This is a genomic window from Chryseobacterium sp. WG14 (genome assembly GCF_024586945.1).
Taxonomy (GTDB): Bacteria; Bacteroidota; Bacteroidia; order Flavobacteriales; family Weeksellaceae; genus Chryseobacterium.
The window spans coordinates 288,357-345,376 of the sequence record NZ_JALCZD010000004.1; the positions used below are offsets into that span (position 1 = coordinate 288,357).

The 57,020-nt window shown below is 36.8% G+C and carries 64 protein-coding genes (2 of these 64 cut by a window edge); 43 read left to right on the plus strand and 21 right to left on the minus strand.

Annotation, left to right across the window (positions count from 1 at the left end; all coding sequences use genetic code 11):
• Positions 1–738, minus strand: partial view of a 3-dehydroquinate synthase gene (gene aroB, locus MP478_RS09455; RefSeq protein WP_257200311.1) — the 5' portion only. It extends 309 nt beyond the left edge of the window; the window shows 738 of its 1,047 coding nt (coding positions 1–738); it begins with the start codon at positions 736–738; the stop codon falls past the left edge of the window.
• 101 nt (positions 739–839) lie between these two features.
• Between aroB and MP478_RS09460 the strand changes: the two genes are divergently transcribed.
• Positions 840–2,027 carry a pseudouridine synthase gene (locus tag MP478_RS09460; RefSeq protein ID WP_257188673.1) on the plus strand — a complete coding sequence of 396 codons (1,188 nt, stop codon included), beginning with the start codon at positions 840–842 and terminating at the stop codon, positions 2,025–2,027.
• A gap of 167 nt (positions 2,028–2,194) precedes the next feature.
• On the opposite strand, the gene pncA is transcribed toward MP478_RS09460, so the two are convergent.
• Positions 2,195–2,800 carry a bifunctional nicotinamidase/pyrazinamidase gene (pncA, locus tag MP478_RS09465; RefSeq protein WP_230036414.1) on the minus strand — a complete coding sequence of 202 codons (606 nt, stop codon included), beginning with the start codon at positions 2,798–2,800 and terminating at the stop codon, positions 2,195–2,197.
• 215 nt (positions 2,801–3,015) lie between these two features.
• On the opposite strand from pncA, the gene MP478_RS09470 reads away from it, so the two are divergent.
• From MP478_RS09470 to MP478_RS09490, 5 genes are all read left to right on the plus strand, one after another.
• Positions 3,016–4,158 carry a DEAD/DEAH box helicase gene (locus MP478_RS09470; protein ID WP_257200312.1) on the plus strand — a complete coding sequence of 381 codons (1,143 nt, stop codon included), beginning with the start codon at positions 3,016–3,018 and terminating at the stop codon, positions 4,156–4,158.
• A gap of 165 nt (positions 4,159–4,323) precedes the next feature.
• Entirely contained in the window at positions 4,324–4,860 is a 537-nt protein-coding gene (locus tag MP478_RS09475) for a YfiT family bacillithiol transferase (protein WP_257188675.1), read from the plus strand.
• Positions 4,857–5,315 (plus strand): DUF1569 domain-containing protein, encoded by a 459-nt coding sequence (locus MP478_RS09480; RefSeq protein WP_257188676.1) that lies wholly within the window; start codon positions 4,857–4,859, stop codon positions 5,313–5,315. The genes MP478_RS09475 and MP478_RS09480 overlap by 4 nt, the downstream gene beginning before the upstream one ends.
• Entirely contained in the window at positions 5,312–5,689 is a 378-nt protein-coding gene (gene ytxJ, locus MP478_RS09485) for a bacillithiol system redox-active protein YtxJ (protein ID WP_230036406.1), read from the plus strand. The genes MP478_RS09480 and ytxJ overlap by 4 nt, the downstream gene beginning before the upstream one ends.
• A complete protein-coding gene (locus MP478_RS09490) occupies positions 5,689–6,285 on the plus strand; it encodes a Crp/Fnr family transcriptional regulator (protein ID WP_230036404.1) in 597 nt (198 codons plus the stop codon). Before ytxJ ends, MP478_RS09490 begins: the two co-directional genes overlap by 1 nt.
• A gap of 6 nt (positions 6,286–6,291) precedes the next feature.
• Here MP478_RS09490 and MP478_RS09495 read toward each other — a convergent pair whose 3' ends face one another.
• The gene (locus MP478_RS09495; RefSeq protein WP_257188677.1) at positions 6,292–7,704 is read right to left on the minus strand and encodes a PLP-dependent aminotransferase family protein; all 1,413 of its coding nucleotides are present in this window, start codon (positions 7,702–7,704) and stop codon (positions 6,292–6,294) included.
• Between the two features lie 95 nt (positions 7,705–7,799).
• On the opposite strand from MP478_RS09495, the gene MP478_RS09500 reads away from it, so the two are divergent.
• The 12 genes from MP478_RS09500 (at position 7,800) to MP478_RS09555 (ending at position 18,293) form a co-directional block, all read left to right on the plus strand.
• Positions 7,800–8,684 carry a DMT family transporter gene (locus MP478_RS09500; RefSeq protein ID WP_257188678.1) on the plus strand — a complete coding sequence of 295 codons (885 nt, stop codon included), beginning with the start codon at positions 7,800–7,802 and terminating at the stop codon, positions 8,682–8,684.
• Positions 8,685–8,781: 97 nt separating this feature from the next.
• A complete protein-coding gene (locus tag MP478_RS09505) occupies positions 8,782–8,985 on the plus strand; it encodes a hypothetical protein (RefSeq protein WP_257188679.1) in 204 nt (67 codons plus the stop codon).
• Positions 8,986–9,261: 276 nt separating this feature from the next.
• Complete coding sequence (locus MP478_RS09510) at positions 9,262–9,858, plus strand: Crp/Fnr family transcriptional regulator (protein ID WP_230036396.1); 597 nt, start codon at positions 9,262–9,264, stop codon at positions 9,856–9,858.
• 411 nt (positions 9,859–10,269) lie between these two features.
• The gene (locus tag MP478_RS09515; protein WP_257200313.1) at positions 10,270–10,857 is read left to right on the plus strand and encodes a ferritin-like domain-containing protein; all 588 of its coding nucleotides are present in this window, start codon (positions 10,270–10,272) and stop codon (positions 10,855–10,857) included.
• A gap of 66 nt (positions 10,858–10,923) precedes the next feature.
• Positions 10,924–11,226, plus strand: coding sequence for a hypothetical protein (locus tag MP478_RS09520; RefSeq protein WP_257200314.1), 303 nt, complete (start codon positions 10,924–10,926; stop codon positions 11,224–11,226).
• Positions 11,227–11,239: 13 nt separating this feature from the next.
• On the plus strand, positions 11,240–11,620 hold the full coding sequence (locus tag MP478_RS09525) for a hypothetical protein (protein ID WP_257200315.1): 381 nt from the start codon (positions 11,240–11,242) through the stop codon (positions 11,618–11,620).
• Between the two features lie 55 nt (positions 11,621–11,675).
• Positions 11,676–13,817: a catalase gene (locus tag MP478_RS09530; protein WP_257200316.1), complete on the plus strand. Its 2,142-nt coding sequence runs from the start codon at positions 11,676–11,678 to the stop codon at positions 13,815–13,817.
• A 96-nt stretch (positions 13,818–13,913) separates the two neighbouring features.
• A complete protein-coding gene (locus MP478_RS09535) occupies positions 13,914–14,414 on the plus strand; it encodes a CinA family protein (RefSeq protein WP_230036386.1) in 501 nt (166 codons plus the stop codon).
• A gap of 5 nt (positions 14,415–14,419) precedes the next feature.
• Positions 14,420–15,217, plus strand: a complete 798-nt coding sequence (locus MP478_RS09540) for an SDR family oxidoreductase (protein WP_257200317.1) — start codon at positions 14,420–14,422, stop codon at positions 15,215–15,217.
• A gap of 10 nt (positions 15,218–15,227) precedes the next feature.
• Entirely contained in the window at positions 15,228–15,974 is a 747-nt protein-coding gene (locus MP478_RS09545) for an SDR family oxidoreductase (RefSeq protein ID WP_257188684.1), read from the plus strand.
• A gap of 101 nt (positions 15,975–16,075) precedes the next feature.
• Positions 16,076–17,599, plus strand: coding sequence for an FAD-dependent oxidoreductase (locus MP478_RS09550; RefSeq protein WP_257188685.1), 1,524 nt, complete (start codon positions 16,076–16,078; stop codon positions 17,597–17,599).
• A 37-nt stretch (positions 17,600–17,636) separates the two neighbouring features.
• Complete coding sequence (locus tag MP478_RS09555) at positions 17,637–18,293, plus strand: DUF6766 family protein (protein ID WP_230036378.1); 657 nt, start codon at positions 17,637–17,639, stop codon at positions 18,291–18,293.
• Here MP478_RS09555 and MP478_RS09560 read toward each other — a convergent pair.
• Positions 18,275–19,078 carry an AraC family transcriptional regulator gene (locus MP478_RS09560; protein ID WP_257188686.1) on the minus strand — a complete coding sequence of 268 codons (804 nt, stop codon included), beginning with the start codon at positions 19,076–19,078 and terminating at the stop codon, positions 18,275–18,277. The two genes, MP478_RS09555 and MP478_RS09560, sit on opposite strands and share 19 nt — an antisense overlap.
• An 84-nt stretch (positions 19,079–19,162) precedes the next feature.
• Between MP478_RS09560 and MP478_RS09565 the strand changes: the two genes are divergently transcribed.
• Together MP478_RS09565 and MP478_RS09570 are read left to right on the plus strand one after the other, a co-directional pair.
• Positions 19,163–20,299 carry an Atu1372/SO_1960 family protein gene (locus MP478_RS09565; RefSeq protein ID WP_257188687.1) on the plus strand — a complete coding sequence of 379 codons (1,137 nt, stop codon included), beginning with the start codon at positions 19,163–19,165 and terminating at the stop codon, positions 20,297–20,299.
• A 211-nt stretch (positions 20,300–20,510) separates the two neighbouring features.
• On the plus strand, positions 20,511–21,284 hold the full coding sequence (locus tag MP478_RS09570; protein ID WP_257200318.1) for a T9SS type A sorting domain-containing protein: 774 nt from the start codon (positions 20,511–20,513) through the stop codon (positions 21,282–21,284).
• 14 nt (positions 21,285–21,298) lie between these two features.
• On the opposite strand, the gene MP478_RS09575 is transcribed toward MP478_RS09570, so the two are convergent.
• A complete protein-coding gene (locus MP478_RS09575; RefSeq protein WP_257200319.1) occupies positions 21,299–22,774 on the minus strand; it encodes a PLP-dependent aminotransferase family protein in 1,476 nt (491 codons plus the stop codon).
• Between the two features lie 101 nt (positions 22,775–22,875).
• On the opposite strand from MP478_RS09575, the gene MP478_RS09580 reads away from it, so the two are divergent.
• Both MP478_RS09580 and MP478_RS09585 read left to right on the plus strand, forming a co-directional pair.
• The gene (locus MP478_RS09580) at positions 22,876–23,331 is read left to right on the plus strand and encodes a cupin domain-containing protein (RefSeq protein ID WP_115917919.1); all 456 of its coding nucleotides are present in this window, start codon (positions 22,876–22,878) and stop codon (positions 23,329–23,331) included.
• A 39-nt stretch (positions 23,332–23,370) separates the two neighbouring features.
• Positions 23,371–24,261: a dihydrodipicolinate synthase family protein gene (locus MP478_RS09585; RefSeq protein WP_257200320.1), complete on the plus strand. Its 891-nt coding sequence runs from the start codon at positions 23,371–23,373 to the stop codon at positions 24,259–24,261.
• A 170-nt stretch (positions 24,262–24,431) separates the two neighbouring features.
• On the opposite strand, the gene MP478_RS09590 is transcribed toward MP478_RS09585, so the two are convergent.
• A complete protein-coding gene (locus MP478_RS09590) occupies positions 24,432–24,938 on the minus strand; it encodes a pyridoxamine 5'-phosphate oxidase family protein (RefSeq protein ID WP_257200321.1) in 507 nt (168 codons plus the stop codon).
• Between the two features lie 289 nt (positions 24,939–25,227).
• On the opposite strand from MP478_RS09590, the gene MP478_RS09595 reads away from it, so the two are divergent.
• Both MP478_RS09595 and MP478_RS09600 read left to right on the plus strand, forming a co-directional pair.
• The gene (locus MP478_RS09595) at positions 25,228–26,025 is read left to right on the plus strand and encodes an AraC family transcriptional regulator (protein WP_257200322.1); all 798 of its coding nucleotides are present in this window, start codon (positions 25,228–25,230) and stop codon (positions 26,023–26,025) included.
• A gap of 64 nt (positions 26,026–26,089) precedes the next feature.
• The gene (locus MP478_RS09600; protein ID WP_257200323.1) at positions 26,090–27,040 is read left to right on the plus strand and encodes a nitrilase family protein; all 951 of its coding nucleotides are present in this window, start codon (positions 26,090–26,092) and stop codon (positions 27,038–27,040) included.
• A gap of 59 nt (positions 27,041–27,099) precedes the next feature.
• Here MP478_RS09600 and MP478_RS09605 read toward each other — a convergent pair whose 3' ends face one another.
• The 9 genes from MP478_RS09605 to MP478_RS09645 all read right to left on the minus strand — a co-directional run bounded on the left by MP478_RS09605 (position 27,100) and on the right by MP478_RS09645 (position 35,485).
• Positions 27,100–27,456, minus strand: a complete 357-nt coding sequence (locus MP478_RS09605) for a rhodanese-like domain-containing protein (RefSeq protein ID WP_257188694.1) — start codon at positions 27,454–27,456, stop codon at positions 27,100–27,102.
• Complete coding sequence (locus MP478_RS09610) at positions 27,453–27,755, minus strand: DUF3817 domain-containing protein (protein ID WP_230036343.1); 303 nt, start codon at positions 27,753–27,755, stop codon at positions 27,453–27,455. Before MP478_RS09610 ends, MP478_RS09605 begins: the two co-directional genes overlap by 4 nt.
• A gap of 2 nt (positions 27,756–27,757) precedes the next feature.
• Positions 27,758–28,216 (minus strand): hypothetical protein, encoded by a 459-nt coding sequence (locus tag MP478_RS09615; RefSeq protein WP_230036341.1) that lies wholly within the window; start codon positions 28,214–28,216, stop codon positions 27,758–27,760.
• A 71-nt stretch (positions 28,217–28,287) separates the two neighbouring features.
• Positions 28,288–28,878 carry a TetR/AcrR family transcriptional regulator gene (locus tag MP478_RS09620; protein WP_257200324.1) on the minus strand — a complete coding sequence of 197 codons (591 nt, stop codon included), beginning with the start codon at positions 28,876–28,878 and terminating at the stop codon, positions 28,288–28,290.
• 90 nt (positions 28,879–28,968) lie between these two features.
• Complete coding sequence (pdeM, locus tag MP478_RS09625) at positions 28,969–29,613, minus strand: ligase-associated DNA damage response endonuclease PdeM (RefSeq protein WP_257188696.1); 645 nt, start codon at positions 29,611–29,613, stop codon at positions 28,969–28,971.
• Between the two features lie 93 nt (positions 29,614–29,706).
• Complete coding sequence (locus MP478_RS09630; RefSeq protein WP_257188697.1) at positions 29,707–30,309, minus strand: 2,3-diphosphoglycerate-dependent phosphoglycerate mutase; 603 nt, start codon at positions 30,307–30,309, stop codon at positions 29,707–29,709.
• Between the two features lie 142 nt (positions 30,310–30,451).
• A complete protein-coding gene (locus tag MP478_RS09635) occupies positions 30,452–32,884 on the minus strand; it encodes a ligase-associated DNA damage response DEXH box helicase (RefSeq protein WP_257200325.1) in 2,433 nt (810 codons plus the stop codon).
• A 1-nt stretch (position 32,885) separates the two neighbouring features.
• Positions 32,886–34,466 (minus strand): ATP-dependent DNA ligase, encoded by a 1,581-nt coding sequence (locus MP478_RS09640; RefSeq protein ID WP_257200326.1) that lies wholly within the window; start codon positions 34,464–34,466, stop codon positions 32,886–32,888.
• The gene (locus MP478_RS09645; protein WP_257200327.1) at positions 34,463–35,485 is read right to left on the minus strand and encodes a ligase-associated DNA damage response exonuclease; all 1,023 of its coding nucleotides are present in this window, start codon (positions 35,483–35,485) and stop codon (positions 34,463–34,465) included. Before MP478_RS09645 ends, MP478_RS09640 begins: the two co-directional genes overlap by 4 nt.
• Before the next feature lie 201 nt (positions 35,486–35,686).
• Between MP478_RS09645 and MP478_RS09650 the strand changes: the two genes are divergently transcribed.
• Genes MP478_RS09650 through MP478_RS09660 form a run of 3 tightly spaced genes read left to right on the plus strand, consistent with a single transcriptional unit; the run spans position 35,687 to position 37,705 of the window.
• A complete protein-coding gene (locus MP478_RS09650) occupies positions 35,687–36,478 on the plus strand; it encodes an SDR family oxidoreductase (protein ID WP_230036327.1) in 792 nt (263 codons plus the stop codon).
• Between the two features lie 4 nt (positions 36,479–36,482).
• Complete coding sequence (locus MP478_RS09655) at positions 36,483–36,884, plus strand: heme-binding protein (protein WP_257188702.1); 402 nt, start codon at positions 36,483–36,485, stop codon at positions 36,882–36,884.
• Positions 36,885–36,901: 17 nt separating this feature from the next.
• Positions 36,902–37,705 (plus strand): AraC family transcriptional regulator, encoded by an 804-nt coding sequence (locus MP478_RS09660; RefSeq protein WP_257188703.1) that lies wholly within the window; start codon positions 36,902–36,904, stop codon positions 37,703–37,705.
• Between the two features lie 229 nt (positions 37,706–37,934).
• On the opposite strand, the gene MP478_RS09665 is transcribed toward MP478_RS09660, so the two are convergent.
• Positions 37,935–38,390, minus strand: coding sequence for a PPC domain-containing DNA-binding protein (locus tag MP478_RS09665; RefSeq protein ID WP_257188704.1), 456 nt, complete (start codon positions 38,388–38,390; stop codon positions 37,935–37,937).
• 135 nt (positions 38,391–38,525) lie between these two features.
• On the opposite strand from MP478_RS09665, the gene MP478_RS09670 reads away from it, so the two are divergent.
• On the plus strand, positions 38,526–39,152 hold the full coding sequence (locus MP478_RS09670; protein ID WP_257200328.1) for a chloramphenicol acetyltransferase: 627 nt from the start codon (positions 38,526–38,528) through the stop codon (positions 39,150–39,152).
• 70 nt (positions 39,153–39,222) lie between these two features.
• Here MP478_RS09670 and MP478_RS09675 read toward each other — a convergent pair whose 3' ends face one another.
• On the minus strand, positions 39,223–39,816 hold the full coding sequence (locus MP478_RS09675; protein ID WP_257200329.1) for a Crp/Fnr family transcriptional regulator: 594 nt from the start codon (positions 39,814–39,816) through the stop codon (positions 39,223–39,225).
• Positions 39,817–40,412: 596 nt separating this feature from the next.
• Here MP478_RS09675 and MP478_RS09680 point away from each other — a divergent pair.
• Entirely contained in the window at positions 40,413–40,754 is a 342-nt protein-coding gene (locus tag MP478_RS09680) for a hypothetical protein (RefSeq protein ID WP_230036315.1), read from the plus strand.
• 16 nt (positions 40,755–40,770) lie between these two features.
• On the opposite strand, the gene MP478_RS09685 is transcribed toward MP478_RS09680, so the two are convergent.
• The gene (locus MP478_RS09685; protein WP_257200330.1) at positions 40,771–41,502 is read right to left on the minus strand and encodes an MBL fold metallo-hydrolase; all 732 of its coding nucleotides are present in this window, start codon (positions 41,500–41,502) and stop codon (positions 40,771–40,773) included.
• 83 nt (positions 41,503–41,585) lie between these two features.
• A complete protein-coding gene (locus tag MP478_RS09690; protein WP_257200331.1) occupies positions 41,586–42,344 on the minus strand; it encodes an NUDIX hydrolase in 759 nt (252 codons plus the stop codon).
• Between the two features lie 128 nt (positions 42,345–42,472).
• Here MP478_RS09690 and MP478_RS09695 point away from each other — a divergent pair, with 128 nt between their 5' ends.
• Positions 42,473–43,759: an MFS transporter gene (locus tag MP478_RS09695; protein ID WP_230036309.1), complete on the plus strand. Its 1,287-nt coding sequence runs from the start codon at positions 42,473–42,475 to the stop codon at positions 43,757–43,759.
• 102 nt (positions 43,760–43,861) lie between these two features.
• Here the strand turns inward: MP478_RS09695 and MP478_RS09700 are convergent, their stop codons facing one another.
• Positions 43,862–44,233: a helix-turn-helix domain-containing protein gene (locus MP478_RS09700; RefSeq protein WP_230036307.1), complete on the minus strand. Its 372-nt coding sequence runs from the start codon at positions 44,231–44,233 to the stop codon at positions 43,862–43,864.
• 158 nt (positions 44,234–44,391) lie between these two features.
• On the opposite strand from MP478_RS09700, the gene MP478_RS09705 reads away from it, so the two are divergent.
• The 11 genes from MP478_RS09705 (at position 44,392) to MP478_RS09755 (ending at position 52,938) form a co-directional block, all read left to right on the plus strand.
• The gene (locus MP478_RS09705; protein WP_257200332.1) at positions 44,392–45,333 is read left to right on the plus strand and encodes an alpha/beta hydrolase; all 942 of its coding nucleotides are present in this window, start codon (positions 44,392–44,394) and stop codon (positions 45,331–45,333) included.
• Positions 45,330–46,496, plus strand: coding sequence for an MFS transporter (locus tag MP478_RS09710; RefSeq protein WP_257200333.1), 1,167 nt, complete (start codon positions 45,330–45,332; stop codon positions 46,494–46,496). Before MP478_RS09705 ends, MP478_RS09710 begins: the two co-directional genes overlap by 4 nt.
• A gap of 71 nt (positions 46,497–46,567) precedes the next feature.
• Positions 46,568–47,269: a DsbA family protein gene (locus MP478_RS09715; RefSeq protein ID WP_257200334.1), complete on the plus strand. Its 702-nt coding sequence runs from the start codon at positions 46,568–46,570 to the stop codon at positions 47,267–47,269.
• A 142-nt stretch (positions 47,270–47,411) separates the two neighbouring features.
• On the plus strand, positions 47,412–47,876 hold the full coding sequence (locus tag MP478_RS09720; protein WP_257200335.1) for a hypothetical protein: 465 nt from the start codon (positions 47,412–47,414) through the stop codon (positions 47,874–47,876).
• Between the two features lie 10 nt (positions 47,877–47,886).
• A complete protein-coding gene (locus tag MP478_RS09725) occupies positions 47,887–48,261 on the plus strand; it encodes a hypothetical protein (RefSeq protein WP_257188712.1) in 375 nt (124 codons plus the stop codon).
• Between the two features lie 71 nt (positions 48,262–48,332).
• Complete coding sequence (locus MP478_RS09730) at positions 48,333–48,914, plus strand: nucleosidase (RefSeq protein WP_257200336.1); 582 nt, start codon at positions 48,333–48,335, stop codon at positions 48,912–48,914.
• 52 nt (positions 48,915–48,966) lie between these two features.
• A complete protein-coding gene (locus tag MP478_RS09735; RefSeq protein WP_257200337.1) occupies positions 48,967–49,761 on the plus strand; it encodes a helix-turn-helix domain-containing protein in 795 nt (264 codons plus the stop codon).
• A gap of 68 nt (positions 49,762–49,829) precedes the next feature.
• The gene (locus MP478_RS09740; protein WP_257200338.1) at positions 49,830–50,840 is read left to right on the plus strand and encodes a S41 family peptidase; all 1,011 of its coding nucleotides are present in this window, start codon (positions 49,830–49,832) and stop codon (positions 50,838–50,840) included.
• A gap of 9 nt (positions 50,841–50,849) precedes the next feature.
• Positions 50,850–51,371, plus strand: a complete 522-nt coding sequence (locus tag MP478_RS09745) for a GNAT family N-acetyltransferase (RefSeq protein ID WP_257188716.1) — start codon at positions 50,850–50,852, stop codon at positions 51,369–51,371.
• A 6-nt stretch (positions 51,372–51,377) separates the two neighbouring features.
• The gene (locus tag MP478_RS09750; protein WP_257188717.1) at positions 51,378–51,953 is read left to right on the plus strand and encodes a Crp/Fnr family transcriptional regulator; all 576 of its coding nucleotides are present in this window, start codon (positions 51,378–51,380) and stop codon (positions 51,951–51,953) included.
• Positions 51,954–52,128: 175 nt separating this feature from the next.
• Positions 52,129–52,938: an alpha/beta hydrolase family protein gene (locus tag MP478_RS09755; protein WP_257200339.1), complete on the plus strand. Its 810-nt coding sequence runs from the start codon at positions 52,129–52,131 to the stop codon at positions 52,936–52,938.
• A 164-nt stretch (positions 52,939–53,102) separates the two neighbouring features.
• Here MP478_RS09755 and MP478_RS09760 read toward each other — a convergent pair whose 3' ends face one another.
• Positions 53,103–54,200: a TauD/TfdA family dioxygenase gene (locus MP478_RS09760; protein WP_257200340.1), complete on the minus strand. Its 1,098-nt coding sequence runs from the start codon at positions 54,198–54,200 to the stop codon at positions 53,103–53,105.
• Positions 54,201–54,418: 218 nt separating this feature from the next.
• On the opposite strand from MP478_RS09760, the gene MP478_RS09765 reads away from it, so the two are divergent.
• Together MP478_RS09765 and MP478_RS09770 are read left to right on the plus strand one after the other, a co-directional pair.
• A complete protein-coding gene (locus MP478_RS09765) occupies positions 54,419–55,945 on the plus strand; it encodes an aspartate aminotransferase family protein (protein WP_257200341.1) in 1,527 nt (508 codons plus the stop codon).
• Positions 55,917–57,020, plus strand: the 5' portion of a protein-coding gene (locus tag MP478_RS09770; RefSeq protein WP_257200342.1) for a GNAT family N-acetyltransferase. The gene runs 1,305 nt beyond the window's last position; only the first 1,104 of its 2,409 coding nucleotides appear in the window; its start codon is at positions 55,917–55,919; its stop codon lies beyond the right edge, outside the window. Before MP478_RS09765 ends, MP478_RS09770 begins: the two co-directional genes overlap by 29 nt.

Genomic DNA, 57,020 nt, shown 5'->3' on the forward strand with positions numbered 1-57,020 from the left:
GATAGGGTTTTTCTGCTGCAGACACAGGCTTTCAACAGCATGACCTATAGTATGGCCGAAATTAAGGGTTTTCCTGATGTTTTTTTCATGAAAATCTTTCTCTACCACGTCCTGTTTAATATCCATTGAAGTCTGGATATGTGGAATTACCGTTTCTACCTCAAGCTTATGAATCTGGATCAGTTGTTCCCAATGTGCTTTATCAGCAATCAACCCGTGTTTTAGCATTTCTGCAAATCCGCTTCTTAATTCTTTGAACGGTAATGTTTCTAAAAATTTTGGGAAGATAAAAATCTGTTCCGGGAAAGCAAAAGTTCCTACCATATTTTTATAATGCATCAGGTCAATTCCTGTTTTTCCTCCAATAGAAGCATCACACATCGATAAAAGGGTAGTAGGGATATTAATAAACTGTATCCCTCTTTTATAAGTAGAAGCTACAAATCCACCCATATCAGTGATTACACCACCACCAAGATTAATGACCAGTGCTTTTCTGTCCGCCTGCATTTCCGTGAGAATTTCCCAAAGCTGGTTAGCCGTCTGAATATTTTTCATCTCTTCACCAGCCTCAATTTCCAGAATTTCAAATCCCAGATCTGTTTCCATATTTCCTAAGAGAATGGGAAGACAGTATTCATGGGTATTTTCATCTACTAAAATAAAAATTTTACTAAAAGATTTTTCATGCAGAAATTCGTTTAACTGAGAGAAATTATCATTTAATATTGTTATCATCTTCAAATTTTTGTAAGGTTAAAAAGTAAACTATATTGCAAAGTTATGATTCTTAATTTTTAACTCGTAACTAAATTACTATCTTTGCAGAAATTTTTAGAATGAGCAGAGATAACAATAATTCAGACAGACCAAAAAGACCAAGAGTTTCAACACGAAAAAGCTCTGATGATTCTCGTGCTTCTAGATCTGGAAATTCCTCAGGATCAAAACCTTTTAAGAAATCTTTCTCTAAAGACGGAGACAAGAGAGGTCCGGAACATAAAGGGTCCAATTCAAAATTTGACAAAAAACCTTTCAAGAAAAATACAGAAAGCTCTGAAGGCTCAGGTGATGAGAATAGCTCAAAATCCGAGAAAAGAGCTTACATTACTAATAAAAGCGAGAGCTTCGAAAGAAAATCTTTTGGAAAATCTGCCCCTAAAAGAGGAAGCAGAAGTTTTGATGCAAGAGATAAATATGAAAGAGGCAGTTTAAAGTATGGAAGAAGGCCATCTGGTGGTGATGAAAGAAATGAAGACCGAGCAAAATCTTTTGTACAGAAGAGAAGACTGAATAAAATTGAAAAAGACGTCCATAAAGACAGCATCCGTCTTAATAAATATATTGCTAATTCCGGAATATGCAGCAGAAGAGAGGCTGATGAACTGATCACTCAAGGATTGGTGGAAGTGAACGGAAAGGTAGTAACGGAAATGGGATATCAGGTAGAGAAAACCGACAGAGTAGTTTTTGACGGACAAAACATTACTCCTGAAAAACCTGTATATGTACTTTTAAATAAACCTAAAGGCTATATTTCTACTACGAAAGATGATAAAGCAAGAAAAACTGTAATGGATCTTGTAGCTAATGCATCGCCTTACAGAGTTTTTCCGGTAGGAAGATTGGACCGTTCAACAACCGGGGTTATTTTGTTAACTAATGACGGACACATGACTAAAAAATTGACACATCCATCTTTTGATGCTAAAAAGATTTATCATGTAACACTTGATAAGAAATTAACAGGTGAAGATTTACGTCTTATTGCAGAAGGAATCCGTCTTGATGAAGGGATAGCCGTTGTGGACCAAATTTCATATATTGAAGGTAAGCCGAAAAATGAAATCGGAATTGAAATTCACATTGGATGGAACCGTGTGATCAGAAGAATATTCCAAAGGTTAGGATATGAAGTAGAGGCTCTGGACAGAGTAATGTTTGCAGGATTAACGAAAAAGAATATCAAGAGAGGACACTGGAGAATTCTTACAGAACTGGAAGTAAATAATCTTAAAATGCTTTAAAAATGATAAATAATAAGCGTTCATGCTTGAGATTTATTTATTAATTGTAATTTAAGTTTTACATAAAAAGCGCAGAAAAAATTCTGCGCTTTTCTTATTGAATCAGATAATGAATTCTAATATTTAAACATGCCTAAAACTCATAACCTATAAATCACAACTCCTCATTATCCCAATACGGTTACCCCTTTCTGGATCATTTCATAAATGGCGTCTTTACCGTTATCCGGTTTTACATTTACAGCACGGGTTCCGTTGAAGTGTAAGCAGGTAACATATCCATTGGCAACGGCATCCAGGCTGGTGAATTTCACACAATAGTCCATGGCCAGTCCAACGATTTCTACCAGTTGGATATCATGATATTTCAAGAAATCATCCAACCCGGTTTTCATAAAATGATTGTTATCCTGAAAGCCGCTGTAACTGTCTATTTCAATATTTTTTCCTTTCTGTATGATATGGGTTACTTTGTCTCTGTTCAGATCTTTATGGAATTCTGCTCCGAAAGTTCCCTGAATACAGTGATCCGGCCACATAAACTGGGGAACACCATTTAAAATGATACTTTCTCCAACCTTTCTGTTATTGCTGCTTGCAAAACTTTTATGGCCTACAGGATGCCAATCCTGTGTCAAAACAATCTGGTCATATTCATTTTCCTCCATCAAAAGGTTGATATAAGGAATGATCTCTCCAGATCCAGGTACTGCAAGTGATCCGCCTTCACAAAAATCATTCTGTACGTCGACTATTATTAGCGCTTTTTTCATATTTAGATTTCTCGAATTTTTGATAAATTTACAAAACTAAGAGGCAAAAATTTATCCAAAATAGAATTATCGGACAAATAGGCAAAATATTTTTTTTATACTGATAGATTGGAGCGGTAAAAATTTGGAATCATTAAACTTTGTCTCCGGGGTATTCTGTTTGAAGGCGTACACCAAATTTCAATAGCTTATCTTTGCAGTAAATAAGTATTTTTATGTCATTTGAGTCTTTAGGATTATCACACAATATTATTCGTTCTGTTAACAAACTGGGGTATTTAAAACCGTTTCCCATTCAGGAGCAGGCTGTTCCTGTTATTTTGCAAGGTAAAGATCTGATGGGAATTGCACAGACAGGTTCTGGGAAAACAGCTTGTTTTGTAATGCCAATTTTAGAAAAATTGCAGAATGCAGAAGTAAAAAAAGACCGTAATGTTCAGGTTTTAATACTGGTTCCTACGCGTGAATTAGCTATTCAGATTGATGAAGTTTTCAGAGCTTTTACAGAAAACCTGAAACGGGAAATCCGTACAATGGCTGTGTATGGTGGTGTTTCTATCAATCCACAGATGAAAGGAATGTTTGGAGTGGAAGTCCTGATTGCAACTCCGGGACGTTTATTAGACTTAATTGATCATAATGCATTGAGTATTTCGGGTATTCAGCATTTGGTGATTGATGAAGCAGACAAAATGTTTCAGCTGGGTTTTGGAGAAGAAATGAATAAACTTTTCGCTCTGATGCCTGTCGTAAAGCAGACCACTTTGTTCTCAGCGACTTTAAATGACAAGGTTTCTGAAATGAAAGAACGTTTGTCAATTAATCCTATTCTAATTGAAATAAAAAAAGAGGAAGTTGAAATTGATCATATTGAGCAACTGGCCTATCATGTTTCTCCGGAAAATAAAGGTCCTTTTTTGCGGTATTTAATTAAAGAAAAGAAAGTGGAAAAAGCTTTGATTTTTGTTTCCTCTACAAGATCTGCTGATAATTTAGTTGAAAAGCTTAAAAAAAATAAAATTAAAGCGGTGGCTATTCACAGTCAGAAGTCACAAGGTGCCCGTAGGAATAATTTAGAAGAATTTAAAGTAAACGGTGCCCAGATTTTAGTGGCTACAGATTTAATTGGCCGTGGGATTCATATTGAGTCTCTGCCTTGTGTGATCAATTATGAGTTGCCGCGTTCGCCTTTAGACTACATTCATCGTATTGGTAGGACAGGCCGTGCCAATGAAAAAGGGACAGCTATTACTATTCTGACGGATGATGAGCTTCAGCATTTCAGAGTAATTCAAAAGAAAATGGGTAAAAAAGTAACCCTACAACGAACAGAAGGTATTGATCTGCATGGTTATTAGTACATCAATTAAATAAAGTGGGCTTCAATTTTAGAATTGAAGCTTTTTTATTCACTGGAAATATCCTCTATTTTTGATAAATTTACAAACCTAACAGATAGAAATTTGTCCAGAACCTAATAGTCAGACAAATAAGCAATATTTAAAAAATTAAAACTATGAATAATGAGTGATTTAGAGAATAAGAAATTTCCAATAGGGCAGTTTGAAGCTCCCGAAAACATTTGTGATACAACTTTGGATACTTATATCAAAGTGATTAAAGATTTTCCTGGCAGGCTGAAAAACCTTATCGAAGACTTTACAGATGATCAGTTGGATACTCCGTACAGAGAAGGAGGCTGGACGGTAAGACAGCTTGTAAATCATCTTTCAGACAGTCATATGAATAGTTTTATCCGGTTTAAACTGGCACTAACAGAAGATAATCCAACCATTAAACCTTATAATGAGGCTCAGTGGGCAGAGCTTCAGGACAGCTTTCATATGCCTGTAAAACCGGCAATGAGAATGTTGAAAGGAACTCATCAAAGATGGGTTGTTCTTCTTAAAAGTCTTACCAATAAACAGTTTGAGAGAACTTTTCATCATCCGGAACATCATAGAAATTATGACCTGAGAAGCAGCCTTGCCCTGTATGCCTGGCATTGTAATCATCATTTTGCTCATATAGAAAATCTGAAGAAAGAAAAAGGCTGGTGAAAAAAAGCTTTAATAATCCCCTTTATTTTGAGGAAATTATAGAAAGGATTTCCAAATTATCCGAAAATTCCCCTGCAAAATGGGGAAAAATGAATGTGTGTCAAATGTTCAGGCACTGTGATATGGTTCTTCAGGTGGCTTTAAAAACAGTTGAGCTTCCGCGCATTAATCCTTTTTTCAGGGTAATTGGGATCGTTACTAAAATAGAAATGTATGTTTTCAATAATGGAATTCCCAGAAACATGCCTACTTTTCAAAAACTAATCATTAATTTTGAGTGTGATTTTGATGAATCAAAAACCAATCTGCTGAAGACGCTGGAGGAATTCCGGAAAGCCTGTACAAATAAAGAGCTGCCGGACTATCACAGACTATTTGGGAACATGACTGAAAAAGACTGGAAATTTTTAGAATATAAACATCTTGATCATCATTTAAAACAATTTAATGTATGAGTTTTTTTGATAAAATATTCGGTGGAAAAAGCGAAACCCCTGATCAAAAATCTTTCTGGAAAAAGATAGAATCTGCAGAAGATCTGGCGAAAGCCATTGAGCGTTCTCACCACCATAAAATAGCTGTATTCAAACATTCAACAGGCTGCTTTATCAGCAGGACTGTTTTGAAGAATTTTGAAAAGGAAGTTGAAAATTCAGATCCGAAAGTAGACTTATACTACCTGGATCTGTTAGCTCACAGAGATCTTTCAAATAAAATTGCGAAAGATCTTGAGGTAAGACATGAAAGTCCACAGTTAATTGTTATAGAGAACGGAAAGTCCGTTAAAAGTGCTTCGCACGAGGATATTTCTTTAAGCCAGATTATATAATGAAGAATATTAATAATTATTTAGCCAAAGTATTAAACGTTCCTCTTCAGAACGTAAACACCTGCAGTCTGCATTACGAAGCAAAGAAAATTCCTAAGAATCAGTTTCTCCTTCAGTATGGTGAAATATGCAGGCATATATTCTTTGTGGAAAAAGGACTTATTAAAATGTATTCCATTGATAAAAACGGAAAGGAACATATTATACAGTTCGCCCCTGAAAGTTGGCTGATCTCTGACCGGAGTAGTTTATATTTCAATGAAAAATCCAATTATTATATAGAAGCAGTGGAAGATTCGGAAATACTGTTTTTGCATCCTGATTTCTTCAATAAGCTGGTAGAGCAATTTCCGAACAGTATTGAACGAAGTGATTTTTTATTACAGAAGCATATCCGAAGTTTACAGAACAGGATCAATTCTTTACTGGGTGAAACAGCAGAAGAAAGATACATGAAATTCATCAAAATGTATCCCGATTTACTGCTGAGAGTCCCTCAATGGATGATCGCTTCTTATCTGGGAATTACCCCTGAGAGTTTAAGCCGTGTAAGAAAAGAACTGGCGAGAAAAAATTTCGTTCCGGATAATAAATAACAGGTATTAAATTTTTTTTGCAAGATTTCCGACCTGTCTGAGTTTGGCCTGGGTTTCTTCTGACCATGGAAGACCTATACACAGTCTCATACAGTTTTCAAACTGCTCCTGAAAGGTAAACATCCTGCCGGGAGCAATACTTATGTTCTGTTTGATGGCGAGATCATACAGTTCTGTAGTGCGGATTTTCTTATCAAATTCTACCCACAGAGACAATCCTCCCTGCGGACGGCTTGTTTTTGTGCCTTCGGGAAAAAATTCTGCAATGGTCTGCACATAATTCTGGTAATTAGTCTGCAGTGTTTTGCGAAGCTGCTGAAGATGTTTCTCATACCTTCCGGATTTCAGGAAATTGGCTACGGCTTCATTGACAATAGAGATGGAAGAGGTAGAGTGCAGCAGTTTAAGTTTAAGTATTTTATCTTTATATCTTCCGGGAGCAATCCACCCCACACGATAGCCCGGAGCCAATGTTTTGGAAATAGAGCTGCAGTAGAGAACATTTCCGTCTTTATCAAAAGATTTACAACATTTTGGTCGGGAAGCCCCAAAATAAAGATCTCCATACACGTCATCTTCAATGAGTGGAATATTGTTTTCTGACAGAATTCTTACGACTTCTTTTTTGTTTTCATCAGGCATACAGCTTCCCAGAGGAGAATTAAAGTTGGGGATTAACAGGCACAGATCAATTTTGGGAATGAGTTTTTTTAAGGCTTCAATTTCTATTCCTGTTGTAGGGTGAGTGGGAAGTTCCAGCACTTTTAACCCTAATCCGTTGGCTAATTGCAAAATCCCGGGATAACAAGGACTTTCAATGGCAATAGTATCCCCGGGTTTTCCCAAGGCCATGAGACAGAATGATAACGCATTCATTCCACCGTTTGTGGTAATAAGATCTTTTTCATTAAGGTTTCCACCCCATTGTAAAGAGCGTATAGCAATCATCCTTCTGAGTTTAAGATTTCCCTGAAGTTCCTCGTATTCTGTTCCTCCGTCTTTTAATTCCCGTGTTGCATTAATGATTTCCTTTTTCAGTTTCGCCTGGGGAAGAAGTCCTCCGGATGGAATACCGATCGAAAAGAAGGTAAGATCTTTCCTTCCCATATTTTCATATACTTTACTGATCAGCTCATCCGGTTCATCATTATTAGCCATTAAAGAAGGGCGGCTTACTTCAGGTAAAGGGAGTTTTACAGATAGCAGCTGACTGACAAAATAACCGGATTGAGGTTTGGATTCAACCAGTGACTGTGATTCAAGTTCCAGGAAAACCCTTTTTGCAGTATTCATGCTTACCTGATGTTCACTGCATAGCATTCTTACGGAAGGAAGCTTGTCTCCAGCTTTTAAAACACCATTCCTGATTTGATTGGCTATACCGTCTGCAATTTCTGTATATAAAAATTCTCTGCTCATTTTTTTAAACTGTGTTCATGCAAATATACAAAACTGAGACTGTGTTTATTGAATTTACCTCTCTAATTTTGAACCATCAATTAAAACGTATTATAATGATGACAGATACAATTTCAAAAGACCAGGCAGTAAGTGGCTGGATCAATGGTTTTATAGGAGTTTTGCTTTTCAGTGGCTCTATGCCCGGAACCAAACTTGCAGTAATGGAGATGGATCCTATATTTGTAACTATTGCCCGTGCGGTTATTGCAGGAATTCTGGCTCTTTCGGTTCTGTTTATTTATAAAGAAAAACGCCCTGCTAAAAATCAGATCTTTTCCCTTGTACTGGTGGCTATTGGCTGTGTAATAGGATTTCCGCTGCTTTCTTCGTTGGCATTGCAATATCTTACTTCTGCACATTCTATTGTATTTTTAGGAATGCTGCCCATGGCTACGGCTATTTTTGGAGTATTTCGTGGTGGGGAAAGACCACATCCTATATTTTGGTTATTTTCGGTCATAGGAAGCTTCTTGGTAATCGGCTATGCTTTTTCTCAGGGCATTTCAGCTTCTCCAATTGGAGATATTCTAATGCTTCTGGCGGTTATTTTATGCGGAATGGGTTATGCTGAAGGAGCTAAACTTTCCAAAACCCTGGGCGGATGGCAGGTTATTTCATGGGCATTGGTATTATCCTTACCAATAATGATTCCTTTATTTTTCTTCTATTTACCAAATAATCTTGAAACGGTAAGTTTTAAAGGCTGGTTTGGATTGGGGTATATTTCTTTGTTCAGCATGTTTATCGGCTTTATATTTTGGTATAAAGGGCTGGCACAGGGAGGTATTACCTCTGTAGGGCAGCTTCAGCTACTTCAGCCTTTTTTTGGACTTGCTTTGGCAGCGTATCTTCTTCATGAGCAGGTGAGCATAGGAATGCTGGGAGTTACCGTTGGGGTCATTTTATGTGTAGTTGGGACTAAGAAATTTGCGAAATAATTAAAAATAAATCATTATGACCTAAATCATAAAAAATAATTTTATAATAATCTACTTTTGTAAATACACACCATCTAATACTATTATTATGAAATTTATGATGTCACTAATGCTCATCGGATTCCTCATGAGCTGCAAAAAAGAAACCCGGACAGAGACTACAGTTACAGATACTGTAAGTGTAGATACTACAACGAATATTGCACCGATGCCATCTGATACTGTACGTGCAGATACTGTTATTTCGCCAAATAATAAGGATACTGCTCAAACAATACAGAATAAAACTATAAAAAAATAGCAGTATTTACATACCCTAACAAAACCCGTTTCATCAATGGAACGGGTTCGTGAAATTTATCTCCATTTGTTAATTTTTAAAATAAATTGATTCAAAATTTTTATAAATCAAACTAATTGATACAATATGAATTTAATAAAAATTAATATCATTTTAACGCAATTTAACAATTTCAACAAGTGATAAGGTTTAATATTTGTATCCATAAAGGTAACTTTCCAATGGATATTTTACTTTAGATAAATTTTAAAATTAACATTTTAAAAAAAAAGTATTATGGTTATTGACGAAAATATTTTGTACTCAGCAGGTGCAGAAATCAAAAATTATAATCCTTCTGAAAATTTATTTATTCAGGGAGATATACCCAATTATTATTATCAGATTATTAAGGGTAAAGTAAAGCTTAATAATTATAATGAAGACGGGAAAGAGTTTATACAAAATCTCCTATATGAAGGACAAAGCTGCGGAGAATCCATACTTTTTATAAACAAACCTTACCCGATGAATGCTGAAGCCATTACAGAATGTAGTGTTTTAAAACTTCATAAATCAATATTTTTCAATTTATTGACCCAGTCTCCGGACTTATGTATGGAAGTGAATAATTTCCTTTCCCAGCGTCTGTATTATAAATTTATTATGATGCAGAATATTTCATCTCAAAATCCTTCTATAAGGCTTAAAGGGCTCATGGATTATCTTAAAAGCTCTCAAAATGATGAAAGGCCGTACTCATTTACCGTTCCATTAACGAGACAGCAGATGGCTAGTCTTACCGGTTTATGTGTAGAGACAGCTATAAGAACTATTAAACACATGGAAAGGGAAAAAATAGTTAAAATTCAAAACCGTAAAATTTTATATTAATATTTGCAACATGACTCAAGTCATAAAAAAGTGAGTTATTCAATTGTACATTTGAAATATAACGTTTCAGTACAATTCTCAAAACCCCAGGAACAAAGCATATGCTTTATGCTCAAGTAAAATTATCACGAGTCCGTTGCCGTCTGATACTAGTGAATGAAAGCAATGCATCACTTAATAGTAATTATATAAAATTCAGTTATGGACACTAGAAATGTAAGAAAAAATATAACGTAAGGATACTCATCTGAAAACCTTTTGCCAAAATAGGCAGACAGGCATCTCACGGAGGTGGAAGGTCTTAAAAAAACGGGATTCGGAGGCAGACATAATTCATAATTCTTTTTCCAAGATTGCCTCTTTGATTTGATGAAGAGGCAATCTTTTCAACACTAAACACCACTTTATATCATGGCAAATAAAATATTAGAACCTACTCATCCTGAACCGATAGCAAAAAAGACTATCGTAAAAAATGGCAATATAATAACTGAGGAGATGAAGAATGCACCCCTTCACCAATTTTTTGTAAATGCTCTTAAGGATATTTATTATGCTGAAAATGCTATCCTTGAAGCATTAGATAAAATGCAGGAAGCCGCTACAGCCGAAGAGCTTAAAGAAGCTTTTGAGGATCACCATCTTCAAACCCAAAAACATGTAAAACGTCTGGAAAAAGTATTTCAGCTTATTGGTGAAAAGCCTGAAAAGAAAGAATGTAAGGCTATAAAAGGGATTATTGAAGAAGGTGAAGAAGTAATCAAAACAACCGAAGAGGGTACTGCAACAAGAGATGCTGCATTAATTATTGCTGCACAAAAGGTAGAGCATTATGAAATTGCTACCTATGGAGGGCTTGCTCAGCTTGCCATTACTATGGGACATGATAAGGCCGCAGATCTGCTTGAAAGAACCCTTCAGGAAGAGGAAGATACTGATTATCAGCTTACAGAAATTGCAGAAACATCCATCAATTTTGATGCTGAACAAGAAGATTAAACTGCTATATAATAAGCCATATAGCTTGTTTTACAGGGCTTATTTTAACCACGAACACTTACCATTATGGACTGTCAGAAAATAATAAAAACGCTGAAGCACAAAGATTTTGTAAAAGTCACCAACAAAGGTAAATGGTTTGAGAATGGAACAGCTGTCTACGCAAAAGAGATCAAAGAGAATATCTTTTTGTTATTTATAATCCTGAAAGATATAGATATTGAAAATATTCAGGCATTAATCGCCCATTTCGACTGTTTCAACAGTATAGGGCTGAAAGAACCGGAACAGATCATGTTTTATCTTTCCATTAAGGATAAGGATGACCTCCATTATTTTGAGCAATATTTAAAAGCTTCTAACAACTAATAACTCTTTACATATGATATTTGAAAATGATGTTTTAAAATATTCCGAACTGAATAATAAAAATAATGCCCTGGAAAATGAGTCATTATTTCCGGTTGTTATTAATTCCTACGGAGTCACCGCTTTTCTGATTAAGTCTTTGGAAAAGATTAAAAAAAATGCAAAATGTGAGATCCTGAAAAAAGTAATTGACAATTATGTACAGGAATATTTACTTCATATCCGTGAATTTCATAATCAAAGTACACTGGATACTTCAGCTCTGGATTCTGAGATCAGAATTGAAACCCCATCTTTCACTTTATATGCAAAAACAGCCTATTATAAAGTAGTAAAGGAAGAAGAGTATATCAACAGGATTCTCAATATGTTTGAGAGTGACAATACAGAATGATTGTACCAAAATAGCTATTAAAGTACCTTAAAACCTATCATCAACCATAAATCCTATGAATATGAATACCAATGAACAAAACAATAAAAAAGCAGAACAACTGGACGTACACAGTACTTCTAATGCAAACGAAAAGCTTACTACAAATCAGGGTTTAAAGATCAATAACAATCAGGATTCTTTAAAAACGGGAGAAAGGGGACCTTCTTTATTGGAAGATTTTATTCTGAGAGAAAAAATTACCCATTTTGATCATGAAAGAATTCCCGAGAGAGTGGTTCATGCACGAGGTTCAGGAGCACATGGCGTTTTTAAACTTACTAAAAGCCTGGCAGCCTATACAAAGGCCGGTTTTTTATCTGAAGTAGGAAAGGAAACGCCAGTTTTTGTGAGGTTTTCAACGGTTGCCGGAAGCAAAGGCAGCACTGACCTGGCAAGAGATGTACGGGGTTTTGCGATAAAATTTTATACTGAAGAAGGTAATTATGATATGGTGTGCAATAACATGCCTGTATTCTTTATTCAGGATGCAATTAAGTTTCCGGATCTTATTCATGCTGTAAAACCTGAGCCAGACAATGAGATTCCTCAAGCAGCTTCTGCTCATGATACCTTCTGGGATTTTATTTCGCTGATGCCCGAAAGTATGCATATGATCATGTGGCTGATGAGTGACCGTGCTATTCCCAGAAGTCTTAGAATGATGGAAGGCTTTGGAGTACATTCTTTCAAATTCATCAATAATGAAGGGAAGGTACACTTTGTAAAGTTTCATTTTAAACCAAAACTGGGGGTGCATTCCGTAGCCTGGGATGAAGCTCAGAAAATCTCCGGAGTTGATTCTGACTTTCATAAAAGAGACCTTTGGGAAGCCATTGAAAACGGAGACTATCCGGAGTGGGACCTGGGAGTACAGCTGATTCCTGAAGACAAAGAAGACCAGTTTGATTTTGACCTTCTGGATCCCACGAAAATTGTTCCTGAAGAAGAAGTTCCTGTAGAAATTGTAGGAACGCTGACACTGAACAGAAATCCGGAGAATTTTTTTGCGGAGACAGAGCAGGTGGCTTTCCATCCAGGCCATATTATTCCGGGAATAGATTTTAGTAACGACCCTCTTCTGCAGGGCAGGTTATTTTCATATACAGATACCCAATTATCCCGATTAGGATCTCCGAATTTTCATGAAATTCCGATTAACAGATCTGTGAATACTGTTCATAACAATCAGAGGGACGGACATATGAGACAGCAGATTGTTAAAGGAAAAAGTAGTTATGATCCCAATTCTATTGGCAACGGATGCCCTTTTCAGGCTATGATGTCTGAAGGTGGTTTTACCTCTCACGGGGAAAGGATATCAGGTTCAAAAATCAGGGAAAGAAGTAAAAGTTTTGTAGATCATTATTCTCAGGCAAAATTATTCTATAACAGCCAGTCGAATCCTGAAAAAACACACCTTCAAAATGCACTGATCTTTGAACTTTCAAAAGTAACAATTCCGGAAGTCAGGGAAAGACTGGTGGGGCAGCTTGCTTATATCGATATGTTTTTGGCACAGAAAGTAGCTGAAAAATTAGGTATTGAGGTTAAAAAACTTGAATGGCCCAATCAAAGCCTACCTGCAGACAGCAATATTGTAGAGCTACAGAGTGAGGAAAAAGAACCGAGAACAAAAATATCGGAAGCACTTAGTATGGAAAATACGGTCAAAAATACTATTAAAAGCAGAAAAATAGGCTTTATACTGGCTAACGGTGCAGATAGTGGAGCAGTACATAACCTTAAAACCAAACTGGAGGAAAAAGGAGCAAAAGTGGAGCTGATAGCACCAAGTTTGGCCAAAGTAATAACAAATGATGGGAAAGAACTAACTCCTAAACATTCTTTTACTAGCACTGCAAGTGTTTGTTTTGATGCTCTTTTTATCTGCTCCGGCGAGGATTCTGCAAAAGAACTGATGACAGCAGTAAACAAACATCTTGTCCTGCATTTCATCAATGAAGCCTATAAGCACTGTAAGGCAATTTATTTCGGATCAGGTACAGACCTGGTGTATCATAATTCTAATGTTGCTGCGAAGCAACACCAGGATCCGGGAATCATTACCGGAGAAGATGATTCTCCGGCAGAAAATTTCATAAATGCTATTGCCAAACACAGGGTCTGGAATCTGGAAATAGAGAGAAACTCTTAATCATAAAAACCTTTCACACCACACATCATCTATCTAAAGCTGCTGAATGTAAAGACAGCAGCTTTTTAAAACTTCAATCATTCAAAATATAATGCTATGGAATTTCAGAAAAGTCTTCTTGAATATATAAGCCAGTCTCTGATAACCACAGATGAAACCATTTCAATTGCGGAAAGTGTTACATCAGGATGTTTACAATTAGCTTTTTCGCAGATGCCGAATGCTTCTCTGTCTTACAAAGGAGGAATAACAGCCTATACCTTACCGGAAAAAGTAAGATTATTGAAAGTAAACAGACAGGAAGCTGAAGAATGTGACTGCGTTTCAGAAAATATTGCTGAAACAATGGCATTAAACGTTGCCAGCCTATTTGAATCCGACTGGTCTATTGCTACCACAGGTTATTGTACTCCGATCCGTAATTCTTCATATAAAATTTTTGCCTATTTCTCATTCTCATACAAAGGAGAGATCATTCTTACCAAAAAATTGGAACTGCATCCTAAAACACAAGCCCTCAATGCACAGCTGTATTACACGGAATTTATTCTGGGATGCTTTAAAAGTGAAATCAACAGGCTTTTAATTTTAAAATAGAACCAATGGAACACAAGAATCAATATGTACTGATCACGGGGGGTACCAGTGGAATAGGGTATGAACTGGCGAAGCAGTTTGCTAAAAATAAATATGACCTTGTTATTGTTGCCAGAAACCATGAAGAGCTCAAAAAAAGAGCAGATGAGTTTAAAGGGTGTGGAGTAAACGTCATTACGATATCAAAGAATTTATTTCTTCAGGAAGAAGTTTATTCTCTGTATTCAGAATTAAAATTAAACGGAATAAGCCCTGAAATTTTAATTAATAATGCAGGGCAAGGTGTTTATGGTAAATTTCAGGAAACCGATATCCATCGGGAAATTGACATTGTCAATTTAAATATTGTTTCCATTATCATATTAACCAAATTATTCTTAAAGGACCGGTTACCGCTGGGATCAGGAAAAATTTTGAATCTGGCTTCTGTAGCCAGTAAGGTGCCGGGTCCTTGGCACTCGGTATATCATGGTACCAAAGCATTTGTTTTATCATGGTCTGAAGCAATTCGTGAGGAACTTAAAGATTCGGGGATCACTGTAACAACACTTTTACCAGGTCCTACAAATACGGATTTCTTTAATAAAGCCGGAATGAATAGGAGTAAAATTGCTGAAGATAAAGATCATCTTGCTTCTCCTGAAGAAGTTGCGATTGACGGATATAATGCTTTGATGAATGGGGATGGTAAAATGGTATCAGGATTGAAAAATAAATTATCTGTAGCTATGGCCAATCTCTCTACAGACAGTATGGCTGCTCACAGAATGGCTGAAATGCAGAAACCTGCAGATAACAAATAAAAAGATAAAGATGGGAAAGCTAGAAAACAAATCCGTTCTGATCACTGGTGCTGATAGTGGTATAGGCAAAGCGGTGGCTCTTCTTTTTGCATCAGAAGGGGCAGATATTGCCATTATCTTTCATTCCAATGACAGAGATGCTGAAAATACTAAAAAGGAGATCAGAAACCTGGGCCGGAGATGCTCCATTTTTCAGGGGGATATCAATGATTATGATTTCTGTAAGGAAGTGACACAGAAAATAATTTCTACATTCGGTAAAATTGATATACTGATCAATAATGCAGGTGTGCAGTTTCCTTCTGACAATATTGAAGAACTGGAAGAAAAAAATATCAGAAAGACATTTGACTCCAATATCGTTGGAATGATTTTATTAACAAAAATTGTTTTTCCTTACCTGAAAGAAGGAAGCTGTATTATCAATACAACATCTGCTGCAGCCTATCAGGGACATCCTGAGCTATTGGATTATTCTGCAACCAAAGGTGCCATTGTTTCTTTTACACGATCTCTGGCCTTGCAGGCAAAGCCAAAAGGAATACGGATCAATGCTGTCGCTCCGGGACCTGTGGCTACACCGCTTACCAAGAAAACTTTTGATGAAAAAGAGGAGAATCCTGATCAGCCGCCTTTGGAAAGAAACGCTACTCCTGAAGAGGTAGCTACCAGCTTTCTTTTTTTAGCAAGTGACGATGCAGCACAGATTACAGGGCAGGTTCTTCACCCTAACGGAGGAATGATTGTTAATGGATAAATGTGATACAGTCAATTGATTATAAAAGAAATCAATCTGGATATTACACTATTTTCAAAACCTGATACCATGAAATATGTTTAACTTTAAATATTCTGATCATGTATAGAGACGGAGCAAGAAAAAGTATATGGCAGGAGGAAATCAGAAAATTTTCTACCGGAGCTGATCTTTACCAGCTATTTGATGTTGCCATAATAGGAGGAGGAATTACCGGGGTATCCACTGCTTTAAAATTACAGGAATCCGGAAAGAATTGTATTATTCTGGAAGCTGCTAATATCGGATTTGGAACAACAGGAGGAACAACAGCCCATTTAAATGATTTCTTTGATACAACCTTTGCTCAGGTTATTGAAGATTTTGGGCTGGATTATGCCCAACAGTATGCTGAATCCGGCAAAGATGCAATCAACATTATTGAGAATAACATTGAGAAGTATAGCATCAGTTGTGATTTTACCAGAAAGTCTGCCTATCTTTTTGCATTGGATGAAAAACAGGAGAAACAGCTGAGGACCATTGTAGAAGGTGCCGCTAAAGTAGGGCATGAAATGTCTTATGTGAATGAAATTCCTTTCCCCATACCATTTAAGGAAGCTGTACTAATTCCCGGACAGGGTCATTTTCATCCTGTAAAATATATCAAAGGGCTTTGTGATGCTTTTATAGAAATGGGAGGTTCAATTCAGGAGAACTGTGTTTGTGAAAGCCATGATGAGCAGGAAAATTATGTTATTTTAAAAACTTCAGAGGGAGAAATAAAAGCAAAAAATGTTATCTATGCCACACACATTCCGCCAGGAATCAATCTCCTTCATTTTACCAATGCTCCTTACCGAAGCTACGTAATGGCTTTTACCCTTAAGGATAATAAATATCCTTGGGAAATGGGTTATGATCTCAATGATCCATATCATTATTACAGAATTCAGGAAATTGATGGTGAAAATGTACTGATTGCCGGAGGTGAAGATCATAAGACAGGGCATGCTGAAGATACCGGAATATGTTTTTCAAATCTTGAGAACTATGTCCGTCAGTATTTTAATGTCGAAACAGTATTTTATAGCTGGTCCAGTCAGTATTATGAACCTGTTGACGGGCTGCCTTATATTGGAAAGCTTCCGGGCAGTAAAGAAAAGATATTTGTGGCTACCGGATTCAGGGGTAACGGAATGATCTTTGGAACACTTTCTTCACAGATTTTGCATGACTTAATTGTTATAGGAGCCAATAAATATCAGGATATATTCAATCCATTAAGAATAAAGCCAATTGCCGGATTTTCAGACTTTGTCAAAGAAAATGCAACGGTTGCATTTGATTTTATAAAAGATAAGATTTTCATAGAGAAAATTGATTCTTATTCAGAAATCAAAGAGGGAGAAGCAAAAGTGATCCGTTATGAATCTGAATCTTATGCACTTTACAAAGAAACCGGCGGCATATTACATCTTTTGAAAAGTACATGCCCGCATGCAGCGTGTGAAGTACGCTGGAACAGTGCAGAATTGAGTTGGGACTGCCCTTGTCATGGATCAAGATTTAATGTTAACGGAAAAATGCTGACGGGTCCCACTACAAAGAATCTGCAGAAAATATTTCCTTTTCAAAAACAGTAAAGAGTAGATCTTTTTTATCATTTTAAATTAAGAAAATATGTCTCGATCAAGTTTCTTTTATCGTAACAGCCTGAGTATTGTTTTGATAGCTTTAATGTTATGTTCTCTTCTCGGTCAGTTTTTTACGGGATGGAGCGTTGAAAATAAAGAATTGGCTGAAAATGGGCAAAAAGCTTTGACACTCACTCAATATATATACAGCGGTCATTTTATACAGGCAACTTTCGAAAACTGGGAAAGTGAATTTCTGCAGATGATGTTATATGTTTTGTTAACAATATCCTTGAGACAGAAAGGTTCCAGTGAATCAAAATCAATGGAGGGAAAGGAAGATGTGGACCGAGAGCCCATCGTACATCCCAAAGCTCCATGGCCTGTTAAAAAAGGAGGGATATGGCTGAAAATTTACAAACATTCTTTGTCATTGGCTTTTGGGATTTTGTTCCTTGCCAGCTTTATACTGCACTTCTATGGAAGCTTAAAAGATTTTAATAATGAGCAGATTATGAATGATAAACCTCCGGTAAGCACAAGCCAGTATCTCACAGAATCCCGGTTTTGGTTTGAATCTTTTCAAAACTGGCAAAGCGAATTTTTAGCTGTTGCCTCTTTAGTGATCCTGTCCATTTGGTTTCGTGAAAAAGGGTCTCCAGAATCTAAGCCTGTAGATATGCCCTATGATGAAACCCCCTGATTTTTATTCAGTTTAGGCTTTACTTTCATTACCGCAAAGTAAGAGGTGGTAAATGCAGAAAGACTTTGATAACCTACTTTATAGGCTACTTCACTCAACGTAAACTGTCTGGCATCTATAAGTTCAATACTTTTAAGAATCCTTGTCAGCTGAAGGTATTTCTGTAATGTTATTCCAGTTTCATTTTTAAAGATTCTCTGAAGGCTTCTTACTGACATCTGTGCTTTTTCTGCCAAAGCGTCAATATCCAGATTGTATTTAAAATGAGAATTGATTTCATTACAAACAGGAATAAGCCTGGTATCCATAGGAACGGGAATTTCCAACCCATTGCTTTCGCGGCAGAAGTTAGGTAGGCTTTTTAAAATAGCTTTGAAAAAAATGTCCTGTTCTTCATTCTCTACTAATGACTGGTTCCATTTGGAGGCATAAAGGAGCATTTCTTTGAGAACTGGAGGAACTGCAAATACCTGAACATGCTGGTAAAATTCATCCTCAAAAACAGATTTAAATAAAAACAGCATCAGGTTAACCGTCTTTGCTTCGGAAGTTATTTTGTGCGCTTTTCCGGAAGGAACCCATATCACATGGTACTGAGGAACAAGATAGATTTTCCGGTCAATATGAAAATACTGATAGCCTTCCTCTACAAAAGTAAGCTGGGCACGGCTATGTACATGTTCATACTCATCATGCTTCCAGTTTTTTTCACACCATACATAAGCTTCTTTTTCGATGGTATCTACAAACTGGCTTTCTGTTTTTTCAATCAGTCCACATTTCATATTGACGTTTTGTATATATTTTTTGGCAAATTTAATAAAAACGACAATACTAAATTTGTATCATAAACTTATATCTTATTCAGAATGAAAAAATTATGTTCTTTTTTTATTTTAATTTTACTATTTAACACCATCAACATCATGGCACAGAATAAAGCTAAAGTATTGGTTCTCATCCATTCGGATAATGGGGGAACTTACGAGCTGGCTAAGGAAATAGCTAAAGGAATTGAAAGTGAAAACAATGCAGTTCCCTATATTAAGCTGGTGAAAGCCTCTCAAAACCCGATTTTAAAAAATATACCGGTAGCAACAGTAGATGAGCTTAGTGCTTATGACGGAATTGCTTTTGGTTCTCCTGTTTATTTTGGAAACATAAGCACCGGAATGAGTGAGTTTTTATCTAAAACCGTTCAGCTCTGGACCAGCCATGCTTTGGAGGGAGTTCCAGCAACGGTTTTTATGTCCGCAGGAAGTGGTGCCGGAAAAGAGCTTGCCCTTCAGGCATTCTGGAACAGTCTTGCGGTACACGGAATGATTTTGGTCTCCAACGGAATCCGTGGCACCGAAGAGCTGAATAAGGCAATCCCACAGGGAAATACAGTATTAGGAGTGACCAGCATGGCTTCTTTAAAAGATGTAGAAAGACCTACGAAAGGGGAGCGTCACCTGGCAGAGCTGCAAGGGCTAAATTTTGCAAAAGTGGCCTTGGCGTTGAAAGATACCTATTCAAAAAAGGGTATGCCTGTTGTTGAAAACCATCAGGATTTTAATGAGATTTTAAAGCAAAAAAATATTGTTCTTCCTCAGGTTCCCAAACCTGCCGGAAATTATCAGCCATTCGTACGTTCCGGAAACCTTGTATTTATCAATCAGGTGGCTTTAAAAGACGGAAAAATAGTTAATCCTGGGAAACTGGGTGTTGAGGTGAACGAACAGCAGGTAAAAGAGGCTACCAAAGTTACCATGCTTAACGTACTGTCTGTCCTGAGAGAAGCTGTAGGAGGAGATTTAAGCAGGGTGAAGCAGTGTGTTCAGCTTACGGGAATTTTTAATACGAAAGATGATTATACCAAACATGCTGACCTGATGAATATTGCTTCGGATCTTAGTGTTGAGGTTTTTGGAGAAAAAGGAAAACATGCCAGAGGTACATTGGGAGCTTCCTCTATTCCTGTAAACTCTTCCGTTGAAATCCAGGCTATTTTTGAAGTGGAATAATCACCGGATTAGGAGACTTCATTCATCAGTATTTATCATTTGAAGTATATTGGTTTCGTATACATAAAATCCATTGGCCCAGGCGGTCGATGGATTTTTTATTTTAATCTCTGAATGCATAAATATCCTTAGAATTCTACATCAATACGGATTTCCGTAAGGTAGTCCTCATTACGGTGTATACCTTTGTGATGTTTAAAAATAAATACCTATGAAAAAGATTATTGTAACACTGGCAATGGCTGCCGGAAGTTTAATTTTTGGTCAGATAACACTTGGGAAAAACTTCAGTTCTGAAAATCTGCAGGTGTATACCAATACCAATGAGACATTTTATTATTCCACCGGATTTAATATCAGTCAGGTTAAGATCTACAAAGCTGATTATTCCCTATATAAACAGTTTACACCTTCCGTACCGGCAGGGTATTCTATGTTTATTGATCAGTATAAAAATAATTTTGTACTGTCTAAAAATGTTTTTAATACCGATAATAAACTGGAAATCATCATTACATTTGAAAAGTATAACAGCACGACATCTCAAAGAGAATATATCATCCGTATTTACAATGAGGAGGGAAATGTACTGCATGAATTTGGTCCCAATTATCAGTTTAGCGATGAGTATGATATAAATATCTATCATGATCAAACGACCAATACAAATAAACTGAGATTATTCAATCAGGGCACCGGTTCAACTGAAATATATAATTTACCTACAACCTCACTTTCTGCCAAAGAGGTCCGGGCTAAAAATAAAATTTCAGCATTTCCTATACCGGCCCAGAAGACTCTGAACATTATGAATCCTTTAGACGGTTCCAAAGCAGTGGAAATTTATGATAGGTCCGGAAAGCTTGTGATGAACAAATCTTTCGGTTCTATGGAAAACCTTATTTCTATTGATGTTGAAAACCTTCCTAAAGGGACTTATTTTTATAAAATAGGGGAGCTCAATGCTAAATTTATTAAAGACTAACTCTAGAATCCCGCTCAAAGTGGGATTTTGTTTTCTATATCTGCATACCCATCATGGTTTTGAGAAAGAAGGATAAAGATCCCGGAAATAATCTCTATACTTTGCTCCAATTGCTCTTCTGTAAGCGTACCATAGCTCAATCTAAAGCCATTGATATCATTGTGACTGTATTGCTTAGGATGAATAATTCTGATATTTCTTTCAAGCAATAAAGTGGTTGCCAAATCCCAGTTCAACGTTATTTTAGGGACAATCCAAAATGCCAGGCCGCCTTCAGGCAATGTAAAATCGGCAACTTCAGTCATATATTTTTTTAAAATACTAAACGTAAAATCTCTCTTGTTTTTGTAATGAACAGTTGCTTTTTTAATGTGTTTTTTTACTGCTCCTTCTTTGATGAGCTGAAGAACTGCCTGTTCCATGATCACATCCCCATGAACGTCGATAATCTTTCTCAGACCGCCAATTTTTTGTAATAAATCCTGATTTTTAGTCGCCAGATAGCCAATCCTTAATGCCGGTGCTACGACCTTACTTAATGTTCCGATGTATACATAATGCCGGAGTTCCGGGAAGCTTGAAATAGGCAGGATGGGGCGGTATCCGAAATGAAATTCATTATCATAATCATCTTCAATGATCGTAATGTCATATTGATTAGAGAGTTCTATTAACCTTAGTCTTCTGGATAAACTTAAGGTAACCGTGGTGGGATATTGTCTGTGGGGCGTAATATAGATCGCTTTTATGCTGTCATGTTGTGCCAAGAGTTTCTCAATAGTTTCAACATTAATTCCTTCCTTATCTACAGGTACAGGTAATAACGTGGCTCCGGCATATTCAAAAGCCTGCCATGCTGGATTGTAACCAGGATCTTCTACAATCACATGATCACCTGAGGTGAAAAGACTCTGAGCCGTTAAAAACATGGCCATCTGACTGCCTCTGGTAATGGATATTTCATGATCATGGATCTGCATTCCACGCTGATGGTTCAGCATTTTGGCAATCATATTCCGGAACTCTATATCTCCGTGTTCATCTCCATATCCCATCATCTGCCATTTGGCCTTTATACTGAATATCTGTCTGTATGCTCTGGCTAATTCCGTTACAGGAGCAATTTTACTGTCCGGATGGCCGTCATCAAAATTAATAAGTTTGCCCCCTGACTTCATGGGCTGATCCTGATTGTCGGTGCTTTTATTTATCCTTTTATGATGTAAAGCAGGCAGTTGATCCGATACAAAAATTCCTTTTCTTTCTTTGGAAATAACCCATTCTTCATTAATCAGCACCTGATAAGCTTCTACCACAGTATTTCTGTTTATTTTTAAGGCTGTAGCCAAGTTCCTGCTGCCGGGAAGGGTATCTCCGGGTTTCAGCCGTCCTGAGCGTATATCAGTTATAATACTATCTGCAATCTGCAGATATACTGCTTTATCAAGCTTTCTGTCAATTTCAAACTCTAATTTCCAAGGTCGTAGCATCTGGACTATCTGTTTATGTAAAAACTGAATCATTTAAACAGTCCAAATATAGAATAATTTTGTCATGCAATAAAGCACAAAACCATTATAATTTTAAAATCATGAACAAAAAAGAATTCAGTTCTAAAGATTTTCACGAAACATTTGCAAGACCAAAATATGCAAAGCCAAGCCATTTAATCCATAAAAATGTAGAAAATGCAGGTGAACACAATCAGTTTTCAACCGAAAGAAAACATCCTGTTTTTTTTGTTGATCTTCCCAGTAAGAATGTGAGTATGACTATTGGAGGGTTATTACCCGGTCAACAGACCAACAGACACCGTCATACTTACGAAACGGTATTGTATGTGATTGAAGGAAAAGGATGGACAGAAGTGGAAGATGAAAGAGTACATTGGGAAGCCGGAGATGCTGTTTATATTCCTTCATGGGCATGGCATAAACATCAGAATCTAAGCGACACAGAACCGGCTAAATATATTGCCTGTGAAAATGCACCCCAACTACAGAATTTAGGAGTTGCATTAAGAGAGGAAGAGGGTAGAGACCTGTAACTGTATCATCAACCATTATTAATTTTAAATAAAATAAATATGAAAAATGTTCCGTTTAAAGGAATCATCGCTTATCCGATTACTCCTTTTGATGACCATGAAAAAGTGAATATTCCTCTTTTTAAACACTTGGTAGAAAGGCTGATTACCTCCGGAAGCCACGGAGTTGCTCCTTTAGGAAGTACGGGTGTAATGCCTTATTTATCTGATGAGGAAAAGGAAGCAATTACGGAAGCTACTATAGAACAGGTAAAAGGAAGAGTTCCTACGCTGGTAGGAGTATCCAATCTTACTACAGAAAAAACGATTCATCATGCCCGGTTTGCAGAGAAGGCCGGAGCAGATGCGGTGATGATTATTCCCATGAGTTACTGGAAACTTACCGATGATGAAATTGTAGCTCATTATGATGCTGTAGCCAATAAAATCTCTATTCCGATTATGGCTTATAATAATCCGGCAACCAGTGGAGTAGATATGTCTCCGGCTCTTTTGAAAAGATTGCTTGAAATTCCTAATGTGACCATGATCAAGGAAAGTTCAGGGGACATTCAGAGAATGCATTATTTAAGAAGGGAACTAGGAGAGGATGTAGCCTTTTACAATGGTTCAAATCCTTTGGCATTGGCTGCCTTTTCTGCGGGTGCCAGAGGTTGGTGTACTGCCGCGCCTAATCTTATTCCTGAATTGAATGTCAGTTTGTATAATGCTGTTGAAAAAGGAAATTTAGGAAAAGCTAAAGATATTTTTTATCAGCAGTTTGATCTTCTGAAATTTATTGTCAGTAAAGGCTTACCAAGAGCGGTTAAGGCCGGACTCAGTATTCTGGGTGAAGAAGGGGGCAATCTGAGAAGCCCTTTACAACCTTTAACAGAAAATGAATCTGAAGAATTGAAAAAGATTCTTTCGGGGCTAAAAAATCAGAATTGATAGTTATTCATTCTTTTAATACCGGATAAACCGGGTTCAAATAATTTGTATCATTTGTAAGCCAATTCCCACAGATTCCACAGATTTTTCTGCTTTGTGAAATTCGTGAAATCTGTGGGAATTTTAATTTAAGATGCTTCGGACTTATATTTTCCGGCTTTTATATACAATTATATAACTGCATTTCCTTCTACACCATCAGAATTATCTGTTTTGTTTCCTGTAATCGCTGAGCTTACAAATTTAAAAAGACTGACAAGCTTGCCTGCTTTTGTATCCCAATAATAAGTTTCCTTAGGCTCTACACGAATGATGGTAACGTTCGGGTCATCTTTTCCGTCAAACCATGCTTTTGCCAAAGGAGACCATTTGTCTTCAATGGTTGCCTTGTCTTTGTAAACAGAAGCCTCCCCGTAAACAGAAAGATATTGAGTATCGCTGTTATTCATGAAAAATAACTGTACTCTGCGGTCTTCTTTTATTTCAAAATTTTTATTACTGGTTCCACTGCTGATAAACCACAGATTACCGCTGTCATCCGTTTCCTGAAGTGTCATTGGCCGTGAATTGACAGGAATGGTATCCAATTCTGTACAGAACATACATATTTTTGCATTTTCCGACAGTTCCTTGATCTTTTTGATCGCTTCGAGATGGGTAAGATTTTGTGTTGACATCGTATTATATTTTAGTGATTGGTTGATTGTTAAAAAGAAAATTCTTTTACAGAATTATCATGAATAATATTCAGTAAAACATTCAAATACCTGACCAAACCTAAATGAAATGTGGTATCGTAGGCTAAAAATATGTTTTTTTAGACAGCTATATTATTATTTTTTATAAATTTTGGCTAAAGCCAAAGTATAGAGACTTAAAAATGAAACGGGCTGAAAGCCCGTTTCTAATGAATATACGGATTTTAAGAATTTAAGGAGTTCAAAAGATTTTATGTACATTTGAAAGATGCAGATTTCGCCACCTACACATTTGGCGCCCTTCATCAGGCATTATATCTTTTTGGAGAATTCTGAAGAGGATAGTAAGAATGTAAGGCTATTTACCGATGGCAGTACAGGCCTTATCCTGTCGGGTGATATGAATTGGTATTCCAATAGTTCGGTCGAGCGGATGCCTCTTTCTTTTTTTTATGGAGCTTTACACAGCTACAGGGACTTTTATTCGAAAGGGAGCTTTTCTTTAATGGCTGTGGTGTTTCAGCCCTATTTTTTCAATATTCTTTTAAAGATTTCTGCAAAGGAGATCCGAAATCAGATTATTTCCGCAGAAGATATATTACAACATCAGTTACATCCATTTCAGGAAAGGCTTTTCAATAAAGCAGATCCTTTATCCGTAATCAGCAGCCTTAATATCTTTTTTACTGAATTTTTGTCTGCAGAAATAGGCCCTGACTATCATTTTATAAGAGGAGTACAGCACTATATTCTTCAGAATAGAGGTTCTGTCTCATCCAAAGAACTGGAAAAATTTACAGGATATTCAGAGCGCCATCTGGAAAGGAAATTTGAAAATTATATGGGAATATCTCCTAAAAAATACAGTGGCATTACCAGGCTTCATTATTTCTTAAGTCTTATCAATAAAGGAATTGGGGATGAGAATATGACAAGCCTTTCTTATGATGCAGGATATGCAGATCAGTCTCACCTGATCCGGGATTTCAAGATGAATACAGGGCTCACTCCCAAACAGTATGTGAAGACAGAAAATAAAATGGCTGTTAATTTCATTGAGCTCTAAATCAAAATGTCGGTTTTATACAATTTTTCAGTTATGCTGTGATCTAGTTTTGCTGAAAAAAATAATGAATATTAAAATTTCTACCGCACAATTTGAAAATAAAAGTGGAGATAAGGAATACAATCTTTCCATTATAGAAAAATTAGCTGCTCAGGCCGCTGCCAAGGGATCACATGTAATTGCTTTCCATGAATGTTCTGTTACGGGATATACCTTTGCCCGGAAACTTTCCCGGGAACAGCTTCTTGACATTGCTGAATTCATTCCCAACGGTGAAAGTATTCAAAAGCTGCAGCATATTGCAGGTTTGTATAATATTACCATCCTGGCCGGCCTTTTTGAAAAGGACGAAAATAACAATCTTTTTAAAGCTTATGTCTGTGTTGATAAAACAGGATTAAAAGCCAAATACAGAAAGCTGCATCCTTTTATCAATCCTCACCTTACGCCAGGCAGTGAATATTGTGTATTTGATATATTAGGGTGGAAGTGCGGAATTCTAATCTGCTACGATAATAATATTATTGAAAATGTGAGAGCGACCAAACTTCTGGGGGCCGATATTATTTTCATGCCTCACGTTACCATGTGTACACCTTCTACAAGGCCAGGGGCAGGGTTTGTGGACCCTGAACTTTGGTATAACAGGGAAAATAACCCCACCTCATTACGGTTAGAATTTAGTGGGATGAAAGGCAGAGACTGGCTGATGAAATGGCTTCCGGCAAGAGCCTACGATAACGGAGCTTATATTGTTTTCTCAAATCCTATTGGTATGGATGATGATCAGTTGAAAAACGGATGTTCAATGATTATAGATCCTTTTGGAGATGTCATTGCAGAATGCCATTCATCTGAAGATAGTTTTGAATCAGCTGTAATTACTCATGAAAAACTTACCCAGGCTGGAGGTTTCAGATATATGAAAGCCCGCAGACCTGAGCTGTACAGAGATATTATAGGAATGGATCATGAATCTCAACAGAAAGTGGTCTGGCTGCCGGAAAAAGAATAGCTGAATACTACAAATCTCCCGCAGGTCAACGGGATCTGTGGGAGATGGTGTTTCCTTTTTTATTGTTGCATCATATGCTGGAGGTCACTCCAGGCACCGCCATTGTAAACATGTTTGAAACCCTTCTCTTTTAATATATTTTCTGCTTTTACACTTCGGAGACCATGAGAGCATACTGTAATATATGTTTTTTCGGGATTCAGCTCAATATAGCGCTCCCTGATGGTTCCCAAAGAAATATTGTCAGAGCCTGCTATATGGCCCATAGCATATTCTTTCTCCGTTCTCACATCAAGGATTACAGCTCCTTTTCTGATCAGCTGATTCAGATCTTTGTCCAGGGTCTGATATTGATAAACTCTGTAGATCACATATACTGTAAGAACGATTCCTCCTAATATCAGTAAGTTTCTCATAGTTTGCTTAAAATTTTTCTGTCAATATAAAAAGTTCCAAAGGGAATAAAACAGGCTAAGATAACTTTCCATGTTGTCTCCTTAAATTTCCAGCCCTGTTCTACACCCACACTCAATGTATTGAATAGAAAAAGTAGAAATAAAGTACCATGAACCGGCCCTAGCGTGCTTACAAGGAAAGGAGCATTCAATCCGTATTTAACAGGAACTGCAATGAAAATTAAACTTAATAAAGAAATACCTTCAAGGATGGCCAATATTCTCAGGCGTCCTATTTTAGTTTTAAATAAATGTATCATAATTATCTGAAATAAGGTCTGTTAACAAAAGGAGAGAAGGGCCAGGGAATGGCAATGAAAATCATGACCAATGCAGCTATAAACCATATCATCATTATTTTAAACTTTTCCCGGTCTTCCGGTTTTCTCTTAGCCAAAGCTGATCCAATAGTGATCAGGATAACAGCAGTAATCATCATTGTGATATGAATAAGTCCGAAGAACAACAGATCAAATGATTCTTTGGCTTCATAAAAATTTTTCCAGAAGTATCGGACAATGGGACTTTTAATATACAATATCATCCCAAGAACCAGTTGGATATGAGCTATGGTAGCAGTCCAGTGTCTTACAGAATTATCCGTCTTTGTAAACTGACCTGCGGAAAAATATCCCTTATAAGCCCGGAATATTGAATAAATAAGGCTTAATAGAACGAGCCATCGGAAGGTTGAATGCAGGAAAGTAAGTGTCTGATACATGCCTAGTTATTTTTTAACAGAGCAAAGGTATAATAAAAACATACTAATTAGTATGTTTTTGTTTAAAAAAATTATTGAAGAGTTTCAAAATAGGCTTTAAGTCCTTTTAAATAAATAAGATACACTGACTTGGAATTTTCGATTTTTCCAAGATTTCTTACTCCCCAGTACCCAGACATCACAAAGACCGCAATTTCTTTTGCGTTAACGGTTTGTTTAATGGTACCTGCTTCTTTACCATTATTTATGCTCTCTGTCATGGCATGTTCCCACTGTTCAGACAAATCATTCAGAGCTTTGGTGAAATTTATATTCCATGGTGCCATTTCCTGTGTGAAATTAGAGGCAGGACAGCCATATTCAACTTTTAGAAATTCATTGTCCATCAATACTTCATGCATCAGCTTATAAATGCTATCCAATGGATTGTGGCTTTGCTGAAGAGGTTCTACAAAAGTTTTTTTAAAAGTAGGTTTAAGAAGTTCATTGATAATAGCAATTCCCATTTCATCTTTCGTTTTGAAGTGATAATAGAATGCTCCTTTTGTTACCTGTGTTGTAGCGATAATCTCATCAATACTGGTGGTTTGATATCCTTTTACATACATGAGTTCAAAGGCTTTCTGAAGAATACTAAGGCGGGTTGCTTCTGATTTTTTCATTCAAGTACTGAGTGTATACTGCAAAGGAACAAATTTTTAATAAGAAACAAAACTATCATTATTCTACTTTAATAGAATTTAAGTTATTTTTTAAACCTCGTAAATTTCAGCGTCTGTAAAAGCGTAGAACTTACTTTTCTCAGGCAGATTTTTAGTATCCAATCCTGTAAACCTGCTAAAGGCCGGCAACAATAACTGGTTGCTGCTAAGGGCAAAACAGGGGAGTCTGATACTTGTTACAGCAGAATTCAAAATAATTCCCGGGTGAATATGCCCTGTAACCTGAAATCCTGATGTTGCTGCATCAAAATCGTGAATAAAGGAAATTCCATTCATAGTGAGTACCGGGGTTTTATAATGTAAGCAAAGTTTCTCCTCAAGAGATTTTGAAATCCGGTCATGATTTCCTTCAACAAGATAAAACTCTATATCAGGATATTGATTTCTCCAGGTACAGAATTCATCTACATCAGAATTATCTCCTGCATGAAGCAGGTCACCGACTACAATAAATTTTTCCGGCTGAAAGCATTCAATAAGTGCTGATAATCTTTCCAGATCGCTCTTCATGATATGGTTGGCCAGGGCAATCCCGTTTTTACGGAAATGAGCCGTCTTTCCTATATGAAGATCAGAAAGGACCAATGCTTTTTCCTTTCCCCAAAATGCTGCCCGTTGATTGGTTAAAGTAAAAGTCTCGTTTTGTATAAAAATATTTCTGGTAGCTATAAACACGGGTGATGAGTTATGAGTTAAGAGTTATGAGTTAAGAGTTATGAGCTAAGAGTTTTAAAGTGTAATCTGCAGGGAGTTATAAGATCACAAATATCAGGTATCTTTTCTGCTTACATGAAAATATTCATCGAAAATATATGTGACGGGAATTCCTGTAGCAATTTCCCTTTCCAGAATTTCTTCCGGTGATAAATGTTCCAGGTACATAATAAGTGAACGGAGGCTGTTTCCATGAGCTACGATCAATACATTTTTCCCTTCTTTCAGCAAAGGGGCAATTTGGGTTTCAAAGTAAGGAATTACCCGGTTGTAGGTATCTTTAAGGCTTTCTCCGCCCGGAGGAATCACATCGTAAGATCTTCGCCAGGTGTGCACCTGTTCATCTCCATATTTCAATGCTGTTTCAGCTTTATTAAATCCTTCAAGATCTCCGTAGGAACGTTCATTAAGTGCTTTATCTTTTATAACCGGAATATTGGGTTTTCCTATTTCATCCAGAATGATGGTAAGGGTATGCTGTGCTCTGATCAGTACAGAGGTAAAAGCGATATCTATTTTTTCTTTTTTTAAGATAATAGCAGCCTTTTTAGCTTCTTCAATGCCTGTATCAGTAATATCTATATCTTGCCAGCCTGTAAATCTGTTTTCCAGATTCCAGAGTGACTGCCCGTGACGGACCAGGAACAATTTTGCCATTATTTATACAATATTTAATCTTCAAAGAAGGTACTCTAAGGTACGATGATTATTAAACGTATCAAAGATTTTTAACTATAAAAAGCATCACAGTTTCAGAGATGTTAGACTTGTAATAGGTTTTAGTGTAAAAACATCTCCGTTAAAGTTTCAGCATTCTTCTGATCCTTGCATCCAGCCCTTCACTGGAAAGCGTTTGCCTCAGGCTGTCTACTTTTATCGGAAAGCTTAGCGGGGTGAATGAACGGGAATGTTTTAAAATAATCTCAGATTTTTCAATTCTTTTGAATGCCTCTACAAGACGCTGTTCCTGAAGCTGCATATTAAAAACCTCAGTATAAGCCTGTTTGATAAGGAAATGATTGGGATCATAATCTTCAAGTACTTTAAAAATAAGACCTGCAGAACTTTGTAATGATTTGTTGGACCGTTGTTTACCTGCATAATTTTGAATAACCATTCCTGAGATCACTGCAATATCCCGGAATTTCCTTCTTGCCATTTCTGCGGAATTAATACTGGCAATCACATCATTCATAAGGTTATCCCTTGTTAAGATAGAGGGTAGATTTTCATCGTTAAGAGGGATTTCCTTATCGCTGAATAGCTCAAATCCATAATCATTCATGGCCATTGAAAAGGAAATAGGAGCCAGCTTGGAAATACGGTAAGCAATTAATGCTGCCATTACTTCATGAACCAGCCTTCCTTCAAACGGATACATAAACAGATGATATCCTTCACGATTCCTGATCATTTCCACCAAAAACTCATCTTCTTTGGGAATATGAGAGTTGGTTTCCTGGTTTACTAACAGCGGATGCAGGAATTTCAGTTCTTTTTCCGAAGCTTTAGGACTTAAAGCATGGGAAAGTTTCTCCCTCAAAAAATGTCCCAGATTGGAGCTTAAAGGTAATCTTCCACCCAGATAGCTTGGCACCAGGGCTTTTCCTTTGGCTGACCTTACATAGACAGTCATATCTTTTATCATGGCTATTTCCAGTGTACGGCCTGCTAAAATAAATTTCTCTTCTTTTTTCAGTTTTGAGATAAAATATTCCTCAATCATTCCCACATACCCACCGGAAATAAATTTTACCTTCAGCATGGCATCACTCACAATTACTCCCATATTCATCCGGTGAAGCATGGCTATTTTCCGTGAAGTTACTTTGTATAAACCGTCTTCCATAATGACGATTTTGTGAAATTCTTCGTAGTTTTTTAAAACCTGGCCGCCAATAGTAAGAAATTCAAGGATACCTTTCCATTCTTCGTCCATTATTTCCTGAAAAGCATATATTTTTTTGATCCTCTCATATAATTCATCAGGATAAAAGCCATCACCTACTGCCAGAGTCATCAGAAACTGAACCAGAACATCAAAACAAAGAACCTGAGGTTCTCTGGGTTCTACGACCTTCTGTTTTACAGCTTCTTTTAAAGCCGACACTTCAATCAGTTCTAAAGAATGCGTTGGGACACAATAGATTTTAGAAGTTTCAAAAGGGGAGTGTCCGCTTCGTCCGGCACGTTGTAAAAACCTTGCTACACCCTTTGCTGAGCCAATCTGAATGACGGTATCTACAGGTTTAAAATCTATTCCCAAATCTAAAGATGAAGTAGAAACTACGGCTTTTAATTTTCCTGAGCTTAAGTTTTCTTCAATCCAGATTCTGAGATGGGCATCAATAGAACTGTGATGAATGGCTATTTGTCCGGCAAAGTCAGGATAAGCGTCCAGCAGCAATTGGTACCACATCTCACTTTGGCTTCGGGTATTGGTAAAAACAATGGTTGATTTTGAATCGAGAATAATAGGGACTACTTTATCTGCCAATTTATTCCCAAGATGCCCGGCCCACGGTAATATTTCTATTTCATCCGGGAACACTGGAATGATGTCTATTTTTTTGTGTTCCTTGGCGGTAATTTTTACTTTTTTTATGTCATAGGGAATAAGAACTTCCATGGCTTCATCAAGGTTTCCAATGGTAGCCGTGATTCCCCATATTTTAATTTTGGGAACATACTTTCTAAGCTGTGAAATCCCCAGTTCTACCATTACCCCGCGTTTTGAACCCAGAAGTTCGTGCCATTCATCAGTAACAACAGTTTTCAAATCCCGGAAAAAAGTTCCGTTATTTTTCTGTGCCAGCAGAAGATGCAGGCTTTCCGGAGTTACCACAAGAATTTCAGGCATTTTCTTTACCTGTTGTTGCCTTACTTTTGGATCTGTATCCCCATTTCTTACTCCAACAGCCCAATCAAGCCCAATTTCATCAATTGCTTCCTGCATAGCCTTAGCAATGTCTTTAGACAGAGATCGGAGAGGAGTAATCCATATCATCTGCAAGCCTTTTTTGTAATTTTCAGGGTGATTCAGGAAATCAGAAACCAGGGCTAAAAAAACAGAAAATGTTTTACCAAAACCGGTAGGAGCGACCACCATTCCGCTATATCCGCTTCCAAATTTTCGCCATGTATCCGTTTGGAACTTAAAAGGTGACCTATTTTTACCAGCCATCCATTGCTGAATGATTGTAAATCCGTCGGTATGTTCAAAAGCTGCCAAATTACTGTATTAATTTTTTTATTTCTTCCAAATTATCAATTTCATCCACCGTTTTATCTTTCCGCCATCTTACAATTCTGGGAAACCTTAAGGCTACACCACTTTTATGACGGTTACTGAATCCTATACCTTCAAAAGCGATTTCAAAAACAAGCTCTGCTTTTACGGTTCGCACCGGACCAAATTTTTCAATTGCATTTTTGTTTACAAACCGGCTGACTTCCATAATCTCTTTATCCGTAAGCCCGGAATAGGCTTTTGCTATGGTTACCAGAGTATCTCCATTTTTTACAGCAAAACTGTAGTCGGTATAGTAAGCACTTCTCCTGCCGCTGCCTTTTTGGGCATAGATTAAAACGGCATCAATGGTAAACGGATTAATCTTCCATTTCCACCAATCTCCTTTTTTCCGCCCGGAGTGATAGGGAGAGTTCATTTGCTTTAGCATTAATCCTTCACTGTTAATAGCCCTTGAATTTTCCCGTATAGCATTTAATTCTTCCCATTTCTCAAAATCAATATTTCTGGAAATGGTAATGTTTTCAGGATCTTCATTGAGTATTAACTCTTCCAGCATTGCCCTTCTTGAAGAAATAGGTTTCTCCCGCAGGTCATTATTTTCAAGCTCCAGAAGGTCATAAACGAATACTTCTACAGGGATTTCCGATATCATTTTTTTAGTTAAATTCTTCCTGTTTAATCTTTTCTGTAATTCATTGAAATTTAAAACTTTACCATCCTTTACCGCAAGTATTTCTCCATCTAAAACAAAGTTGCCTTTCATGGCTTTTACAGTATCTGCAATTTCCGGAAACTGTTCTGTGACAAGCTCTTCTCCTCTGGACCATATAAAGACTTCATCATTCCTGCGGATGATCTGCCCCCGTATTCCATCCCATTTATATTCTACCAGCCATTCATGAGGGTCTCCCAGCTGGTCAGGCTCTTTTTCTAATGGATAGGCAAGGCAGAACGGATAGGGTTTTGAATTATCCGGGTTGATATTTTCAGCAGAAATTAATTCTTTAAAAGAAACTTCATCAGGCTTCCATTTTCCCATAAGGCTATGCATCAGTACACTGGATTCTTGTCCCGAGAATTTTTTCAGGGCATTGATTAATGTTTTATCCGAAACACCGATGCGGAAGCTTCCCCCTATTAATTTATTGAAGATCAGCCGTTCCGTATAGTCCAGACCGTTCCATGAGTTCAGAACAAATGCTTTCTTTTCTGCCTCTGTTTTATCTTTTAAATGAACAATTTCGTTCATCCACTGTGATAAAGTACGGTCTATTTTTTCCTGAGGCGGAGGAAGGATCAGTGAAATTGTTTCTCCAAGGTCTCCTACAGAAGAATAAGATTCCTGAAATAGCCAGAATGGAAGTTTCGTTATTTCCAAGACCCATTCTTTCATGTAATTGGTGTTAACATTTCTTTTGGGCCTTTTGCCTGTAAATAAAGCAATAAACCATAGCTTATCATCATCCGGAGAACGTTCCAGATAATCAAGGATAGCCTCAATCTTAGCATTGGTTTTATTGGTTGTTTCCAAAGCATTGATCAGATCTGCAAAATGTCTCATACTTCAGGGTTTTCAGGGTTTACCTTTTCTGTTTCTTCATCATCTTCACCAAAAAGAGTTTCCACCACATCGGCATGAATGCCAATTTCATTCAGATATTTTGAAAATATTTCAGTCTGTCCATGGGTAACATGAACAATTTCGGCTTCTGTAGCTTTTACGGTCTGCAAAAGCCCCTTCCAGTCTGCATGGTCACTCATAGCAAATCCTGCATCTGCACTCCGCCATCTTCGGGCACCCCGCACCTGCATCCATCCTGAACATAGGGCCGTTGCCGGATCAGGAATTTTTTTAATGATATTGCTGTCCAGTAAAGCCGGCGGAACAATAACAATTTCGTGTTCCATCTCTTTTGGACGTTCTTTAAAATCTGCAATGGTATAATCGGGAAGCTTGATTCCGACAGTTTCAAAAGCCTCATTCAATTTTCCAATGGAGTAATGGACATATATTTCTCCCAATCCTTCCACAGCTTTCATAATCCGCTGGGCTTTTCCTAAAGAATATCCAATAAATACAGAGGTTTTACTGTTTTCTTTATTCTTCAGTACCCAGTTCTGTAGCTTTTTATTTAAATCCTGAACTTCCAGCCAATTGTAAATAGGCAGTCCAAAAGTACTCTCTGTAACAAATTCATTACATCTTACCAGTTCAAAAGGGGTACTCAGCCCATCATACTGAACTTTATAATCACCAGAAATAACCGTTACATATCCTTTATATTCAAGTCTGATCTGTGCAGAACCAATAATATGGCCCGCAGGATGAAGGGAAACCTGTACACCGTTCATATTAATTTTTTCTCCATATTCTATTCCCTGGCATTCAATATCCAATCCTATTCTTTGATACAGGATCGGTTTTGTAAAATGATGACAGAGGTATTTTTTCATTCCCCAACGGGCATGGTCAGCATGTCCATGGGTAATGACCGCCATATCTACAGGCCTCCAGGGATCTATATAAAATTTTCCCTGTGGACAGTAAATACCTTTTTTAGTAAATGTGATTAATTTCAATGGTGTGATTGGTTTTATAGAATGACCTTCAAAAACTTAACCAAATTACAATAAACCGTTTACTTTTACACCGCAATATGAAAAAATACCTTGTAGTCGCAATACATCAGATGAACTTTCCAGCAATAAAAAATTGAACTTTACAACAATAGTAACCTTTCGCAAATCTTTGAAATTTGTATCATCATAAAAAAGAATACAATGAGTAAAACAATTTTGATTACAGGTGCAGCAAGCGGATTTGGGAAGATTGCTGCTTTTGATTTGGCAAAGAAAGGACACAAAGTAATTGCCACAGCTCAGGTTTATCCTCAGATGAGTGATTTAATCAGAGAAGCTAAAGAAAAGGGAATCGATCTTACAGTTGATAAGCTGGATGTCACCAATTCCCGTGATATCGCTTATATCCATCAAAAATATGATATCGATATTTTAATCAGCAATGCCGGGATTATGGAAGGAGGCCCTATTGCTGAACAGCCACTGGAATTGATCCGTTCTATGTTTGATGTGAATGTATTTGGTGGGCTGGAGCTGGCTCAGGGGTTCGTCAAAAAGTTCATTGAACAAAAGAAGCCGGGTAAAATCGTATTCACCACTTCTATGGGTGGGCTGTGGACTGTACCTTATGTTGCTGCATACTGTGCCTCAAAACATGCAATGGAATCTATTGCAGAAGGTTTAAAAACAGAACTGGCCCAGTTTAATATTAAAATTGCAACCTGCAATCCTGGAGTATTTGGAACAGGCTTTAATGACCGTGGGGTAGACTCTATTTTCCGATGGTATAATCCTGAGACCAACTTTACGCCTCCATCTGTCTTTGACGGTACTGCAGAGTCACTGGCTCATCAGTTAGATCCACAATCTATGGCAGACTGCATTGTGAATGTAGCTTTAGATGATCATTCCAATTTTAGAAATGTACATCCCAAAGAAACGGAGGATTTTGTAAAACAGCTTCAGGCTGAGGCATGGACGGCAAAAAGTTAATCATATGGGAATCAATTATGATCTGGCAGAAAAAGCATTAAAAGCAGCTGTCCGGAAAGCAAAAACGCTGAATATTCCTGTAAGCATTGCCGTGGTGGATACCGGGGGACATCTGGTTTCTTTTGCAAGGTTAGACAGTGTATATGGGGTGATTGATTTTGCAGTGAAAAAGGCAAAGACGGCTGTTATGTTTGGTGTTGACAGTGATATTATGGGCAGTATTATTGCCGGAGCTGACATGCATGGCTATGGAATGCTGATTTCTAATGGGGGACTGTTAACAATTGGCGGAGGAGTAGTTATTAAAAATACTCAGGGAGAAATTATCGGAGCAATCGGCTCTTCAGGCGGAAGTCCCGAGCAGGATAAAGAGATTGCAACGGCAGGCGCTTCCGGTATCGCTTAATTTCAGATATTTGTACAATGGAGAATACTTCTGAAATCATCTTTGATAAACTGGTTTATTCATGTGCTTTTGAAACGTACAGGGGGCATGAAGAATTTATTCCGGATCATTTTCTGGGATTTCAAATATCCGGAGAAACGCATGCTTTTCATGATCAGGGGAAAACTGTTGTTAAAGAAAATACCGTGGTGCTGGTCAGAAAAAATCAATTGATCAGAACTATTAAATATCCTTCAGAAAAAGAGAAGTATCAGTTTATATCAATTACCCTTGATCTTGAAACATTGCGGCAATATGCTACAGAAAATAAAATTGTTATGGATGCTCCGTTTGCGGGTAATCAAAGATTATTTTTTGAACCGGATGATTTTTTCAGAGGTTATTTTCAGTCTCTTCTTCCGTATGTTGACAAAACAAAAGAAGTGACGCTGAGACTTGCTATTTTAAAGATCAGGGAAGCTATAGAGCTTATTTTACAAAGCAATCCGGATTTTAAGAATTTGCTGTTTGATTTTTCAGAACCTCATAAGATCGACCTGAAAGAATTTATGAATAAAAATTTCATGTTCAACGTCTCTGTAGAGGCTTTTGCCAAGCTTACAGGGCGAAGTCTCTCAGGATTTAAGAGAGATTTTAATAAAACTTTCAGTAAAACACCCAAACAATGGCTCAAGGAAAAAAGACTGGAAGAAGCGTATTATCTGATCAGGTACAAACAAAAGAAGCCATCAGATATCTATCTGGATCTTGGTTTTGAAAATCTTTCCCATTTTTATTATTCTTTTAAAAAAAAATACGGGAAGACAACATCTGAAGTTTAGCTTAAAATAAAATGATGGTGAAATTCCATTGTTAAAAGACACAGCAATATTAAAAGGGAGCGGGAATAATCGCTCCTTTTTCTATATAAGGGATCATTTTTCTGCTTTAAACATATCAGACATCGCCTCAAATTAAGATCGCCATGCCGTGCTGAAGATAATCTCAAGCAGAGCCTCAAACCTCAAATGAATATTTCATCAAATAATACTGTCAGCAACAACTGGCAACTTATTTCTCAAAATCATAGAGGTTAATCCCTATTTCTTGATTTCTAACTTTTACTACCCTGGTAGACAGCGGGTAAAAAATAAATTCTGCAGCCCCCTGAATAGTTGCTTCTAACAGATGGCCGGCAAGAGCCGTATAATCTTCTCTCCCCAGGGTAATATGGAGGTGAAGGGTGAGTTTTTCTTCTATTTCAGCAACATTTCCTGAAATATTGGTTACTTCCATTTGTTCTTTAAAAGTTGTATCAACATAATTTTTTGTTGAAGGATTAAAGAAACGAAGGGTAGCCTCACTTACAGCTCCTATTCCCGTAATTTCTCCTGCCTGAATATTCTGGTCCCGTACAAAATCTGTTAAAGTTTCAACAATTTTAGAATGATTTTTAAGGCTTACAATATAAATATGATCAACTTTTCTGGCTGACCAATGAGTTCCTTTTACGTTGTGGATATCCATGATCTTATTTTTCTTATTCTGAAGCAAAAAATTAACCAACCAGGGAACTTTACCGAATAAGTTTTTATTATATTTTTCACAGGAAATTTTTAAAAACCGGGAAACTTTCTGAAATTTGCAGCAAATAAAAAATAAATGAAGATCGTCGATATTGAAAGTTGGAACAGAAAGGAGCATTTTGAATTTTTTTCAGGTATGGCAAGTCCGTACCTTGGCTTTACAACGGAGGTAGATTGCACAAAAGCCTATGAAACGGCTAAAGAAAACGGGTATTCTTTCTTCGCTTATTATTACCATAAATCTATGGTTGCTATCAATACAGTTGAAGAATTAAAGCTTAGAATAGTAGAGGGAGAGGTCATTCAGTTTGATACAGTTCATGCGGGAAGTACTATTGGAAGGCCTGACGGTACTTTTGGCTTTTCTTTTACTCATTTTTCGGAAGATTTTGAAATTTTCAATACTGCCCTGCAGGAAGAAATAAAAGGAGTACATCAATCATCAGGGCTTCGGTTAAGCAATGAAAGGCTGGGAAAAGATCATGTAAGGCATACGACTATTCCATGGAATTCTTTCACCGCTATTTTACATCCTACAGATTTTAATACAACAGAATCGGTTCCGAAGGTTGCTTTTGGAAAATTTAATATCCGCGATGGAAAAAAATACATGCCGGTATCTGTTGAGGCACATCATGGGTTGGCAGACGGTATTCATCTTGCAAAATATATAGAGGAATTTCAAAGACAGCTTGATCTGTAAGAACAGTCTTTACACCCAGACTACTCAGTTGATTTAAAGGAAAGGAAGCTTCTTATAGATGTTTTCTTTCCTAATAATAGATTTTTCTTTTCTCAATCTTTACAATATTATCTTTTTCCATTTGCTTGATGGTACGTATAACAGTTTCTACACATAATCCGGTAAGCGAGGCAAGCTGTTGACGGGTAAGCGGTACCTGAAATGAATAGGCTGCTTTATCATCGTGATAACTTTTCAGGTAATCCAGCAGCAATTTTAATTTTGAAACGGGGCTTTGAAAAGAGAGATTGTAAAGCATAATATATTTATAATACATCCTTTCCGCAAGACATTGATAAATATTCAGCGAAATCTCAGGATTGCCCCTTATTAAACTTAAAAACTTTTCTCTGGACATTTTGAAGATAGAGGATTTTTCCATGGCTACGGCGTTCATAGGATAAGGACGGTCTACAAATAACAGTGACTCACCAAAACTGTGGCCGTCAGAAAATAGGTTCTGAATAAATTCTTTTCCGTCTTCAGTATAGTTGTTAAGCTTAATTTTTCCTTTTTCAATCTGATAATAATACATCGGATATTCCTTCTCACGGAAAATGAGATCTCCCGCTTTATAGTTTATTATTTCGGCTCCAAAAAAAGTTAATAAATCTTCATTGATCATATTCGTGACTATAGCTAATTAAACTTCAAAATATTCCTAATACCTTTTTATAGATAACAGGAATGCTGCATTTAAAAAAATAAAGAAACATCTATTTTATTTGTTTTTATCACCATGTGGTACCATATATCTACCACAAATATTCATTTTTATGAAATCAATAAATTGAAAGGTATTGATCAGGATCATAAAAAGTGAACAAAGAATCTGCTACTTTTACATTATGTTAAAATAAAGAGACATAAACAATGGTAAACCGCCTGATGAAAGCGGTTATGATATTTTGCTTAAAAACATAACGTGGTATGTATGTGGTACACTGTTTTAATAGAATTTTAATCATTTTTTCTTTCTTTGCTCTGTATAAAAATGATAGTAATCCTATATGTGTAATATTTTAACATGATAGCTCAATACTGGTAAAATATAATTGCTGTTATTGAATTGTATTTAGAAAAAAGAATAAAACTTTTAATACATAAAATTATTTAATTTCTGTACTGAATGGTAAAAACAGAAATTGATAAGAGAAAAAGATATTGTACTGATGCATACAATAATGCTGCATCAGACTTTAGTAGAGATGAGAACGTACTATGAAAAACAAAAAACCTGAATCCAATTTAGAGGATTTGAATCAGAAGATTCTTGTAGAAGACGAAATTATGGCACTTGCTAAAGCAAACTCTCCTCGTTTACTTAGTAAGTTCAGGTTAGTCTATCCTGATTTTTTCGAAAAATTGTCTGCTATACAGCCTGGCCTTAAAAATTCTGAAGCTATTTTTTGTATTTACCTGAAGCTTAATATGACGACAAAAGAAATAGCCACATGTATATTTGTTACTCCAAAAGCAATACAAAACAGGAAAAACAGGATCAGAAAGAAACTCAATATTCCTTCTGAGCTTGATATTTATAAATGGTTTAATGAAATTTAAACCATTTTTTTTGAACTTAAATTTCTATAATAGCTTTGTTCAGATCATGGTAAAGGAGTATTTTCCAACGGTTTTCTTTTGCTTCTTTTTCCCATGTAAGCCTTAACTCCATTGCCTTTCTGCCGTCGAAATCACTTTTGTAAGCCAGGTGATATTTTAAATAGGAGGCCTGGGGAAGATCATCAGCACCGTAAAAAGCCGTTTCTCCGTTTTCCCGGATCCAGAAAACCTGCATAAAAGGGGTATGACCGCCAACCACTTCGTACGCTATCTCATCGGTAATCTGCCCTTTATCTTCATGCATCCATACAATATTAGGAAATTGGATCATTTTTTCCAGGATCCCGAAATCGAAAGAAGGATTCCCTTTATTCTCCATGGCAAAATCCAGCTCACGCTTTTGAATGTAAATTTCAGCATTCGGAAAGGTAGGTTCAAAACCATAGTCTGTAGCTGTTACAGCACCTTCTATATGGTCTTTATGGAGATGGGAGAGCAGTACTTTTGTAACCTGTTCCGGTTTGATATTTTCTCTATTCAGGATTTCAGAAACAACAGTGACTTCATTCTCATTTTTCCATCCAATACCAGTATCCAGAAGGATATAGTCATTTTCTGTGATAATCAGAAAAGGCTGTACAGACATTTTGATCCCTTTGGCCGTATCAAAATTTTCTGATGTTAAAAGACTGAAATCTTTTGTTTTGCTTGCTGAGAAATTACCTTCTTTGAGGGGAATGATTTTCATGATGCAAATTTCTTCAATATTTCTAAAAGTTCAAAGGTTTTTCATCAATCAGGATCATCAACAAAAGCAATCGTACAGATGATCTACCAGTTATTCAAACCATTTTTCAAGGCTTTTGTATAGTTTTCCTGATCAAAAGAATAAAGATCAGGGGATTTATGGGCTCCTCCACGTCTTTGTTCTTCTAGTTTTCTTAATATGCCTAAGTTTTTAATCTTTCTGTAAAAGTTTCCGCGATTAAGTGTTTTACCCAATATCGCTTCATAGAGTTTTTGCAGTTCGGGAAGGGTAAACTTTTCAGGAAGCAGATTGTATCCGATAGGTTTATAGGAAATTTTTTCCCTGAGAGTCAGCAGTGCCTTTTCAATGATTTCCCGGTGATCCATAGCAAGCTCAATTTCCTGAAGCTGCCTTAAATAAACCCATTCACAGGTTTCACTCATTTCGTCAGCAACCGGATTGATTTCAGAAGAGTGGTACAGGGCATAATAGCCCACCGAAATAAACCGCTGTTTCTGGAAAAGACTGTCATCAAAATCTTCAAAATAAGACTCACTTCTGTTTTTCTTTCCGAAGACCCCGAATTCTTCAAGAAAAACATGGGTTATACCTGTCCGGGATTCCAGGATTCTGAGTACGGCTTCATCCAGATCTTCATCCTTACGTACATATCCTCCGGGAAGAAGCCATTGTTTTTTATAATTCATTTTTGCCAGCAAAACTTTCAGCTCATTCTGATCAAAACCAAAAATAACAGGATCCGCTGAAAGGTGAGGGAGGTAAATTTCTTTTGCTTCTGCAGACCGTTTTAGAATCTGCCCTTTAGAATCGATATCATTCATAAATAAGTGTGTTTGGCAAATGTAAGATAAAAACATATTGATACTTCAAAAATACTTTATTAAAGGCAGTTTTGAGAAAAATAATCTATTATACCGACAGATTAAATAGATGATTTCCTTGTATTAAAATGACTACCTTTGAACTCTTAAAAAAAGAATATATTTCTGACGGATCTGACAGGCTCCACCATTCGAAATCATTTTCTACCCACTCTAATTTTATTTGTAATATGCAGGAGAACGCTTCTAACGGTATTTCAAGGACTGTAATCTGGCTGATGGCCATTATTTCCGGGCTTGTGGTAGCTAATAATTACTATAACCAGCCTTTGCTGGCCCTTATTTCTGAAGATCTTAATGTTTCGGAAAGTGCAGCGAGCAGGATCTCGGTACTTACCCAGATTGGGTATGCGCTGGGATTATTGTTGCTTGTCCCATTGGGAGATAAATTTTACCGTAAAAAACTGATTTTAATTGATCTATTTCTTGTTTTTGGATCCCTGTTATGGATGACTTTTGCCACACAGTTATGGATGCTATACGCAGCCAGTCTACTGATCGGAGCAACATCTGTTATCCCGCAGCTATTTGTTCCCATTGCGGCAGAGCTATCATCAGATAAGGAGAAAGCTGGCAATATCGGGCTTGTAATGTCCGGTCTGTTATTAGGAATTCTACTTTCCCGTTTTGTGGGCGGAATTGTAGGGGAAGTCTGGGGATGGAGAGCTATGTTTGGAATTGCAGCAGGCTTAATGATTTTAGTTTGGGTGGCTGTTTATAAAATGCTTCCGGAACTGCATCCGAATTTCAAAGGCACTTATAAAGAACTGATGCGTTCTGTGGCTCATCTTGCCAAAACACAGCCTATTCTTCAGCTGGCGTCATTCCGGGGAGCAATGGCTTTCGGGTCTATGTGTGCTTTGTTTACTACTTTGGTTTTTCATATGGAAAAGCCGCCTTTTAATGCTGGCTCTTCAGTGGTAGGAAGTTTCGGACTGGCAGGAGCGGTAGGCGCATTGGCAGCTGCGAAAGTAGGAAAGTTGCAAAAATATCTGGATCTCAACCGGATTATACTGTATTCGTTATTGATTGTCATTGGAAGCTGGGGGTTTACCTATTTTGCCGGAGAAACCTATTGGGGACTGATTGTAGGAGTAATTCTTGTAGACCTAGGGGTACAGTCCAGCCATATTATGAACCAAACCAATTACTTTTTGATAAAATCCAATGCTGTCAACAGACTCAATACGGTGTATATGGTTTCTTATTTCATTGGAGGATCATTAGGTACCTGGCTGGCTTCTGTTGCATGGCAGAAAGCACAGTGGGCAGGGGTTTGTTTTGTAGGAACAACCTTTGGCGTTTTAGCACTGATTGCCCATATCCTCTTTTGTCAAAGAGTCAACAAAAACTGAGATCACACTCATACAATAATAAAAAATCTCTGATTAGTATTGATCAGAGATTTTGTTTTTATAAGAAGAAGTTCTATATTTTCCTGTGATATAAAGCTATTCCTAAACTTCTACCTGTTCCTGTAGCAATTCCCGATGTTTTCCTCCCCATTTACTTAGCTCGTTCCAGATAGGGATAAGCTCTCTGGCAATATCAGTGAGTTCGTAATCTACTCGGGGTGGTACCTCGGCATGAACTGTTCTTTTTAATAAGCCTTCTTTCTCCAGTTCTCTCAGCTGCAGGGTAAGCATTCTTTCTGTTATTCCTGAAATTGATTTCCGAAGTTCACTGAAACGCAGTTTTCCGTCTTTAAGCTTATCCAGAATCAGAAGTTTCCATCTTCCTCCAATCTTACAAACCGCATAGGTGAGATCACATTCATGAATATACTGCCTGTTGATATTATTGGTTGAGTTTTCTTTTATTTTTCCCATTACTTACAAATTTGTTAGTACCGTACAATTCACTGTATACAGTGCAAATGTAAGGCTTGAAATTTAATTTTGTACCATCAAAGAGAAAAACACAGCAATAAAGGAATGATAGCGCTACAGTTCCCTGCTGAAATAATGTAATTTAAAATTAAATAACAATGCAGTTTACACCACAAATCAATCGGATTTTAAATCAATTAGAAAAGATACACTCATTTAATGCCCAGAGCCCATTAGATGATACCCGAAAATACCTTGAAACAATGACGCTTCAGCTTAGCGGGAAAAAGGAAATCGTGACTATGATTGAAGAATTGAATATTCCGAAGGAAAATTATCAGATTCCCATCCGTATTTATCGCCCTAAGGGAAAAACAGCTCAGAAATCATCCGCCATTATTTATGTACACGGGGGTTGGTTTATTGCCGGAGGATATGAAACTCACGATGCTGTTGCCCGTAAGCTAGCCAATAAAACCGGTTCTGTCATTATTTTTGTAGATTACCGTCTTGCTCCTGAGCATCCTTTTCCTGCGGGACTTAATGATACTATTGATGCTGTAAAATGGGTGGCAGACCATGCTGATTCTTTAGGAATCGATCAAAATCAAATTGGAATTATAGGCGACAGTGCCGGAGGGGCACTTGCAGCAGCTGTTTCAACGGAGGTAGGAGCCCTGCTGAAGTTTCAGGTATTAATTTACCCTGCTGCAGACAATACATTCACTTCCAATTCCTGGAAAGTGTACGAAAACGGTCCTGTTTTAAATAAAGAAGGAGGAATACAGGCGTGGAACTGGTATCTTCCTGAAGATCAGGCCAACAATCCTTTAGCAATCCCTGTTTTATTGGAAAATTTTAAAAAGACTCCACCCACACTGATTATTTTAGCAGAACACGATCCGTTGATTGATGATGGAAAGCAGCTTGCCGGCAACATGGAAAATGCAGGTATTGCTGTCAAAAAAAGCCTTTATAACGAAATGGTTCATGGATTTATGCATATGGGAGAAGTATTGGATGAAACACAATCCGCAATTAATGAAATCGCTGAATTTGCCCAGCAGAATTTTAAAACGATTAATGAAAATCAGCTATGAAAAAGTATGCTTATATAGGCTGTCTGGGATTTATTGCAGTCATCACAACGGAGTTTGGGGTCATTGGTATTCTTCCTCAGATTGCAGAACATTACAGTATCAGTATTGATAAAGCAGGCTATCTGTTGAGTGCTTTTGCCCTGGTAATTGCTCTTACGGGGCCCTTTATGACATTGCTTACCTCAGGGTTTGACCGGAAAAAAATAATGCTGGCTGCTATTTTTATGTTTTTGGTTACAGGATTTGTTTCTTCATTTTCACCGCCATTTTGGCTGCTGATGATTGTTAGAATTCTTCCTGCATTTCTACAGCCTGTGTATATTGCATCTGCTCTGTCTGTAGCCATATCTCAGGCCGAAGAACATAAAAAAAACGGGCTGATGAGCATTGTTTTCAATGGAGTTGCTATCGCTATGGTAACCACAGTTCCCTTTGCTACGTGGGTTTCCGGCCTTTGGTCATGGGAATATTCTTTTATGATTCAGACTGCAGTAAGTTTAATAGCACTTATTACGATTCAGTTTCTGTTACCGTCAATGCCGGTACTGCAGAAGAAATCTTTTGGAAGTCAGGTAAGTATACTTACTCAGCCTTCTTTTGTCTTAAGTACATTGACTAATTTTTTTATGATTACAGCCTGGTTTTCTACGTACAGCTATTTTGCAGACTACCTGAACAAAGCAAAAGGTATGGACACTACAATGATAAGTTATATGCTGCTGGTTTTTGGAACGATTGGAATTTTCGCCAACTGGATTGCCGGGAAAATGCTTAATAAAAATGTAGCCGTAACAACGGCATTTTTCCTCTCCGGAACCATTTTAGTGCCCATCCTGCTATATGTTTCAGACGGAAATATGATAGCCACTATTCTGGTCATAGGGATTTGGGGATTTCTTTATTCCCCAAGCTTTTTGAATGCTTCTACTTATATGATATCAGCAGCTCCGGGTTCTTTAGAATTTGCCAATAGCCTGGCAACATCATTTGGAAATTTAGGGGTTACTTTAGGAACAACTATCGGAGGTTGGATTATTGTCACAAAAGGAGTCGTCTTTACACCCTGGATTGGAGTTATTTTTGGACTTCTTGCATTTTCCATGATGATCTTAAAAGGACTGTATGAAAAACGGAACCAGTCTACAATACCCTGTAAAGAATAAACTGTAACAAATTTTATTACATTAAAATAAATTCGTATCTTTGCTGTAGTAAATTTCATAAAATACCTACAATGAAAATAGAAATATGGTCGGACGTGATGTGTCCGTTTTGTTATATCGGAAAAAATAATTTTGAACAAGCGCTGAACAAACTTCCTTTTAAAGATGAAGTAGAAGTAGAGTGGAAGAGTTTCCAACTGGATCCAAGTCTGGACCCAAAGCAAACGCAGAATACAATTGAATATTTTAGAGAAAAGAAAGGATTTCCTGAAGCACAGGCTACCCAAATGATCAGTCAGGTTGCCCAGATGGGAAAAGGAGCGGGAATTGATTTTAATTTTGAAAAAGCTCTGATCACTAATACTTTCAGTGCCCACAAATTGCTTCATTTGGCTAAGAAGTACAACAAGTCTAATGAGATGGAAGAAGCTTTATTCATTGCCCATTTTATCGATGGTAAGAATGTAGGGGACACGGAAGTTTTGGTTTCTCTTGCAGAAAATTTAAGAATTGATAAAGAAGAAGCAAGAAAGGCTGTCACTTCAGATCAGTTGGATTATGAAGTGAACCAGGATATTCTGGAAGCCAGAAATAATGGGGTTTCCGGCGTTCCGTTCTTTGTCCTGAATGGAAAATATGCTGTTTCCGGAGCACAGCCGGTAGAAGCTTTTGAAGAAGCACTTCAGCAGACTTATAAAGAAACGGTAAGTCCTTTTAAGGATATTTCAGGAGGCAGTGGTGCTTCGTGTGATGCTGATGGATGCAGTATCTAATATTTATTTTAACCCCCAAAACATTTTGACTTTGTTTTGGGGGTTTTACATAAGATGTTTATTGGATTGTGAAAAATCTTTTGAAATATATTGGAATATTTTTATATTTGAAACTTATCTTTACTAAGATCATCTCCAATTAATGAAACATTTCTTAACTATTATTCCATTTATTTTATCAATAAGCTGTAAAAATAATAAAGAACCAATCATTGAATATATTCCTTCTATAGCATTGGATACTTTAAAGGAGCAAAATTATATTGCAATATTTGATGATGCTACTGAAAAGAAGGCAGATCTTACCCAATCTGAATTAAAGATCATAGATAAAAATGTAATCAAGGCTGTCAATGAGTACAATGATAAAATCGAGAATAAGAAATATAGATTAAACTTAAGGAATTACTTTAGACAATATTATGTTTCAACAGATTCTAATGGAGAAAAAATTGTTAGAGTGTTTTGCTTCTGTGAGCATATGGATAATAATGATTGGCGAACTGAAAAATTGATTGTACATGATGGAGGAAAATGTTATTTCAATGTTGTAATCAATATTACCAAACAGTATCATCATGATTTAAAAACTCATGGAATAGCTTAAAAAGTTGATTATGAAAATTAGTAGCAGTGTGAGAATAGTCTCCATTATTTCTTATTTACTGATCATTTTAGCAGGTGAAATGATTGGCCTGCCATTTATATGCTGGCTTTTGTTTACGGTCTTTGATGTTGGAAATACTGATCAGATATTTGCAATTCTGGGAATTTTAGGAATTGTACTGAATGTAACCGGTTGGCGAAACAGAATTCCAGTCACAATCCTGAGCTTTATTCTAATGCTCTCTCCCCTCATAAGCAGAATGATAGAGGTCCCTCTTGTAAAATTTAATTATTTATCATTTGAAATTCCTTTGTTTACTTTTATAATCAGTTATCTGATATTTATTATTCTTAATGTTCAAAGACAAAAGTTTCAGACTATATAATATTTACAAAATACAGAAAACTATTATATCTTTGTAAGACTCTATAAACAAGGTATACATCTCATTTCTCTATGATAAAAATTAATAACGAAGCTCATTATCCAATAGCGGATACTCTTTTTGTTTTTGCATTAGACTCAGAAGCAGGAACTGTATTTGACGGAAAAAATAAATTGGTAACAGGAATTGGAAAAGTCAATGCAGCGATAGAACTGACCAGAGAAATTCATCTTAGAAAACCCAAATTGATTGTTAATTTAGGTTCGGCAGGGAGCAAAGGGTTTCATAAAGGAGAAGTGGTATGCTGTACAAAATTTATCCAGCGGGATATGGATGTGAGAGGGCTTGGATTTCAACTCTATGAGACTCCGCTGTCAGGAGTACCTCCTGTATTGGAATATGGACTTAAAATGGATGCTTTACAAGAAGGAATCTGTGGCAGTGGCGATAGTTTTGAAATGAACCATTCTGAGACGGATTATAATATTGTGGATATGGAGGCATATCCGCTGGCGCTTATTGCTCAAAAAGAAAACATTCCGTTTTTATGCCTGAAATACATTTCTGACGATGCAGGAAGTGATGCCGCAGATGACTGGAGTGTACAGGTACATTTGGCTTCGGAAGCTTTTAAGAAAATATTATTTTCGTAAGGAGCAGTCCGTAAGATTATTGTAAGATTCTTTTTTTAAGACCTCCGATTATATGAAAGTTACTTTTTACCAGCCGGTACATCCTGTTCTAAAAAAATATATTGAAGGGTATTATTTTATAGAAAAAGATGACGATCATCAGCCGGTCAGGTATCTTACATTTCCGGATAATTATTGTATTGTATCAGCTTGTCAGGATGTATCCGTTACTCAAGTTAAAGGAAGGGTGGAGATCAGCAGATCTTTATCAGAAAATGTGGTGATGGATTTTGTTTTCAGATGTACTGAACCTACAGAGATCTTTTATAAGCAATCTGTTAATGAAGTCACGCTTTACTTTAAGCCACTGGGGATTTATCACTTTTTTGATGCAGATGGCAGTGAAGCTCTGGAAAAAAATATTCAACTTTCAGATTTTAAAGAGATTATTACTGCCGTTTTAAAAGAACCCAACAGAAGTAATCAAATTGAAATGCTGGAACATTACTGGCTTTCAATATTCTCTCAGAAAGATATAAAGCTGGCCTATACAATCCTGGCCGATTTTGAAACAGAACTTAGTATCGAAGAAATTGCGGCAAAAAATAAAATAACGAGACAGTATGTCAATAAAGTCTCCAAGAAGTATTTGTTTAAACCTGCCTCAGAATTCAGAAAGATCCAGCGGTTCCGTAATGTGTTAATCTCAAATAAAAAATCCAAAAGTCTTACAGAACTGTCATATGAGCATCTTTTTTATGATCAGTCGCATCTTATTAAAGACTTTAAGGAGCTGACAAGAATAAGCCCCGGGAAATTCTTTGACAACGTAGATACTGAAAAGAATAATATCTGGTTTTATATCTAAGTTTCCATTTTTACAATTTCTACGATTTCCATTGAGATATTTTTACTGAAATATTTAAACTTATTTCTATGAAAAAATTATTGGCAGGAATTTTCCTTTTCCATTCTTTATATTCTTATGCGCAGAAAGATGATATGACAGCAGTACTTTCTGATATTACAGAAAAAGTAAAGAGCTATTATATTGATAAAACAACTTATAAAAAGGTAGATTCCTTGTTTCAAAGTGACCTTAAAAAAGGAACTTATACTACCTTAAATAAAAAAGATTTTGCGGCACTCCTCACCCAAAAGTTGAGGAAAGATATCAAAGACGGACATTTTTTTGTTAAATATCTAGAAAACTATAGTCCTGAAAAACTGGTTGATGAAAAGGAAAAGGTGAGATTAAACAATTTTCATAACAGTCTTGAAAATTTTGGCTTTGAAAGTGTCCGGCGGCTGGAAGGCAATATAGGTTACATTAATTTTAAAGGTTTCGCATCCCCTGAAGCCAGTGCAGCTACGTTGGCCGGAGCAATGAATTTTGTGGCCAATACCAATTCCCTGATTATTGATCTTAGAGAAAATGAAGGAGGGGACAATGGAATGCTTCTGTTATTCTGCAGTTATTTTTTTGATAAAAAAACAGATCTTTATACCACCTATTTCAGACATGATGATAAGACTGTAATGAACAGTACTCAATCTAATGTTGCCGGGACAAAATATCTCCATAAAAAAATCTATATTCTTACCAGTGGAACTACTTTTTCTGCCGCAGAAGGCCTTGCCTACTTTTTGCAACAACATAAATTAGCAGAAGTAATAGGTGAAAAAACGGGTGGTGCTGCCAATCCGGTAGATCATTTTATACTTCAAAATCAGTATTTACTTCTTGTTCCGGCGGGAAAAATAACCTCTTTAACCAGCCATACCAACTGGGAACATATCGGAGTACTACCTGACCAGGAAGTAAAAGCTGAAAATGCTTTAAAAACTGCCCATATCAGAATTTTAAAGAATATTGTAAAAACAGAAACAAAAACAGAACTCAGCATACCCGAAATAAAAAATCTTATTAATAAATTAGAGCAATAAATATATACTATGTCATCAATAACGATCCTTAAAGCCGGAATAGACGACCTGGAAACTATACAGAACCTGGGAATACAAACTTTTACTGAAACTTTTGCAGAAGATAATACTGATGAAGCTATGGAAAAGTACCTTGAAGAAAGTTTTAATACTCCCCAATTAACCTCTGAACTCAAAACTCAGGATTCTCTGTTCTATATTGCCTGGGAAGAAGACAACCCTGTGGGTTATCTTAAAATCAATTCAGGTGAAGCACAGACCGAATTAAAGGATGAAACCGGTCTTGAAATTGAGAGAATCTACGTCAAAAAAAGCCATCATGGTAAAAAAGTGGGGCAGCTTTTATATGATCAGGCATTGGAAACGGCTCAACAGTTAAGCAAATCCTACCTTTGGCTGGGAGTTTGGGAGGAGAATCTGAGAGCTTTGAACTTTTACAGAAAAAACGGATTTGTTGAATTTGACAAACATATTTTCAGACTTGGTGATGAGGAGCAGACCGATTTAATGATGAAGAAGATATTGGATTAAAAAACAATGAACAAATCAACATTCTTAGAGCAGATTAATCAGTATTATCCTTTATCCGGGGAAACAGCTGCTGCTTTGTTAGACATTTGTACTGAAAAGCAATATCATAAAAATGAGCTGCTTCTGGAATCCGGGAGCATGGCAAGATATTATTACTTTTTACAATCAGGATTGATAGGGTATTATACCATTGATGAACAGGGAGATTATATCTACAAAATCTTCTTTGAAGAAAACAGCTTTGTAGCATCTACTGCAGCCATTATTAAAAACGAACCCAGCGATTTTAATATCATTGCTCTTGAAGATTGTTCAGTGATACAGTATCCGGTCAAAGCCTATCGGGAATTACTGGAAAAATACCATGATCTTGCTCTCTTTCACTTGCATTATTTAGAGAAAAACTGGGTGGTAAAAAAAGAGCCTTTGGAAGTATCTTTAAAATATGAAACCGCGAAGAAACGTTATTTGCAGCTTCTTGAAAATAAGCCTCTTCATAACAGATTGAAACAGCATCATATAGCCTCTTATTTAGGCATTACACCCACTCAGCTCAGCAGGATCAAGAAAGAAATAAATTAATAAAGCTTCAACATATGTTGAGGCTTTTCTGTTTTTTCCGGCACAAATTTGTCCTGTCAAAAGATCAGAGATGCCAAAGTTTAAATAATGGATTATAATGTTTTGTTTAAAACTATAAGCGTCTTACATTTATACAGATACATTCTGATATTATTAATTAAATATTTTTTACAACATGAAAAAATTAATCAGCATTGTCATTGTGCTTACCGCTTTCGTACAGGGATCAGCACAAAAAATTATTCATCAGGAAGTTTTCAGTCCGAAAATGAATAAAAAGATCAAAACCATTATCATTACTCCCAATATTCAACCGAATACAACCTATCCATCAGTGTATATTCTTCACGGTTTCAGTGGTAATCCCGAAAGAATCATCAAGCAGGATATCCCTGATTTGGTTCAGAAAGCTCAGGAATATAAAACAATTTATGTATTGCCGGATGGGAATTACAGCTCGTGGTATGTAGATAGTCCTATTGTCAAAGATTCACAATATCAAACCTTTATAGGGAAAGAATTAGTGGATTTCATCGACAAAAATTATCCCGTAAAAACTGAAAAAAAATACAGAGGAATTATGGGTTGGAGTATGGGGGGGTATGGAGCGACCAACATTGGGGTAACCTACCATAAAACGTTTGGTATTGTCGGAAGTTCTTGCGGTGCTTTAGATTTCAATTCGTTCGGTGAAGGGTACCAAAAATATATGGTCAATAAGGTATTGGGTTCTTTTGAATCCCTTAACCCTGCTTTCCTTACTGATACTAAAGTAAAGCTAATGGCAGGAGCCGGACAGCGTTATATTTTTGATTGCGGTACCGAAGATGTTCAGATGATCGGGCAGAACAGAAATTTTCATAATAAACTTACAGAACTTAAAATTGAACATTTATATATTGAATCTTTAGGCATCCATGATCCTGCCTATTGGAGCCTGTCATTATCCAATCAGTTAACTCTTTTTGATAAGTATTTTAAGTAGTAAAAACTACTTTATATAAATTTATGTATTAAGCATTATGTCAATTGATTAAATAATATGTTCTCTACGATATTCTATATTTTAAATTTATAAAAAATCCTTTTTAAGAACGGGTCTTAAAAAGGATTACTGTCAAGTCATAGTAAAAATGTTGTTGAAGCATTTTATAGGTTGGTGAAATTTTTACCGAGATGTTCTTCAATGACAAAAAACGGGTCTTCCGTAAGGGTATGCGCTCTCATATCGATCAGGCTTACCTTACTCATCATACGGAGCATAATTCTTCTTTCACATGGATATTCTACACCATCAATATTCCTCACCCCGGCACGGAAAGCAGACCTTCCATGAGCACACAAATGATTGTTGACCAGAATAACGTCTCCTGCCTGGGGAGTAAAATCTGAATAGATAAGACGTCTTGCTTCCTCCCAGAATTCTTTCAGATACTGATGGGCATCTTCGGATTGCTTGATAGACGGGTTGAAGAGCTGTTCGGCTGCATCAAACCTCATAAAAGGAAGCTCAAAATTACCATACAAAACAGAATCCAGCGTATCTTCCTCGTTCGTTGCTGTTTCCAGATTGGCATCTTTAGGTATCTTATAAATACGCTCAAAAAGAGGCCTGTAGTTTTCACCTATAGATTCATGGGAACGGATAGAATATAGGGTAGAAGGGACCTGTTCTTCATTTCGTAAATACATAAAACTCAGAAAGTCGGCCTGATGTTTCAAAAAAGCATCTTCGGTATGTACATACAGGTCAGTGGAAGATCCCGATCCTGTTTGGGTTTCCCGCATTTTCTCATCGGGTATAATAGCATGAATTAATCCACCTCCTTTACGTTGGGAATAATACTGTACCGGCTTGGAAGGGAGAGCCCCATGGATTAATGCACAGGCAAAGCCATAAAGATCAAATTTAGAATAATCAGCAGACTGCCAGTTGGCCGGTGTTCTGCCAATACTTTCCTGGTCGACATCCATTAATCCCTTGAATACCAATGCACCATATTGATTTTTTGAAAAGTCACTCGCAAAATCAGCCGCTATATGTAAGATTCTCTCGGGTAAGAAATAGGAAGCCAGCTGGTGTACGTGTCTTATAAAGTCACGATTTTCATAGCTACCATATTTTCTTTGAAGATGCACCGCTGCATCATTAATCATTCTTCGTTCCTGAGATGTGAGCTCAATGACTGTAGGAAGCAGTTTTACCTGCGTCATACGGTCGTTATCTAAAATTTCTATAGAATTCATTAAAAAAAAAATTTGGCGTTAAATAATAATTTTTATATTTGTTTTTAATTATTCTAAATAACAATAACGAGTTCAAATTTATGAATATTTAATGAATCACCAAATAAAAAAGTAAAAAAATGTAAAATTTAAAAACCTGACTGTCAGATATATAAATCTATATATCAAAAAACCACATACAACCTATTGATTTAAAAAATCACCTTACAAATACATATATGAGTAACAATTTTATGTCCCTGGAAGAGCCGGTAACCACCACTTCACATCACATTTCGGGGAATTTTGGAAATATTTTCCATCCTGACAATTACGATCATTATCGTAATGCTGTCAACAGCACCTTAGACCTTGTACAAGAATTTCTTTATAGAAACGACAAACCTTTCAGCGGCATAGAAGCTAAAGAAATGAAAGGAATGGTACAGCAGATTGATCTTAATCAAAAACTTTCCAATTACAAGGAACTTCTTAGTGAAGTAGATGATATTTATGTAAAGCATGCTACGGCTTTTCACCTGCCACAGTATGTAGCCCATTTGAACTGTCCGGTTGTTATTCCGGCTTTGGCTGGGGAAATCCTTGTGAGTGCCATCAATTCTTCTCAGGACACTTATGATCAGAGTGCCGGAGGTACATTTATGGAAAGGAAACTGATAGACTGGACTGCTGAGCAATTAGGCTATAAAACCAATGAAAGCGATGGTGTGTTCACTGCCGGAGGTTCACAAAGTAACCTAATGGGTTTGGTGATGATGCGCGATTGCTTTTCTCAAAAGAACTACAATCATAATATCAAATTAGATGGTCTGCCAAGAGAAGCCGACCGTTTCAGAATTTTTGTTTCCGATAAATCGCATTTTAGCAATTTGAAGAATGCATCTATCATGGGGCTTGGTGAAAAAGCCATTATTAAAGTGCCTACAGATGAAAGATTCCGTATGGATATTGCTTTACTGAAAAAATATATCAAAAGAGAAGAACAGCTTGGAAATATCCCTATTGGTATTGTAGCCACTGCCGGAACTACAGATTTCGGAAATGTAGATCCATTGGAAGATATTGCCAATATTGCAGAACAGTATAATATCTGGATGCACGTAGATGCTGCTTACGGATGTGCTTTATTATTAAGCGATAAGTACCGTAATCTGTTAAACGGAATAGAAAGAGCCGATTCGGTAACAATAGATTATCATAAATCCTTTTTCCAGCCTATCAGCAGCAGTGCCTTCATTGTTAAAAATAAAAAAGAGCTCTTGATTCTTAAGCATCATGCTGATTACCTGAATCCTAAAGAAATGGATGAAGAGGAAATCCCTGCACAGATCAACAAATCCATTACACAAAGTACCCGCAGGTTTGATGCGTTGAAGCTTTGGTTTACTTTAAGAATGATGGGTAAGGAACAGCTTGCCGAATATACCGACACGGTAATAGATCTTACAAAAGATGTAGCCTCCATGATTACTGAAGATACAGATTTTGAACTTCTTTCCGATTCTGACCTTAGCGTGTTGGTATTCCGTTACATAAGACCTGAGGTTAAAGATCTTAATGCTTTGAACCAGTATATTAAGACGAAACTTTTCTACAGCGGGGAAATTCTCGTTGCCAGTACAAAAGTAGATGGACATTTCTATCTGAAATTTACTTTCCTGAATCCGATTACCACTACTGAAGATGTACATCAAATTCTCAATAAAATAAAAATGCATGGAAAAGACTTTGATACAGAAAAATAAAACAGGGGATAAAGCACAGGAAATTACTTTCCGTATCCTTCTTAACGGAATGCTCAGAGAACTTGGAAATGGTAAATTTTACCAGGGAGTTCCCCAATATGATCTTCTTACTGCAAAGGCACTTCAAAATACCAAGTATCCGTTGCATCTAAGATTTGAATTGAAGAAAAGCGGATTGTTTCTGTTTGCCCCGATTGTTTATCGTTCCGAAAGTACTTTTCATGACTATGGATTTCCTGTATGGGCTGTAGATCATGAAAATCAGGATGTATTTGAAGTAGATATGGAAAAACTGATAGAGTTAATTTATACAGAATTTTCTGATACTTCAAATGAAGGAGGGCTTGCCCACTTTTCTGAGAGAATTCAAAGCAGCTTGAAAAATCTGGAATTAACCGCGGAAGCCTGTTTACAACAAGAGAAAGAATTGTCTTATTCCTTCTTAGAATCCGAACAGCGGCTGCCTGTAGGCCACAATCTACATCCTTTTACCAAATCTAGAATGGGATTTTCCGAAGAAGAGCAACTTTTGTATAGCCCGGAATTTGGGAAGGGATTTCAGCTTGATTATTTTCTGATTCATAAAAGCTGCATCACTGAAAAATCACTTCCCGGAATTTCAGCGAAAGAAATATTCGAGAAATTAGTTTCCATACCGGAAAGTTACGATTTTGAAAACATCAATGATTATTATATTGTTCCATGCCACCCCTGGGAAGCGCAATATCTTCTGTCAACGGAAGAATATCCGGAAATGCTTGGCTCCGGACAAATCATTCATATCGGACCATTAGGTGATGACTTTTATGCCACATCATCGATAAGAAGTCTTTACAATCCTGATTTCAGCTGGATGTTAAAATTTTCTTTACATGTTCTGATGACCGGATCTGTAAGGACAAACAGTTTAAAAGACCTCAACAGAGGATATGCTTCTGCGGTATGGTGGCAGCAAGAAAGGACTTCTTTTGAAAACAGCTTTCCCCATTTCAAACTTCTTCTGGAGCCTGCCACTTTAAGTGTTCAGTATGAAGGAAATACGATTGACAGTTTCAATATCCTGATCCGTGAAAAT

Bases quoted from the DNA above. Each gene is read 5' to 3' on its own strand.
- MP478_RS09535 (WP_230036386.1), top strand. From the start codon at position 13,914: ATGGAATTTCAGAAAAGTCTTCTTGAATATATAAGCCAGTCTCTGATA.
- MP478_RS09590 (WP_257200321.1), bottom strand. From the start codon at position 24,938: ATGTCAACACAAAATCTTACCCATCTCGAAGCGATCAAAAAGATCAAG.
- MP478_RS09570 (WP_257200318.1), top strand. From the start codon at position 20,511: ATGAAAAAGATTATTGTAACACTGGCAATGGCTGCCGGAAGTTTAATT.
- MP478_RS09730 (WP_257200336.1), top strand. From the start codon at position 48,333: ATGATAAAAATTAATAACGAAGCTCATTATCCAATAGCGGATACTCTT.
- MP478_RS09695 (WP_230036309.1), top strand. From the start codon at position 42,473: ATGACTACCTTTGAACTCTTAAAAAAAGAATATATTTCTGACGGATCT.
- MP478_RS09675 (WP_257200329.1), bottom strand. From the start codon at position 39,816: ATGATCAATGAAGATTTATTAACTTTTTTTGGAGCCGAAATAATAAAC.
- MP478_RS09550 (WP_257188685.1), top strand. From the start codon at position 16,076: ATGTATAGAGACGGAGCAAGAAAAAGTATATGGCAGGAGGAAATCAGA.
- MP478_RS09765 (WP_257200341.1), top strand. From the start codon at position 54,419: ATGAGTAACAATTTTATGTCCCTGGAAGAGCCGGTAACCACCACTTCA.
- MP478_RS09655 (WP_257188702.1), top strand. From the start codon at position 36,483: ATGGGAATCAATTATGATCTGGCAGAAAAAGCATTAAAAGCAGCTGTC.
- MP478_RS09720 (WP_257200335.1), top strand. From the start codon at position 47,412: ATGAAACATTTCTTAACTATTATTCCATTTATTTTATCAATAAGCTGT.
- MP478_RS09710 (WP_257200333.1), top strand. From the start codon at position 45,330: ATGAAAAAGTATGCTTATATAGGCTGTCTGGGATTTATTGCAGTCATC.
- MP478_RS09520 (WP_257200314.1), top strand. From the start codon at position 10,924: ATGGACTGTCAGAAAATAATAAAAACGCTGAAGCACAAAGATTTTGTA.
- MP478_RS09620 (WP_257200324.1), bottom strand. From the start codon at position 28,878: ATGAAAAAATCAGAAGCAACCCGCCTTAGTATTCTTCAGAAAGCCTTT.
- MP478_RS09640 (WP_257200326.1), bottom strand. From the start codon at position 34,466: ATGAGACATTTTGCAGATCTGATCAATGCTTTGGAAACAACCAATAAA.
- MP478_RS09725 (WP_257188712.1), top strand. From the start codon at position 47,887: ATGAAAATTAGTAGCAGTGTGAGAATAGTCTCCATTATTTCTTATTTA.
- MP478_RS09495 (WP_257188677.1), bottom strand. From the start codon at position 7,704: ATGAGCAGAGAATTTTTATATACAGAAATTGCAGACGGTATAGCCAAT.
- MP478_RS09510 (WP_230036396.1), top strand. From the start codon at position 9,262: ATGGTTATTGACGAAAATATTTTGTACTCAGCAGGTGCAGAAATCAAA.
- MP478_RS09600 (WP_257200323.1), top strand. From the start codon at position 26,090: ATGAATATTAAAATTTCTACCGCACAATTTGAAAATAAAAGTGGAGAT.
- MP478_RS09545 (WP_257188684.1), top strand. From the start codon at position 15,228: ATGGGAAAGCTAGAAAACAAATCCGTTCTGATCACTGGTGCTGATAGT.
- MP478_RS09610 (WP_230036343.1), bottom strand. From the start codon at position 27,755: ATGATACATTTATTTAAAACTAAAATAGGACGCCTGAGAATATTGGCC.
- MP478_RS09490 (WP_230036404.1), top strand. From the start codon at position 5,689: ATGAAGAATATTAATAATTATTTAGCCAAAGTATTAAACGTTCCTCTT.
- MP478_RS09660 (WP_257188703.1), top strand. From the start codon at position 36,902: ATGGAGAATACTTCTGAAATCATCTTTGATAAACTGGTTTATTCATGT.
- MP478_RS09685 (WP_257200330.1), bottom strand. From the start codon at position 41,502: ATGAAAATCATTCCCCTCAAAGAAGGTAATTTCTCAGCAAGCAAAACA.
- MP478_RS09715 (WP_257200334.1), top strand. From the start codon at position 46,568: ATGAAAATAGAAATATGGTCGGACGTGATGTGTCCGTTTTGTTATATC.
- MP478_RS09605 (WP_257188694.1), bottom strand. From the start codon at position 27,456: ATGAGAAACTTACTGATATTAGGAGGAATCGTTCTTACAGTATATGTG.
- pncA (WP_230036414.1), bottom strand. From the start codon at position 2,800: ATGAAAAAAGCGCTAATAATAGTCGACGTACAGAATGATTTTTGTGAA.
- MP478_RS09560 (WP_257188686.1), bottom strand. From the start codon at position 19,078: ATGAAATGTGGACTGATTGAAAAAACAGAAAGCCAGTTTGTAGATACC.
- MP478_RS09505 (WP_257188679.1), top strand. From the start codon at position 8,782: ATGATGTCACTAATGCTCATCGGATTCCTCATGAGCTGCAAAAAAGAA.
- MP478_RS09670 (WP_257200328.1), top strand. From the start codon at position 38,526: ATGAAGATCGTCGATATTGAAAGTTGGAACAGAAAGGAGCATTTTGAA.
- MP478_RS09755 (WP_257200339.1), top strand. From the start codon at position 52,129: ATGAAAAAATTAATCAGCATTGTCATTGTGCTTACCGCTTTCGTACAG.
- MP478_RS09525 (WP_257200315.1), top strand. From the start codon at position 11,240: ATGATATTTGAAAATGATGTTTTAAAATATTCCGAACTGAATAATAAA.
- MP478_RS09650 (WP_230036327.1), top strand. From the start codon at position 35,687: ATGAGTAAAACAATTTTGATTACAGGTGCAGCAAGCGGATTTGGGAAG.
- MP478_RS09565 (WP_257188687.1), top strand. From the start codon at position 19,163: ATGAAAAAATTATGTTCTTTTTTTATTTTAATTTTACTATTTAACACC.
- MP478_RS09690 (WP_257200331.1), bottom strand. From the start codon at position 42,344: ATGAATGATATCGATTCTAAAGGGCAGATTCTAAAACGGTCTGCAGAA.
- MP478_RS09475 (WP_257188675.1), top strand. From the start codon at position 4,324: ATGAGTGATTTAGAGAATAAGAAATTTCCAATAGGGCAGTTTGAAGCT.
- MP478_RS09540 (WP_257200317.1), top strand. From the start codon at position 14,420: ATGGAACACAAGAATCAATATGTACTGATCACGGGGGGTACCAGTGGA.
- MP478_RS09615 (WP_230036341.1), bottom strand. From the start codon at position 28,216: ATGTATCAGACACTTACTTTCCTGCATTCAACCTTCCGATGGCTCGTT.
- MP478_RS09745 (WP_257188716.1), top strand. From the start codon at position 50,850: ATGTCATCAATAACGATCCTTAAAGCCGGAATAGACGACCTGGAAACT.
- MP478_RS09700 (WP_230036307.1), bottom strand. From the start codon at position 44,233: ATGGGAAAAATAAAAGAAAACTCAACCAATAATATCAACAGGCAGTAT.
- MP478_RS09515 (WP_257200313.1), top strand. From the start codon at position 10,270: ATGGCAAATAAAATATTAGAACCTACTCATCCTGAACCGATAGCAAAA.
- MP478_RS09460 (WP_257188673.1), top strand. From the start codon at position 840: ATGAGCAGAGATAACAATAATTCAGACAGACCAAAAAGACCAAGAGTT.
- MP478_RS09585 (WP_257200320.1), top strand. From the start codon at position 23,371: ATGAAAAATGTTCCGTTTAAAGGAATCATCGCTTATCCGATTACTCCT.
- MP478_RS09680 (WP_230036315.1), top strand. From the start codon at position 40,413: ATGAAAAACAAAAAACCTGAATCCAATTTAGAGGATTTGAATCAGAAG.
- MP478_RS09705 (WP_257200332.1), top strand. From the start codon at position 44,392: ATGCAGTTTACACCACAAATCAATCGGATTTTAAATCAATTAGAAAAG.
- MP478_RS09555 (WP_230036378.1), top strand. From the start codon at position 17,637: ATGTCTCGATCAAGTTTCTTTTATCGTAACAGCCTGAGTATTGTTTTG.
- MP478_RS09580 (WP_115917919.1), top strand. From the start codon at position 22,876: ATGAACAAAAAAGAATTCAGTTCTAAAGATTTTCACGAAACATTTGCA.
- ytxJ (WP_230036406.1), top strand. From the start codon at position 5,312: ATGAGTTTTTTTGATAAAATATTCGGTGGAAAAAGCGAAACCCCTGAT.
- MP478_RS09530 (WP_257200316.1), top strand. From the start codon at position 11,676: ATGAATATGAATACCAATGAACAAAACAATAAAAAAGCAGAACAACTG.
- MP478_RS09575 (WP_257200319.1), bottom strand. From the start codon at position 22,774: ATGCTACGACCTTGGAAATTAGAGTTTGAAATTGACAGAAAGCTTGAT.
- MP478_RS09630 (WP_257188697.1), bottom strand. From the start codon at position 30,309: ATGGCAAAATTGTTCCTGGTCCGTCACGGGCAGTCACTCTGGAATCTG.
- MP478_RS09470 (WP_257200312.1), top strand. From the start codon at position 3,016: ATGTCATTTGAGTCTTTAGGATTATCACACAATATTATTCGTTCTGTT.
- MP478_RS09750 (WP_257188717.1), top strand. From the start codon at position 51,378: ATGAACAAATCAACATTCTTAGAGCAGATTAATCAGTATTATCCTTTA.
- MP478_RS09665 (WP_257188704.1), bottom strand. From the start codon at position 38,390: ATGGATATCCACAACGTAAAAGGAACTCATTGGTCAGCCAGAAAAGTT.
- MP478_RS09595 (WP_257200322.1), top strand. From the start codon at position 25,228: ATGCAGATTTCGCCACCTACACATTTGGCGCCCTTCATCAGGCATTAT.
- MP478_RS09760 (WP_257200340.1), bottom strand. From the start codon at position 54,200: ATGAATTCTATAGAAATTTTAGATAACGACCGTATGACGCAGGTAAAA.
- MP478_RS09735 (WP_257200337.1), top strand. From the start codon at position 48,967: ATGAAAGTTACTTTTTACCAGCCGGTACATCCTGTTCTAAAAAAATAT.
- MP478_RS09500 (WP_257188678.1), top strand. From the start codon at position 7,800: ATGATGACAGATACAATTTCAAAAGACCAGGCAGTAAGTGGCTGGATC.
- MP478_RS09740 (WP_257200338.1), top strand. From the start codon at position 49,830: ATGAAAAAATTATTGGCAGGAATTTTCCTTTTCCATTCTTTATATTCT.